The organism is Paenibacillus sp. fava2, from assembly GCF_058313675.1.
In genome coordinates this window covers 6131531-6189201 of sequence record NZ_CM177755.1, presented here as the reverse complement: position 1 = coordinate 6189201, position 57671 = coordinate 6131531, and the positions used below count along the sequence as shown (strand labels likewise).

Genomic DNA, 57671 nt, shown 5'->3' with positions numbered 1-57671 from the left:
CTGATACAATGAATCCGGGCAACTGGGACAAAATCAAGCATATGCATAGTGACGTATTTTACTCGCCAGCATCACATAAAGCGAATCATAGCGGTTAGAAGGAAGGGGACATAATAATGAGTCAAGATGAATTATTCATGAAAGAAGCCATTAGACTTTCTCAGCTTGCTGTTGAGCATGGTAACGAGCCTTTTGGTGCTGTCTTGGTTAAAGAAGGTGAAATTGTTTATAGCAACGAGAACCAGATTTATTCCGCGAGTGATCCAACGTTCCATGCAGAAGCGGGATTGCTGCGTAAATTCTGTGCAGAAACACACATTACCGATTTACAGGAGTACACGTTATATTCAAGCTGTGAACCATGTTTTATGTGCTCTGGTGCGATGGTTTGGACCAAGCTTGGGCGACTCGTGTATGCTGCCAGTGATATCGATCTTTGTGATCTTTTGGACGAGCAGGGAAGTAACGCTTCTCATATTGTATTTGAACACTCTTATCATAAACCTGAAGTTACAGGCGGCATATTGCGTGAAGAAAGCCTTAAGATATTGTCCAGCTATTTCCCGCACAACCAAAAAGGCTAAAAGCTCCAACATAAAGGAAAACATTGGCTCAATAAAGACATGAGCGCAGCCGATCGGCATGATTGAATACCCTCCTATTTTTGATTGTAAGAGAAAAACACTTCGTTCGTGTGGCCAGGGATTAATTGGTCGTTTCAAGGGGGTTAAGGAGGCTGACAAAGGCTTTAAAATCGATATTTTATTGCTATCTAATGTGTGTTAAGGTTATTTTGTTGATTCGAATCAAACACCATTCAACATTAAGTGAGGTTGCTCAATGGAGTTTGTATTATATCTTGTTCTCATTTTGTCAGGTACCAAATTAGCCGGTCATATTGCAGTCCGCCTCGGGCAGCCGTCTGTTCTTGGCGAATTGCTTATAGGGATTATTTTAGGGCCAGCCATCTTAGGGTGGATACAGGATGGTGAGTTCATTCATTTTTTTGCCGAAATCGGTGTTCTGCTATTAATGTTTATGGCCGGGCTTGAGACAGATCTGGACCAGCTGAAGAAGAATTGGAAGTCTGCATTTGCGGTTGCTGTATGCGGTATTCTATTGCCTCTGGCTGGCGGGTTTGGAGCAGGTGAACTGTTCGGATTATCATCAGCCCATTCCTTATTCCTGGGAGTGCTGCTGAGTGCAACCTCAGTAAGTATTACTGTACAGGTGTTAAAGGAAATGAACAGGCTTGATTCAAGGGAAGCCACTACCATATTAGGGGCAGCAGTTGTGGACGATGTGCTTGTGGTTGTTCTCCTGGCCATTCTTACCAGTTTCTTCGGGACAGGGACTGGAGGGGATATATCAATTGGTCTGCTGCTTGGTAAAAAACTGATCTTTTTTGCGGGCGTCTTCCTCGCCGGATGGTGGGTGGTTCCGAGAGCGCTAAAGCTATTATCCCGGCTGAAGGTTACTGAACCGTTGATCAGCATTGCCCTGGTTTTCTGTTTTGCTTTTGCCTATTTTGGAGAAAAAATGGGGATTGCCGGCATTATCGGAGCTTTTGCAGCGGGGCTGGCGGTTTCACAAACGGCTTACAAGCATGAGATAGAGGATAAAGTTGAGGCCATATCCTACTCCGTCTTTGTCCCTGTTTTCTTTGTAAGCATCGGACTTAATGTGTCTTTCAATGGAGTAGGGAATCAGATTGGGCTTCTGGTTGTCCTGACGGTTGTGGCTGTACTGACGAAACTTTTGGGTGGTGCTGCGGGAGCGAGGTTAACCGGGTTTAACGGCCGTTCCTCGATTGCTATTGGTACAGGCATGGTATCCAGAGGTGAGGTTGCATTAATCATTGCTGCTACGGGGATGCAGTCCGGATTGCTTCTTCCTGAATATTTTACGACTGTGATTATTACCATCATCCTTACTACGCTTATTGCGCCGCCTTTACTAAAGATTGTTTTTAGTACAGCTGCTGACAGTAAGGGCGCATAGCATATGGCTCCAGAATGTAAAAGGCAGTTTGATAAAAGACTCAGGCCAGTGAAAATATTCACTGGCCTGAGCTGGTTCTCTCTAAAGATATAATTCCTCCGTATAACTTCAAAGCAGTTTCTCCATAATCATCACATCAATAAACTCCCCATCCATAATCCCCTGCTTCTCAAATACACCAACCTGCCGGTAGCCCATCTTCCGGTACAGCCCTTGACCGCTCTCATTGAACGGAAAGGTAAAGAGGACGATTTTATAAAAGCTGTTTTCCTTTGCGGCCTTGTGTAAGGACTCCAGCAGAGAACTACCCACACCCTGTCCGCGAAAGCTTCGGTCAATGTAGACAGAGAGATCAGCAACCCCGTTATAGGCGCAGCGGTGCGAGTAGGGGTTCAGGGAGGCCCAGCCAATGACTTCACCTTCTCGTTCAGCGGCCAAAACGCTAAAACGGCCTTGGTGATCGTTGAACCATGCTTCCATATAGGAGTAATCTTTAGTCTCTGTTTCAAGTGTAGCGATCCGGTCCTCGATCCCCTGATTGTAGATACGCAGAATACTTCCGATATCCGCTGGTGTGGCCTGACGAACAGTTAATGGACTGATCATATGAACATCTCCTTAAGATTACTTTCTCGCCTTAATTACAGCAGACACGATGTACTCGTCAATGTTCGCGCCGGGAACCCAATCTTTAATAAAGGTTCTGGATTCGTCTTTTGGCTCAATACGGATCTCAGTAAAGCCGCTTTCGTGAAGCATCTGCTCTACATCAGCAATGGAAGAGGCTCCGGAGATACAACCCGAATAATATTCGTCCAGGTCATTTTTGATCTCAGGGGGAAGCTCAGCTGTCGTTACGATATCAGAGATGGCCAGACGGCCGCCCGGCTGAAGGACACGATAGGCCTCACGGAATACTTGCTGTTTGTCAGGTGAGAGGTTAATCACGCAGTTGGAGATAATCACGTTTACCGAATGGTCAGCGACGGGGAGATGCTCAATTTCGCCCAGTCTGAATTCCGTATTGTTGAACCTGCCTTTAACAGCATTATCTCTTGCGCGGCTGATCATCTCAGGTGTCATATCCACCCCGATAACATGGCCACGGTCACCTACCTGCCGGGATGCCAGGAAGCAATCGAATCCGCCGCCGCTCCCGAGATCCAGAACATGCTCACCAGCCTGCAGTTCAGCAATAGCCTGCGGATTACCGCAACCAAGGCCTAAATTTGCCCCCTCGGGAACTGCAGCTAGATCACTGCCGGAATAACCCAGCTTGGCGGATATGGCATCGAAATCAGCCGGGGAGTCACAGCAGCTGCTGCCGGCGGGTGTGCCGCAGGAAGAGGATGCTTCGAGCTTTTTTACTGCAACTTTTTGGTAACGCCCCCGTACATTTTGCCGGATCTGATCATTAGTAAGTTTGGTCATGCTTATACACTCCTTAGTTAAAAATATTTGCAATATGCAAGTATAAGCGAAGAGAAATCACCCTTTTACAGGTGCGCAGCAATTGCTGGATTTCCCCATGGCATCGTTGAAAAGCTTAATGGACCGCAGTAATGTTTCTACTTCAAACTCACTCATATGGGAGAAGGCTTCATTCAGATATTCATTCATTTGTTGATCAATCGTTGTGGCTGCCATTTTCCCTTCAGGAGTAAGTGACAGGTTATAAATTCTCCGGTCGGCGGGATCGGGCATCTTTTTAACGAGATTCATTTTCACCAAAGACTGGATTTGTCTGCTGAAGGTTGTAATGTCAGTGCCAAGTGTTTCGGCGACTTGCTGCATGGAAGGATTATGGCTCCGGTCTATCTCGTATAGCAGGTGGCTGTGGGTTGCAGAAAGCGTACATCCCCTTACACTGCAGCAATCTTTGTTGAGTAATCCTAAACGCCGGCTCATGATCTGGAATAGTTCTCGTGGAGTTTCCATTGTTTTCACCTCTTGCACCAGTTATATCGCAATTAATTGCAAAATGCAAATATTTAATTTGCTTGGTTGATAATTGATCATCAAGGCCTTAGAATATAAGTGTCGTCTTATATACGGAGAGAGGAGATTTAGAATTGGACATATTAAATGATCTTGCAGAAGATTTAAAGCTCCTTGGAGATAAGACACGTCTAACGATTCTTACACTTCTAAAAGAGCGGGAGTGTTGCGTATGTGAATTCGTGGATCTCTTTGATATTTCTCAGCCGGCCGTTAGTCAGCATCTGCGCAAATTAAAAAGCAGTGGAATGGTAAAGGAACAGAAGAGGGGGCAGTGGGTGTATTACTCTTTGAATATTGAAGATAAGCCTCATGTTAAGGCGATTTTAAATCTTACCCCTGATGCTAATACCGTTTTATCGCAATTGAATAAGCCGTCTAAGGCTGTTTGCTGCGAATAATATTTTGATATTGAATATATAAGCATATAATTATATAATGATGCCGGGATTAAACTTAACTCTATGAAGGGAATGCTCTAATGTGTAGGAGTTAGACATAATTTGGGGGAATTCATTTGGTAGTTCTGGCAAGCCTAATATTTATAGTTACCTTGATTTTTGTCATTTGGCAGCCTAAACATCTGTCCATCGGATGGTCTGCCTGCGGCGGAGCGTTACTCGCTTTACTTGCCGGTGCAGTCAGCTTTAATGATGTTCTGGACGTTACGCTGATTGTCTGGAATGCCACACTGGCCTTTGTTGCAATCATCCTGATCTCGCTGATCCTCGATAAAATTGGCTTTTTTGAATGGGCTGCTTTACATATGGCCAGGGCTGCCGGCGGGAATGGAACCCGGATGTTTATCTATGTCATCATTCTTGGCGCCATAGTAGCGGCGTTTTTTGCTAACGACGGGGCAGCGCTCATCCTAACACCGATTGTGCTGGCTATGGTCCGTGCGCTTAATTTTGATGAGAAAAAGGTTTTTCCATTCATCATTGCCAGCGGGTTTATAGCAGATACGACGTCTTTGCCGCTGGTTGTAAGCAATCTGGTAAATATCGTATCGGCTGATTTTTTCGGGCTGACCTTTATGGAATATGCCGGACGGATGTTCATGCCCACCCTATTTTCCTTAGGGGCAAGTATTATGGTGCTCTATCTCTTCTTCCGAAAAAGTATTCCAAGAAATTTTGATAGCTCCCGGCTGAAAAAACCTGAAGAAGCTATTAAAGACAAGCAGATGTTCAAGTTATCCTGGTTTGTACTTGCGGTTCTGCTGGCAGGGTACTTTGTCAGTGAGTTCCTGAACATTCCGGTATCTGTAGTGGCCGGCATCATCGCTGTCTTTTTCTTGCTAATGGCAAGGAAAAGTCCTGCTGTACCGGTAATGGAAGTGGTGAAGGGGGCACCTTGGGCCATTGTCTTCTTTTCCATCGGCATGTATGTTGTCGTATATGGTCTGAGAAACGCCGGGCTTACGAATGTATTAGCAGATGCCATCCAGGGCGTTGCGGATCAAGGGCTGTTTACAGCAACGATGGGGATGGGCTTTATTGCCGCAGTGATCTCCTCCATAATGAACAACATGCCTACCGTAATGATTGACGCACTGGCCATTGATGCTACACACACCTCGGGAGCGATCAGGGAAGCTTTGATTTATGCGAATGTTATTGGTTCTGACTTAGGACCGAAGATAACACCGATTGGTTCGCTGGCTACCTTACTGTGGCTGCATGTGCTTTCCACCAAAGGAGTAAAGATATCCTGGGGAACATATTTCAAAACAGGTATTATCCTGACGATCCCTACTCTGTTCATTACACTGCTTGGCCTATATATAACGTTAACCCTATTTTAAACTCAAAGGAGATTGCAACTCATGGATAAGAAAACCATTTACTTTTTGTGTACAGGAAACTCCTGCCGGAGCCAGATGGCTGAAGGCTGGGCCAAGAAATACTTGGGTGATGAATGGAATGTATACAGTGCCGGAATAGAAGCTCACGGTTTGAACCCGAAAGCTGTTAAGGCAATGAGCGAGGCCGGAATGGATATCTCCAATCAAACCTCAGATATTATTGATCCGCAGCTGCTGAATAGCTCCGATCTCGTCATTACCTTGTGTGGGGATGCGGCAGATAAATGCCCGGTTACTCCTCCTCAGGTAAAACGTGAGCACTGGGGATTCGATGATCCGGCAAAAGCCCAAGGCACAGAAGAGGAGAAGTGGGCGGTCTTCCAGCGGGTCCGTGATCAGGTGGGTGAGCGCATCAAACAATTTGCTGAAACAGGAAAATAATGAAGAATAACAGGCTATTTCCTAATGGAGATAGTCTTTTTTTATACCACGCAAGCCGTTGAAAAATCTATTTGTAAGCTGAATGAAATCTGTTGCGCAGGCAGTTGAACGGATGTATATTATGGATTGAATTTAATGACGGCTTCCATGGGTAATATAACTTTAAAAAAGTCGGGTGAGGCAGACGATGATTTCGGTGAAAAGATTACTGATCGGACGGCCGCTGAAGTCGGAGCAGCTGGGCGAGCAGAAATTGAACAAGACAAAAGCGCTGGCCATTCTTTCATCAGATGCTTTATCCTCGGTTGCTTATGGACCGGAGCAGATTCTGCTTGTGCTGATAACGATCGGCGCTGCAGCCTTCTGGTATTCCATACCCATTGCCATCGGGGTGCTTGTACTGTTGACTGCACTGATCTTATCCTACAGGCAAATTATTTATGCTTATCCGCTGGGCGGCGGAGCTTATGTGGTTTCCAAGGAGAATCTGGGCAAATATCCGGGGCTGATCGCCGGGGGCTCGCTGCTGGTCGATTATATCCTGACGGTAGCGGTGAGTGTATCGGCGGGTACGGATGCGATTACTTCGGCTTTTCCCAGTCTGCATCCGTATAATGTACCGATCGCCATTCTGTTTGTACTGCTGATCACAACCCTGAATTTACGCGGGGTTACCGAATCGGCGTCGTTTCTGGCATATCCGGTGTATCTGTTCGTGCTGGCGATCTTTATTATGCTCGGCGTGGGCCTGTTCCGGATTGTGGCCGGCGATGTCCCGGCAGAGCTGCATACGCCTATTGGGACACCGGTCGCAGGCATCAGCCTGTTTCTGCTGCTGCGGGCCTTTGCCTCAGGGAGCTCGGCGCTGACAGGGGTAGAAGCCATATCCAACGCCATTCCCAACTTCAAGGCGCCTGCCCCGAACAATGCGGCCAAGACACTCGCTGCCATGGGTATTCTGCTCGCGGTGCTGTTTTCCGGTATCGTTCTTCTGGCTTACTACTACGGTGTGACCCCGAATGAGCAGGTCACCGTCGTTTCGGAAATTGCGGAGCAGGTGTTTGGCCGGAATTTCATGTACTTTTTTATCCAGGGCACGACTGCGCTTATTCTGATCCTGGCGGCAAATACGGGCTACTCGGCCTTTCCGCTGCTGGCGGTTAATCTGGCCAAGGATAAGTTTATTCCAAGAATGTTCACCGTCCGCGGTGACCGGCTCGGATACTCCAACGGCATTCTCAGCCTCGGAGTATTGTCTATCCTGCTGATTATTGCCTTTGAAGGCCGCACGGAGCATCTGATTCCACTGTACGCGGTCGGGGTATTTATTCCCTTTACCCTGTCCCAGACCGGGATGATGGTCAAGTGGATCCGGGAGAAGCCTGCGGGCTGGGCCGGCAAGCTGGCCATTAACACAACGGGAGCGCTGATCAGCTTCGTCGTCACCATCATGTTCTTCCTGACCAAGTTCCCGCAGGTTTGGCCGGTGCTGGTCTTCCTGCCGCTGATTATTCTGCTCTTTTACCGGATCCGCAAGCATTATGAGGCCGTGGCCGACCAGCTGCGTCTCTCCACCTGTGAGGAGGAGCCGCTGGCGATTGAAGGGAATGTGATTATCCTGCCGGTGGCCGGGATTACGCATGTCGTAGAGAACTCGCTGCGCTATGCACAGTCACTGTCCGCCAGCCAGATTATTGCCGTCCATGTGCCTTTTGAGCGGGAGGAAGAGCAAATTTTTGAGGAAAAGTGGAAAAGGTTCCATCCCGAAATCAGGCTTGTGTCGCTGTACTCGCCTTACCGAAGCATCATTCATCCCTTGATCAAATTTATCGATACGGTCCAGCGCAAGGCGAATGAATCGCATTACCAGGTGACGGTGATCGTGCCGCAGTTCATTCCCAAGAAAGGCTGGCACAACATTCTTCATAACCAGTCCAGTCTGCTGATCCGCACGCATCTGCTGTACCGCAGAAATGTAATTATTACTACAGTGCCCTATCATTTGAAAAAATAATCAGGCCAAGGGGCAGAGCGGGAACCTTTCCCGGTTCTGCCCTTTTGTGCGGAGGGGAGACGTAGCCGTAAATCAGTTATAATGGACAGGAGACGGGGGAACAGGAGGGATCGGATTGAAAAAGACGGATCGTCATGGCGCCGGTTCTTTCCGGCTGAAGCTGCGCATTTCCGGCCTGATTATGCTGCTGTTATCAGCACTATTGCTAGGCGGCTGCGCCAGCGGAACAGCCCATGTGACAGTGAAAAAGGACGGGAGCCTCCAGCTGGCGTTCAGTATGCTGCTCAGTGCGCGGGTGGAGTCGCTGGCTGGCGGCAAGCTGGAGGAAGTGCTGTCTGAGAGGCTGGCGGCCGCGGGTATTGAGCTGGACAAGAGTCAAAGCGGCAGCTCAACGGAGTACAAGTTCCTGAAGACCTACGGGTCGTTTGAAGAGCTGCAGCAAAATGCCGGCAGCCTGGATATTATAGATACTGAGGTTGCCCAGGCTGACAAATGGCTGTACACACGTTATGAGGTCACGGCCCAGCCGAAGCTGAATGCCTACACGGATGAGATTATTGACAGCATCGGCAGCCTGAATGTGCCGGAATCGCTGGTCCGCCTGATGCTGCAGAATCTGTCGGTCAATTTCAAATTGACACTGCCTTATAACCTGTACGGGCCTAACAATGCGGACAGCCAGGAAGGCAACACCCTGACCTGGCGGATCAGCATGGCGGATACTGAGCCTGTCCGGCTGGTGGTCTACGTGCCGCAGGTTCAGAACCTTGCCATAGCAGGCGGAGGACTTGTACTGGTGCTTGGTGCTGGGGCATACTTTCTTGTCCGGCTAATCCGGGCAAGAAAGAGCAGACCGGTCAAGCAGTAACATCACCGGCCTCGCGGGTAGCAGAAGCCGCCGGCATCAGCATTTATGCTGAATTGCCGGCGGCTTGGTCGTGTTCAGGCTCAATAATCATCCGGCACGGCACGGGGACGCGAGACGGCATTATCGCGGTATTGGCCCGGGGTCATGCCCTCCTGCTTGCGGAAGGAACGGATGAAGTTCTGCGAGTTGTTGTACCGCAGACGGGCGGCAATGTCCTTGATTGGCATATCGGTTTCCTCCAGCCATTTCTTGGCCATCTTGAACCGGTACATCGCCAGGTATTCGCTGAAATAATACTGTGTCTCCTTGCGGAAGACACTGCTGATATAGTTGGCATTGTAATGCAGGCGTGAGGCACATTCCTCAAGCGTCAGATCTTTATCATAATCATGCTGCACAATATCAATGATTTTCTCGGAAATGTTATGATACTGCGCATTCTGCCGGCTGTGAAAAATCCGGATCATCGGCAGAATCACAATACTCCAGAACCAGTCCTCGATTTCAGCAACGATGTGAAGATCCGTCAGCTCCTCGAACAGCGAGCCGTTCACATGGTAGATCTGATTCAGACTGATCCCCGACTCCTGCATCATAATCAGGATATTGCCGAGCAGGCGGTTAAGCGGTATCTGATACTCCTGCGGCGACAGCCCCGGCTTAAAAATACAGCCGAACAGCTTATGCAGCAGCTCCTTCGCCTTGTCGGCATCCGCCAGCTTGATGGCATCCATCAGATCATTTTCGGTATGCACCGGATAGTTCAGATTGAGATAATGATTGCCGGAGTTGATATTTTCGTATTGGATGATGATGCCCTTGCCGAGCGTAATCCGGTATTTCAGCGCTTCAAGGCTCTCCTTATAGGCGATAGGCAGCTTATCAATGTTGTGGAACGGCAGACTCATCCCGATACTCACCTGCAGTTTGAGAACATTGTTAATCTCCTGCTGCAGACTCTCCGTCAAGGCATAGAGCGTCCGGTGAAAAGCTTCGGCATTGCCTTCCGTGCTCCCGATCAGTGTAACGACAGTATGGTCAATGATAACCGGAGCCAGCCGCTCTCCCGGCGGCACCAGCTCTTCGATCATATTATGGGCTGCGAACAGCAGCAGATGGAGATCCTTTTTGTCATAGCTGTTTTCAGATGAATAGTCGATGCTGAGTGTTATGACGGCCATTGTCCCCCAGTCGTCTACTAATGGACGGTACCCGTATTGCTCCAGCTCTTCGAGCAGCTCGCGCTTTTTTATATTGCCCTGAAAGGCTTTGGTCAGAAAAAAGGTACGGACCTGCCGGATATGCTGGTTCAGCTCCTTCTCCAGCTGCGACTTGGACTGGAACAGATGGTGCATCTGCTCGCCGATCGACTGGAACTCGTCCGTGAACCGGGACTTGATCCCCGGCCGGCGCAGCCCCATCTGATTGAGTAGCCGCTGTATTGGAGAATACATCCGCCGGGAGCCAAGCCACGCTGTCAGGACTGACAGCAGCAGCATTAAAGCGCAGATCAGCAGGGTGTAGGTTCCGATTTTGGAGGACTCCTTGGTAAGTCCTTTGATGGATGTGACCGACAGATAGGTCCAGCCGTTCAGCTGTGAACGCAGATAGGTTGCGGAATAATCCTGTTTGCCGATAACCGTCTTGAATTGTCCGTTTGTTTTGCTCATGCCGGATACAAGCGCAAAATCATTAAAGCCGCCTGCCTCAGCCGGACTGCCGATCAGCGTTTTGTCGGGATGGAGCAGAATGCGTCCGGATTCATCCAGTATGATGATGCTGTCCAGCGGGTCAATCTCCGAGTTGATGAAGTCCTGCAGGCTGCAGGCCGGAATGTTGGCAAGCGCCAGCCCGTATTTTTGCAGCTTACCTACCGGCAGCTTCTTGATCAGACTGATACTGTAATCGCAGCCGGTAACATTGACGCTCTCCTCGCTGTAGAACAGGGAAGAAGGATTCAGCACCCAGGAGGTCGAGTCAGAGACGTTCATCAGGTTGGCCAGCTGCTCATAATTCCGGTATTCGTTCAGGCGGTAGAGCCCGGAATTTTTGATCATCCAGTTCTCCCGCTGATTCAGCAGAATAACATCCTCCAGCTTCGTATCAAAGGACTGCATGTTGCGGATTTCGGTTCTCAATTCATTATATAAAATGAAATCGGTTACATTTAACGGGTTATTCAATGCTTTTTTGAGCACTGAGGAGTTGACGACCTGGTTTAAAGTCTGATTGACAGTAGTCAGCTTATGCTCTACATTTGAGTTAATTTGTAAAATGAGTTCCATTTTGCTTTTGTTAACATTTTTTTGAATTTCGCTGGAGGATGTGAGATAAGAGAATGAACCGATAAACAGTACCGGAATCGTGCTGATCACAAAGGTAAACAGCGTTAATTTACTCAGAAAGCTTAAGTGTTTCACAGCATTCAACACCTTTTCTTTAATAGAAGCAGTCTGCTTTAAGTGTATGCATCACGGAGGATAATAACAATAATCATCTGGTGCCGCAATAATCATTTTCTCTAATAATGACTGCTGTTTGAAGATTATTCAATAATTAGCAGTTATATTAAACCATACATAGCTTATGATTAATAGGATTCTCTCTTAAATGAACGGGTTCACGATGGTCCGGGCCATAATTAAGAAAGCGATTACAAATTGAACTATACTATAAAGTCTGATTAGGAGGATGCGGGAATGTTCGGAAGACTCATACGGGGAAAAGTAATCCGGTATTGCTGTCTGCTTGTCTTACTCCCGGCAATATGGTTAAGTGCATGCAGTGATGCAAATCCGGCCCGGCCGGAAACGGGAGAGGCTCTGCCGCTGATCTCTATTCTGGCCCCGCTGCATTTTCCTTCACAGCCGTCCAAAGAAATTGTGAGTGAGATTGAGCAGCTGACGGGTGTGAAGCTTGCGATTACCTGGGTACCGGAGGGTGTCTACACCGATAAAATGAACACGGCCCTGACAACCAATTCGCTTGGCAAGGTTACCTTCGTCAAATTTACCGATTATAATCTGGTCAAAAACGCGGTCCGCTCCGATGCCTTCTGGGAGATCGGCCCTTATCTTGCGGAATTCCCGAATCTGAAGCAGCTGGATCCGGCCATTCTCGGCCAGACTGCGGTGGACGGCAAAATTTACGGCCTGTATACCGAGCGCCCTTCGTCAAGACAAGGGATCATTATCCGCCAGGATTGGCTGGATCGGCTTAAGCTCGGCCGGCCGCAGACGCTGGATGAGCTCTATGAGGTTATGAAGCAGTTCACCTACAATGATCCGGACGGCAACGGGAAGCAGGACACCATCGGCCTGGTGGACCGCAATGACCTGGTCTATGGCGTTTTCAAAACGCTAAGCTCCTACTTCGGCACACCTAACAACTGGAAGCTGGAGAACGGGCAGTTCATTCCGGAATTTGCCACGCCCGAATACATGGACACGATGAATTTCATGCATAAATTATATGTAGAAAAAATTATTAACCAGGATTTCGCCCTGACCAGCAAGGAGGTACAGCGCGACAAATTTATCCGCGGCACCGCCGGGATCTTTATCGGCAGCATGACGGATGTGCAGCGGCTCTCAATAGAAGCGCAGGCGATCAATCCGGAGGCTGTGCTTACGCTGATTAACCGGATCAAAGGCCCTGACGGGTACAGAGTATGGTCCATTCCCAACTACAACGGGCTCTATCTATTCTCCAAAAAGGCGATAGCGACCGAGGACGAGCTGAAGGAGGTGCTGCGCTTTTTTGACCGGAGTATGGATAAGGATGTAGCCAATCTGATGATGTACGGAATCGAAGGCCGCCATTACAAGCTGCAGGACGGAAAGGTCATCCTGCCCGAGGAAACCTCGCAGCTGCGGGTCAATGAGGTCAATCCGCTCTATTCCCTGATGATCGCCGATATCAGCAACAAGAACGTTCTCGAGGTTGCGCAAAAAGAGCAGCTGACCGCTCTGGCCGAGCAATTGAGCCATGACAATGAGCAGTTTGTAGTGGATGATCCGACATTGACGCTCAGCTCCCCGGCCTATGACGAAAAAAACGTCGAGCTGTCTACGATTATTACCGATGCCACCTACAACTATATTATCGGCAATATGAATGCGGCGGAGTTTAATGCAGAAGTGGAGAAATGGAAATCGAGCGGCGGCAGCCTGATTATGGAGGAATATGCGGAGGCTCAGGCGAGGGCAGCAGCGAGCAGCAGGTAAGGTTGCCCGAAATAGGGCAGCATAGGCTAATTTGTCATGGATTCGTCTAGTTTGCAGGTACCCTGGCTGGACTATAATAGTAGAGACAGGAGGATGATGAATCCATGAAAAAAACAGTCTTGCTGACTGCCGGATTAGCAGTAGTCATCGCGGCAGGGGCTTACATCTTCGCGGAAAATAGCAGCCGTGAAGGTGCAAACCAAGACGCATCAATAGATACAGCAGCTCTTAAACAGATGGTGCAGGATTACAGCAGCCGCAGCCTGACAGCTGAATCAGCTTCCATATCATCGACGCAGCTGATCGTCAAAGAAACAGACGGCAAATCCGCCAGCTACAGCCTGCCAGAGGATGAATTTTTTGTCTCCATTGCACCTTATGTAACTAAGACACATCCGTGCGCCACTCATAGCCTGACTGGCTGCCAGGGAGAAATGCCGGAACAGGATTTCAGCGTATCGGTCCAGGATGCCGAGGGCAATCAGGTGATGGACAAGCAGACCGTACAATCCCAGCCAAACGGCTTCATCGATCTGTGGCTGCCTCGGGACAAGACTTATAATGTAACGATCGAACAGGACGGTAAAAAGGCAGTATCTGAAATTTCTACCTTTGAGCAAAATGATACGTGTGTGACTACGATGCAGCTGGGGTGAGGTTAGGCGTGGCAGTATAATTGAGTTTGAAATTCGGCTGGGCCCCAATCTTATTGTGGGAATTGCGCAGAAGTACGGGGCTGGTAAGTAACATTAAAGATAAGCAGAGCGAGGGTGCTCCTTTTATGGGAGCGGCCTTGTTCTGCTTTTTTTGGTTTTGAGGGCAGGGAACAAACTTGCTTTCGTGCTCTTCTGATCTTTGCCTTGGGCTGAGAGTCTGACATTGGCGCGCTTGGCGCTGTTTATCAGAGCGTCACAAGTGGCTAATGGACAGGGAGGCTGCGATGAACGCATCAGGCTCTGTTCTTGGGAGCTGCGCTAAATTCTAACGGACCCAGGAGACGTTAACCGGTGCTCTGCGCACGTTTTGGATTTCTAACGGACTCAGATGACGCTATTCATGCTGAAAAGCAGCAAAATGGGCCTTTCAGCAGCAAATAACGTCTCTGGTGTCCGTTAAACTCTGCGAGACCCCGAAATCCCGGAAATAACGTCATCTGAGTCCGTTAGACTGGCGGATTGAGTGCGAGTATTGGGGGTACGAGATGTGAGGGGCTGCAAAGTAACGTTGATTTATAGTTTGAGCAGCCAAGAGTGCAGATGGATCAGCAGCCAAGGTATTAGTTGTGTTCAACACACTTATAGAGCAGCAAACCCGGTCCCCGCACTACGTAACTGTGCATCGTACAACGATTGCCGCAGATCGGTTAAACAAACATTGACTCATACTCTGAGCAGCGCTAGGGTGCTAATGGATCAGCAATCAAGAGATTAGTGTGTTTAACAAACTAAAAGCAGCCAACCCAGTCCTCGCACTACGTAACTGTATATCCACAACTATTGCCGCTGATCAGTTAAACAAACTAGCTTTCGATGCCCCTTCTGCTCTTTGTTTAGCCTCATCGCTCCGCCCGCAGCATTTCCCGCCGCCAATCCAAGCGGCGGGCAAGACTTGCCCCTCTTTCACCCGGATAAGGTGAAAGGAAGCGCACCGGGAAGGCGGGAGCAGCGGAGGGGAAGTTTGGAACTGGAGGAGCGTCAGCGTCCGCCTGAAAGCTTTCCGTAGGAAAGCTAGCATCGGAAGCATATACTGTCTTCGGATTTCTACCGCTATCAGCGGTCATAATCAGGAAATTCGAAGACAACAGCGGCCGGAGGTCCAAACATTCCCCGCAGCAGCGAATAGCACCACCCGGATCCGCCTTAGCTTCATCGCCCTACACCCCGCTCTTTTAACTAACGATCTTCCTCTTAACTTATCCGCCCCTCATCACCCGATAATCATTTCCCCAGACTCCCGTCCCAAAAGCCCCATAATGAGTAAATGATTGTTTTCGTAACCTGGACTGAGCTGTAGTGTGAGGCATGTAACCAATTACAAGCCAAACGGAGGTCAAAAAGGTATGACGAAAAAATCCTTCACCCTGCTTCTCAGCTCACTGCTGACATTCAGCATGCTGACGGCAGCGTGCGGCAACAACAACAGCGGAAATGAAGCGGCGGCTACTAAAGATCCAGGCACCAGCGGCGGGAACACAACCACGGCCGCAACTACAGAACCGGCACCCGAGCCGGAGAAGCCGACAGAAATCAAAATCATGCTGCCGCTGAATACAGCGGAAACCCCGCCGGATACGATCAAGACAGAGCTGGAGAAGCTGACCAATACCAAGCTGACCTATCAGTTCTTCCCGGCGGATACCTATGAAGAAAAGCTGAATTCCTCCTTTGCCACCGGCTCGCTGCCGCAGGTAACGTACCTGAAGAATCAGACCACGTTCGTGCAGATGAGAGAAGCGATCAAGGACGGACAGTTCTGGGAGATCGGGCCGCTTTTAAGCGAATTCCCGAACCTCAACAAGCTAAAGCCGGAAATTCTGAACAACACCAAGGTGGACGGCAAGCTCTACTCTCTGTACATCGGACGTCCGCTGGCCCGCCAGGGTATCATTTACCGCAAGGACTGGGCGGATAAGCTGGGCCTGCAGGCTCCGGCTAACCTGGATGAGCTGTTCGCGATGGCGCAGGCTTTTACCGAAAAGGATCCTGACGGCAACGGTAAAAAAGATACCATCGGAGTCGTGGACCGCAACGAGCTGGTATATGGGGCATTCAAAACCGTCTCCGCCTGGTTCGGCACACCGAACACCTGGGGTGAGAAGGACGGCCAACTGGCACCGGATTTCACCTTCCCGCAATACATCGATACGATGGACTTCTTCAAAAAGCTGCGTGACGGCGGCTACATGAACAAAGACTTTGCAGCTACAAGTAAAACGGATGCCGTAAACATGTTCGTCAGCGGCAAAGCCGGGCTGTACATCGGCGGCTCGATGCAGGACATCGACACCCTGAACAAGGATCTGATCAAAAACTTCCCGGATGCCGTGCTCGATACACATAGTATGGTTGCCGGACCAGACGGAAAGTTCGCCCAGTGGATGATTCCAGGCTACAACAATGTCGTGCTGTTCCCGAAATCTGCGGTTAAGGACGAAGCGGAGCTGAAGAGCATTCTCGCCTTCTTCGATAAGATGATGACTCCTGAAGTATCGAACCTCATGTACTGGGGCATTGAAGGCACACACTATACCGTTGTAGACGGCAAGGCTAAACCGACTGACGACAAAGAGCTGATCGAACGCGAAGTTAAGGGCTACAAGGACAGCGTAATCGGTGAGTCCGAAACCAACGGCATGTACCAGAGCTATAACGTGCTGCCAGGCCGTATTCATGCGGAAGAGCTGATTCTTGAAAATGTGAAGGTAGGCGTCGCTGATCCGACTGCTGCCCTGGATTCTGCAACCTACACGTCGAAGGGCGTAGAGCTGCAGCAGATTATTACAGATGCCACTTACAACTACATCTATGGCCAGCTGGATAAAGCCGGTTTTGAAAAAGAAGTGGAAGCGTGGAAGAGCCGCGGCGGATCAGCCATTATCGAAGAATACAACGCAGTTTATAAAAAATAAGCGGAGCTCCTGAACCTACGCCCTGCGAGGGAACACCAGATATGGAAGGCTGGCGAAGCCGAGCCGCTTCGGCAGCCTTCTTTTATACGCACACAAACCCGCAGTCAGATGCGGAATCAGGAAACAGAAAGGGAGAGAACTATGCAGGATGTTACCGCTCAGCCGGGTACGGTCTCCAAGCTGAAGCCCAAAAGCTACAAGAGCAGCAGTGAGCTTAAAAAGCGGCTGTGGAGAAACAAGTATCTGTACATCATGCTGATACCGGGTATATTGTTTTTCGTTCTTTTTAAATATTTGCCGATGTACGGCCTGATTATTTCCTTTCAGGATTATAAGCCTTACCAGGGAATTACGGGCAGTGAATGGGTAGGCATGGAGCATTTCCAGCGTCTGTTCACCGAGCCGGACTTCCTGAACATTCTCGGCAACACGCTCATATTGTTCGGAATGAATATTCTGTTTTATTTTCCGGTACCGATTATTTTGGCTTTGATGCTGAATGAGCTTAGAGGCACCTTTTTCAAAAGGTTTTTCCAGACGCTGGTCTACCTGCCCCACTTCATGTCCTGGGTTATCATCGTTTCGATTACCTACGTTATGGTTACGATGGACGGCGGGATTATTAACGAGCTGCTCAGTTATTTTGGCTTCGAGCAGGTGAATTTCCTGCTGAATCCGGGCTGGTTCCGGCCGATGTACATCATCCAGATTATCTGGAGAGAAGCGGGCTGGGGCACGATTATCTATCTGGCTTCGATCGCTGCTATTGACCCCGGTCTGTATGAAGCTGCACGCATGGATGGAGCGGGACGGATGCGGCAAATCTGGCATATCACGCTTCCGGCGATCCGGAGTGTCATCATTACCCTGCTTATTCTGAAAATTGGTTCCGTGCTGGATCTGGGCTTCGAGCATGTCTATCTGATGCTGAACTCCATGAACCGGAATGTTGCGGAAATTATCGATACGTATGTCTATACTGCAGGACTAAGACAAGGCCAGTTCAGTTACAGTACGGCTATCGGATTCTTCAAGTCCATTATCGGGCTTATCATGGTTATGTCTGTTAACAAATTGTCCAAGAAAATGGGCGAAGAAGGCGTTTATTAAGCGAATTGAGAGACTGCGGGAGGAATAGAAGATGGTAGAGGACAGATCGCTGGGCGGCAGGGTGTTTGCCGCTGTTAACTTTACGCTGCTGGCGCTGATTGCGCTCATTACCGTGCTGCCGTTTGTGCATGTGGTCGCGGGTTCTTTTACGACAAGTGCAGAGATTGCGGCGAGCAAGTTTGTGCTGATTCCGAAGGTGTGGAGCCTGGAGGCTTATAAATTTATTTTTTCCACGGATACGATCTTCAAAGCAATGGGTGTCTCGATCGGCGTTACGCTGATTGGTACGCTGTTCAGTATGTTCATCACGGCGCTGATGGCCTATGGCCTGTCCAGAAAAGATCTCGACGGACGTAATGTGGTTAACTTCCTGGTTGTGTTCACAATGCTGTTCCATGGCGGGATGATTCCGACGTTCCTGGTGGTAAAAGAGCTGGGGCTGATCGATTCCTATGCGGCGCTTATTCTGCCGTCGGCGATCAGTGCATTCAATATGATTATTCTCAAAAACTTTTTCCAGAACATCCCCGAAGGCCTTGAGGAATCCGCCAAAATCGACGGCTGCAACGACTTCGGCATCCTGTTCCGGATCGTGCTCCCGCTGTCGATGCCGGCGATTGCTACGATTTCCCTGTTCTACGCGGTGACTTACTGGAACACTTACATGAGTGCGATTCTGTATCTGGATGACAGCGCCAAATGGCCGATTCAGGTCCTGCTGCGGCAGATCGTCGTTCTGGCCAGCGGGATGGATCACAGCGCTACACTTGATGCAGCCGTTCCGCCGCCAGACCAGTCGATCAAAATGGCGGTTATCGTAGTAGCAACACTGCCGATTCTGATGGTGTATCCGTTCCTGCAGAAGCATTTTGCCAAAGGTGCTATGCTCGGTTCAATGAAGGGTTAAGGAAAGGAAGATGAAGGATGATAGGCAGTCTGCCGGCAACACCAATAGAATGGGCCCGCAAGGCCTGCGATTCGTTAATGGACACTTACCAGGCGGGAGAGCTTCCTCCCGCCCACCGCTGGCATTACCATCAGGGCGTATTCCTGTGCGGAATGGAGCTGCTATGGTCTGCTTCGGGCGATGAGCGTTATCTGACATATATTCAGGAGTATGTAGATGATCTGGTGGATGAGCATGGCAATCTTTATTTTGCCCGTGACGAGCTGGATGCAGTTCAGGCGGGGCTGCTGCTGTTTACGCTGCATGAGCGGACCGGTCTTGAGAAGTATAAGATTGCCGCAGACAAGCTGCGTAATCTGCTGCGGACCGTGAACCGGACGAAAGAGGGCGGATATTGGCATAAGGACAAATATCCTTATCAGATGTGGCTTGACGGCCTGTATATGGCCGGGGTGTTCTCGCTGAAGTATGCGGATGCCTACGGCGAGCCGGAGCTGCGTCAGGCGGTGCTGCATCAGGAGCGGCTGATGCGCAAATATATGAAGGATGAAGCAACAGGTCTGCTCTATCACGCCTGGGATGAGAGTAGGCATATGCCTTGGGCCGATCCGCAAACGGGCTGCTCTCCAGAGTTCTGGAGCCGCTCACTCGGCTGGTACGGGCTGGCACTGTCACAGTTTCTGGAACTGCTGCCTGAGCAGGAGCCGGGGCGGGCGGAGCTCGCTGCTGCGCTAGGCGAATTCGTACAGGCGCTGATCCGTTATCAGGACAAGGAGAGCGGACTCTGGTATCAGGTTGTTGACAAAGGAGATGAGCCCGACAACTGGCTGGAGACCTCAGGTTCATGCCTGTTCGTGTATACCATTGCCAAGACGGTAAAACTCGGGCTGGCTCTTGAAGAGGCCGAGGCAGTTGCTGCTGCCCAAAAAGGGTACGAAGGCCTGATTGAGGCACTGCAGGAGGATGAACAGGGACGGCTGATTCTGCTGGACATCTGTATCGGTACCTCGGCAGGGGACTACGAGAATTATGTGACCCGTCCGAAAGTAAGCAATGACCTTCACGGCGTTGGGGCGCTGGTGATGGCCTGTGTGGAGATGGAGTCTTTGTACGAGATGCAGGAAGTGCAGGAAGTTCAGGAATGATGCTATTGACAGTTCACAGATTTTCCCTGCGAACAGTGTATGAATTGAAAAGTAACAGCAATTAACAGCGGCCGGAAGTCCAAAAATTCTTTGGATTTTCGGCCAGAGCTTTAATAGTGAACTTAATATTACAAATCGTGTATCAGTTTTGCGAATTAAGGGAGGGGGAGATTGAAGTTGTATAATATTGAGGGATTTGGAGCACGTCGGGACAGCGGCGTGGATGCGACTGAGGCTATTGCTGCTGCAGTTGCAGCTGCCAGCCGGGATGGAGGCGGAACGGTTTATGTTCCCGCCGGCACCTTTCTTACCGGGGCGGTGCGGCTTGGCAGCAACATTGAGCTGCACCTGAGTCCCGGATCGGTGCTGAGCTTCAGCACCGATCCGGCAGACTACCCGGCGGTGGAAGCCCGCTGGGAAGGCGTGGGACGCCAGGTGCATTCCCCCTGCATCTATGCGGAGGATGCAGTGAATGTGTCCATTACCGGAAGCGGGACATTGCAGGGGAATGGGGCTCCCTGGTGGAGGAAGCACCGGGAGCAGCCGGAGGAGCTGGAGTATCCGCGCCCGACACTGATTGGCCTGAACCGCTGCAGCCGGGTTACGGTAAAGGATGTGACCCTGCTCAATTCACCGAGCTGGACGGTTAATCCGATTGTCTGCAGCAATGTGACAATCGACAATGTCTACATTCTGAATCCGGCCGATTCGCCGAACACGGATGGGATTAACCCGGAATCCTGCTCCGGGGTGCGGATCAGCAACTGCCATATTGATGTTGGCGATGATTGTATCGCCATTAAGGCAGGAACCGAGGATACAGCGGAGCGCATCCCCTGTGAAAATATTTCCATCACGAACTGCACCATGATGCACGGACATGGGGCGGTCGTGCTGGGCAGTGAGATGAGCGGAGATATCCGCAATGTAACGATCAGTAATTGTGTATTCAAGGAGACTGACCGCGGCATCCGCATGAAGTCACGGCGCGGGCGCGGCGGAACGATTGAGGATATCCGGGTCAGCAATATCGTGATGGAGGGTGTGATCTGCCCGTTTACGATGAACCTGTACTATTTCTGCGGGCCAAGGGGCAAAGAGAAATACGTCTGGGACAAACAGCCTTATCCGGTGACGGCTGAGACGCCATGCTTCCGGCGGATTCATTTTGCCAATATTACCGCCCGCAAGGTTCATGCCGCCGCAGGCTTCCTGTATGGGCTGGCCGAGCAGTATGTTTCGGACATTAGTTTTACCGATGTCGATATCTCCATGGCAGAGGATGCTGTGCCGGGGCAGCCGGATATGATGGCAGGGCTTGCGGATATGAACAAGCGCGGTTTTTTCCTTGGCAACGTGCGGGATGTAAGGTTTCAGCAGGTGACGGTTGCGAATCACGAGGGACCTGCTTTTTATATTGAAAATGGTGAGGACGTAGAGGTCCTGAACTGCCGCTCCCGGAACACGGCCAAGCCTGAAAAGCTGGTTGAGCAGGTTGAGGTTGTACCGGCAGAGATATAATCGGGTTAACGGATTTGACCGGAACGCTTTTAGCGGTATAAAAGAGGAAAAAGGGACTGTGACCGCCAAGGCGGTCATGGTTCTTTTTGCTGGAGAGGGATGTACCTACATGTAGAATAGGTGGAAGATAAGATGTAAGAATGGGTAAATATAAGCTATAACGGCTGGACTTCCGCATGTTTTCTGGAAATAAGGCTAATCTAATCTCAAATCCCGACATTTCAACTACGGCATTTCCTCTTATGAGGAATACTATTCCTTTGCATTATCGGATTCATTCGCATATAATTAGTACCAAGTACTAATACCAGATACTATACGGGATTGATTATTGGCAAATGCGTTGCACAAAATGAAATATGAGGTGATTAGAAAATGAAGGGTGCCAAAATTACAGCCATCGGTTCTTATGTCCCGGCCCGCAAACTGACTAACGGTGATCTGGAGCAATTGGTGGAAACAAATGATGAGTGGATTGTCCAGCGGACGGGGATCCGTGAGCGCAGAATTAGCCGTGAGGATGAGTACACCAGTGATCTTTGTGTGGCAGCTGTACGGAATTTGCTGACCCGTTACGGAAAATCTGCAGCGGATATTGATATGGTGCTTGTGGCTACCAGCACGGCGGATTTTTCTTTTCCCTCAGTAGCTTCGATAATCCAGCACAAGCTGGGTATTCCGCTGACGGCCGGCGCGGTGGATCTGAGCGCAGCCTGCGCGGGGTTTGTATATGCGCTTCATACTGCCCACGCCTATGTAGCGTCGGGCCTGCACCGTAAAGTGCTGGTTGTCGGAGCGGATGCACTCTCCAAAATTACTGATTACACGGACCGCAGCACATGCATTCTGTTCGGTGACGGAGCTGGTGCGGTGCTTGTAGAAGCAGATGAACAGCAGGACCGCTTCCTGGGTTACCATCTGGGAAGTGACGGCGGAGGAGCGCATCATGTCTACCGTACCGGATTGTCACATACGGTTAACGGTGTGGAGCTTGGAGATTCAGGCAAGCTGGTGCAAAACGGGCGGGAAGTATTCAAATGGGCCGTCCGGACGGTACCGCAGGGCGTGCAGCGGGTACTGGACAATGCCGGTGCAACGCTTGAGCAGGTGGACTGGTTCATTCCGCACAGTGCCAATCTGCGGATGATTGAGCCGGTCTGTGAGCGGCTGAACTACCCGCTGTCCCAGGCTCTGTACAGCCTGGAGTATTTCGGCAATACCTCTGCCGCCAGCATTCCGCTGGCGCTCGACCTCGGTATCCGTGAGGGAAAGGTACACAGCGGACAGCGGGTTCTGCTCTACGGCTTCGGCGCGGGGCTGGCACATGCCGGTGTGCTGACCGAGCTTCAGCTGGACGAACAGGTGGCTCCGCCTGATGTTTTATAAGCTAAACAGATTGTTACTCACGTAATGTAAGGCTGGCTGACCTCTTGCATGGGCGGCTGGCCTTTTAAGCTTACTCTCCGGTTTTTAGAATCAGGGGGAGGCGCGCACTGCGGGCTCTAAGCACCAAGCATCAAGCACCAAGCACCAAGCACCAAGCACCAAGCACCGAGGACCGAGCACCGAGCACCGAGCACCGAGCACCAAGCACCAAGCGCCGAGCACCGAGCACCGAGCACCGAGCACCGAGCACCGAGCACCGAGCACCGAGCACCGAGCACCGAGCACGGAGCACCAAACTCCAAGCACCTTTCCCTCTGCTCCAGCCATTATGCCTATGTAGCTTCCTCCCTCTTTTTCAGTGGCATAACCGAAAAATCGTACCCGAAACCAGAAAATCCACGCCTTGTATGCCTCCATAAAATGAGAGATTATATTATCGAAAACGTTTTCGGTTTCACGGGTGATCCTGTTGTAGAACGTAACCATTTTCGGTATTTGTGCTGGCTCAAAACTCGAAAGGGTTCGGAGTTTGCCGGCTGCGGCAGGAATAAGGGGGGAGTCAAGGCCTGCGCAAATGATCTGAGTGATGATCTGAGAGATGTAAAAGTAAAAGTAAAAGTAAAAGTAAAAGTAAAAGGTGAGAGCTTAAACTCAGACTCTAACGGGGACTGGGAGTAGAGGTTAGTGGGGATTTCTGAGTATCGTCTTTGAGCCAGGTGTGTAAGGATTAGTTGGATTTTCGCCACCTAAATTTGCCGCTTTTCGCCTTTTGAGATTATTAGTTGGAAAAAGCACACCTATTTCGGCTCATTCTGCCTGTAAGCGGTGAATTTGGAACATTTAAGTGGAGTTTTTCCACTAGACATGCGGCAAACCTAACATAAATTTTTTTGAAATAGTTAGCTAATTATGGATAAAAAAGATGAGTTTACTCTGGTGAAAAATGAAAAAAGCCCTAATGTAGAGAGAGTAGGCAGGTTACCCACATCTCTCCACAAAAGGAGCTAATCCATGGGTAACATATCGCAAAATTCAGTTTTACGCAAGTACTTACAGCATTTAATGTTACATTCTTTTCGTTGTCCATTCGCAGATCATTATTCGAAAAAACTTACCGTTGGGTCCGCGATTACCCTTTTTGTAGAAGCTCAGTTGCAGCAGAGGCGGACTCTTTCCGACATTGTGCTCCATTTGGAAACGAATGCAGAACTTCAGGACATTACCGGACTCACGACCATTCACGAATCGACCTTGAACCGCAAGCTCGGCACCATCCCTCTTGCTTATCTCGAGTGGTTGTTTACCGATCTTGTTCAGGAATTAAAATTGCGAAAAGCGGAAGCCAAGGGCATCAAGCATCTTGGAAAGTTAGCACCCGTCGATTCAACGAGCCTTTCGCTACCCAAAATACTCGGCGATTGGGCGTTTTATCAAAATAAGACCAAGGGTGTCAAAATCCATACGCGGCTGCTTTCGCTGGAAGCAGGGTGTCATTTTCCGGATGAGATTATCCTTTCCACTATCGGTGTGTCGGATCAACAAGCGGTCAAATATCTGGTTGTGCCTGGAGAATTCACCTACATTTTCGACCGTGGCTATGTGCATTACGGAAACTTCAGAGAATGGTCGGAAGGGACGGTGCTTTTTGTAGCCCGGATCCGTGCAAAAACAAAGTACACCGTGCTGACCGAACATCCCATTTCGGGCAGCAGCAATATTACTCGGGACGCTGACGTTGAGATTCTGGATAAAAAATCGGGCCAAACGTTTTGCGTTCGCCTTGTACAATTCCAAGATAAGCATGGAAAAATCTACGAGGTCATCACAAATCGTCAGGATCTTTCAGCCGAAGACGTTGGTGAAATTTATCGCTGTCGCTGGCAAATTGAGCTGTTTTTTAAATGGATCAAGCAGCATCTGGCCACCGTAACGTTCCACAATCACCACCCCCACGCAGTGTGGGTCCAATGTTACATCGGAATCATTACGGCGCTACTTTGTCAGCTCATCCATTTAGAAGTGCGGTCCACCCTAAGTGTATGGAGCATGCTGCGAAAGATGAGGTATTACGCCATGAAAGACTGGGATGTATTTATTGAAGCGCTGAATCGTGAACCGACTCGTCGTTCTAAAGGTCGGCAAAAGATCCCTAAGCCCGCAGAAACTCCAGAACAAACGAAAGAGAAACGAGCGACGGTAAAGATAATTCTCAGATAACAAACATAATATACCATTTATTGGTAACTAACCTACGTTTTAAGACGCCACTGTTCTTTTTTCATTGAGTCTATAAAACTAACTGTAAAATTATTACTTTCGGTTTAATTTAGCTCTCATGTAAGTTTGTATGCATGTCTAGTGGAGTTTTTCCAACTAAATTGCTGTTTCAAGCTCCTTCATTAGAATTAAGTGTACAATTTCCACTTAGTTCGATCAGTACATGCGGAGAAGAAGCTATAAGTTCAAATCCCCCCGCTAAGCGGGGAAACGCCGGTCCTGGCAGTGATGCTGCCCAGGGTCTCCGGCCAGCCCGCAACTTGCTGCTCATAGTGACCGGCCTCAGCCCGCAACCTGCTGCCCGAGGCCGCCGCCCGCAACCGCGCAACCTGCTGCCCGAGGCCTCAGCCCCGCAAACCGCTGCCGCAGGATTCGCGCACGATCAGCGCGGGCTCGACAACGAACGAGCCGCCCTCGGACTGGTTGTTGATCAGGTCGAACAGCATGTGGGCAGCGAGCACGCCCAGGCGCTCCTTGTTCTGACGGATCGTGGTGAGCGTAGGAGTGGTGTATTTGCAGGCCTCGATATCATCGCAGCCTACGACGGCAATATCCTCGGGGACACGCAGCCCATGCTCCTTCAGGGCGCGGATGGCTCCGAGGGCAAGCAAATCCGAAGCGGCGAACACCGCCTTTGGCAGGCTGCCCTGCTCAATCAGCTGCTGCATGGCCGCATAGCCGCTAGGCTCGAAGAAGTCATCGCCATGAATGAACCAGTCCATATTCAGGGATAAGCCAAAGCTTTCAATCGCCTTGATGTACCCGGCTTCCCGCTGGTTGGAGATGTCAGAATCGCCGGTACTGCCGATGAAGCCCAGCTCTCTGTGCCCAAGCAGATACAGATGCTCAACCACCTTGGAGGCGATCTGATAATTGTCGGACATCACGTACCCCGACTTCTTGCCTTTAAGCTCCAGATCTACGCCGATGCAGGGGATGCTGCTCATGTCCAGGTCGCGGATGGCCGGCTCCATTTTCTCCCCGGAGATGATGACACAGCCGTCCACATGAAAATGCACGCAACGGGAGAAGTAATCGCCGCCGCTGACAAACTTTTCGTTGGAAAAGAAAATCAGATCGTAGCCCAGCACACCCATCTGCTTCTTGAAGGAGTTCAGCACCTCCACGAAAAACGGATGCGTAATTTCCACGTTAAGCTCACCGGCAAAAATAACACCGATCAGATTGGATTTCTTGGTAGCCAGTGTTTTGGCGGAATTCGAGGGCGAGTATCCGGTTTGTTCGATGATTTCCAGGACTCTTTGTTTCGTTTTTTCGGAAACATCATTGTAATTATTCATTATTTTCGAAACAGTGGATACAGAAACTCCAGCCATTTCGGCAATCTTTTTGATATTCACCTGCATGCTTATCGATCCTCCGCTTGATATGGCCCAGACCAGGAAAATGGCCAAGCTGACGTCATTCATTGAATTACAAGCCTTGTCCGGTACTCCAAATAGTTACAGTTAAGTCTATTCAACTTCCCCCGGCAAGTCAACGCTTTATGCAGGCCCTTTTTAGGATTGAATCGAAACCGATTTCGAATATTCGTGATCAGCAATTCCGATACCCAAGGAGGACAACAGAGGATGAAAAAGAATGTTTCGGCAGCGCTCGCTGCCGTAGTACTTGCGACAGGCCTGCTGGCGCCAATGGGAGGCGGAGCCCTGTCAGCAGCAGCAGCATCCGCCCCGCCGGAAGACAATATACAGCAGTCTGTCTCAGCCGGTAATTTGAAAGCGTTTACCGATTTGAAAGCGGATCACTGGGCAGCCCGGTCGCTGCAGCGCTGGAGTGAGGCCGGTGTTATGAGCGGATACGGAGATGGAACGATCCGGCCGAATAAGCAGATTACAAAGGCGGAATTCGCAGTAATGATTAACCGCCTGTTTAATTACAAGACGGAGGCAGCCGCGCTTCCTTCCGATGCGGCCGGTAATCTCTGGTTCACCAGTGATATTGCCAAGGCCGTTGCCGCCGGATATTTGAGTGCTGATGCGGACAACCGGATTCATCCGTCCGCGAATTTGTCCCGCGGCGAGGCGGCTGTGGCGCTGCAGAAGCTTTTTAAGCTGGAGGCAGGCAAGCAGCCGGCAGCGTATACAGATCTGCCGGCGGCCGGCAGCGAATTGACCGAAGCGGTTGTGGCGCTTACTGCTGCAGGCTATCTGAAGGGCTATCCGGGGGGATTGTTCAAGCCGGAAGGGGCCATCACCCGCGCCGAGCTGGCCCGGGTTGCTGACGTGATGATAGCAGGACTGGTAACCTCTCAGGGAGAGGTAAATCTGGGAACTGTACAAGGGAACGTACTATTAAGCAGTGCAGATATTCTTTTGCAGAATACAGTTATCGAAGGAAATCTTTATCTCTCTGAAGGTATCGGTGAGGGGAATGCTTCACTGGACGGGATCGAGGTGAAGGGAACCACTTACATCCGCGGAGGCGGAGCTCATACCGTAAGCCTGCAGAACAGTAAGCTGGGTAAGGTGGACGTGACCAAGCCGGGAGGCAATATCCGGCTGTATGCCAGCGGCAGTACGGCAGTTGGGGCTGTACAGCTGGGTTCCGGGGCAACGCTTATGGAAGGCAATCTGACCGGGGCAGGCTTCACGGATATTGAGCTCCGCTCCGGAGCCAAGACAGTAGCCCTGAAGGGAGAATTCAATGCTGTCAGCACGGCGGATGACAAGACAGGCGGCCTGGTGCTTAGCCTTTCCGGCAAGCTGGCTAAGCTTAACTTAAGTACTCCAAGCCGGGTTACACTGGCAGACAATGCCCGGGTGGCAGAGCTGCTGCTCTCGGCTAATGCCTCGGGAACAGCGATTCAGGGAAGCGGCAGCTTCGGCAAGGTAACGAATAATGCCGATGGGGTTACCAGCGGCGGCATTGCCGTTGCCAAAGGCAGCAGCAGCGAGCTGAAGGCTGCGGCGGCTACACCGGAGCCGGTAAGCAGCGGCTCCTCCGGTTCCGGTGCCACACCGGCACCGACGGCTACGCCGGCGGCCACACCAACAGCCACACCAACAGCCACACCGGCAACTACGCCGACAGCCACTCCTACACCAGCTGCAGACCTGTGGACGATGGTGTGGAGTGATGAATTCAATGACGGCACCATTGATCCGGAGAAGTGGACCTATGATCTGGGCGACGGCACAGCAGTCGGCAATCCCGGCTGGGGCAATAATGAGCTGGAATGGTATACGGATGATGAGAAGAATGTAAAAGAAACAGACGGCAACCTGGTCATTACCGCACACAAGGAGTCTGTAGGCGGCAAGGATTATACCTCCTCGCGGATCAAGACCAAGGGGCTGTTCAGCAAGAAATACGGTAAATTCGAGATCCGGGCGAAGGCGCCGACCGGCAAGGGCTTATGGCCGGCGATCTGGATGCTGCCGGAGAATTACGAGTACGGCAACTGGGCTGCCTCTGGTGAGCTTGATATTATGGAGGGCTGGGGCAGCCGTCCGAATACCGTTGCCGGTACCATTCATTACGGCGGCTTCTGGCCGGATAATGTGTATTCGGGCAAAGAATATGTATTCCCGGATAACGGGACCATCGCCGATTATCATACCTACTCCATTGAATGGGAGCCGGGAGAAATCCGCTGGTATGTGGACGGCGTACTGTTCCAGACCAAAAATGACTGGTACAGCATCAGTGTCGGCCAGCCGGCGAACAATGCCTATCCGGCACCGTTCAACCAGGAGTTCCATCTCCTGATGAATCTGGCCGTAGGCGGCAACTTTGACGGTAATCCGACTCCGGAGACGAAATTCCCGCAGTCGATGTCTGTCGATTATGTCCGTGTGTATGAGCTGACCGGCCGGGAGTACCGTGAGCCGGTGCCGGTAACGATTGCGAAGGAGCCGTATCCGGAAGGCTCGCTTGCTCCGACAGAAGACGGCAACTTCATTCATAACAACGGCTTCACCGAGCAGAAGGAAGGGGATGCCGGCATGGGCATTCCGAACACGGCGCACTGGGTGCTGTACAAGGAAGCCGGGGCTGCCGCAGATGTATCCCTCGAACCTGTCGGCGGTCAAAATTTCCTGAGGGTGGATATCAGCAGCGCCGGCGGGAATTCCTATTCAATCCAGCCGCAGGCTATTGTATCGCTGGCTAAAGGAAGATACTACAAGCTCAGCTTCGATGCCAAAACCGATACGGAGCGGAGCATTAATGTAAGGCTGACGGGCGGAGAGTCACGCGGCTATCAGGCGTACTCGCCGGGGCTCAAGGCGGAGCTGACCGGGACGATGACCTACTACGAAACGATGTTCCAGATGAAGGAGAATTCCGATATCGCGGCGCGGGTTGAATTCAACCTGGGCACGAATACCTCTCCGGTGTGGCTGGGCAATGCCCGTCTTACGGAGATCGACAGCATCCCGTTCGATCATGACAGTGCCAAAACACCGCTGGGCAGCGGCAACCATCTGTACAACGGCACCTTTGACCTTGGCGGCGTCGACCGCATGGGCTTCTGGCACACCGCCGCATCCGGCGGGGCGGAAGCCAGCAGCACCGTGGGCGGCGATGGACAGCTGCAGCTGCAGATTGCAGGCAGCGATGCAGCTGGAGCCGATGTGCAGCTGCTGCAGAAAGGGATATTCCTGGTGAACGGCCAGGATTATAAACTGACCTTTGACGCGAAAGTCTCTGCCGCACGGACAGCCGTAATTGAGCTGCTGGGCAAAGACGGCACGCTGTACGCATCCAAGGAAGTGCAGCTGGCAGCAGGGGCACAGAGCATCACTGCCGAGTTCAAAGGGCTGGCCGGAGCTACCGACCATGAAGGCCAGTTTGTTCTCCGGCTCGGCGGCGCATCAGGCACCGTACAGCTCGATAATTTCGTGCTGCTGCGGACCAGCACGTATTACGATCCGTCGCTTGTGTATTACCCGCTGGTGAACGGGGATTTCGGCTTCGGCTTCAGCAGCTGGGAACGTCTGCTGACCGAGCAGGGCGGACAGAGCACGGCTGCGGTTACAGACGGGGCAGCCAAATTCAGCATTACCAATACCGGCAGCCAGAACTACTCCGTGATGCTGTTCCAGAACGGGCTAAAGGCATCAGCCGGTGCGGAATACGTCATTGAGTTCGATGCCAAGTCCACTGTTGCCCGCAAGATCGGCGTTAACGTAGAGAATGCGTCATATTCAGCTTCCTTCACGAAGCTCGTTGAGGTGACGCCGGAAGGCGCCCATTACAGATACGAGTTCCGTCAGGGTATAAAGGATACGCTGTCGCTGAAATTCCTGCTCGGGAAGGTGGACGGTGTAAGCATTCCGGGTGCACATGATGTCATTATTGATAATGTGAAATTTGAGATCAAAGGGGCTCCGGCCAAGCCGCAGGAGCTGCTGGCGGACAGCAGCAACAACCGTGCCGGACAGCCAATCCAGCTCCAGTATAACGACAATGCAGCCTGGCGCAGCAAGATTCAGGCGGTTAAAGTAAACGGAACCGCATTAACCCCGGAGCTGTATAGCACTCAGCCCGGCGTCATTACGATTAACGCCGCTGCCTTCCCGGCGGAAGGCAGCTACGCCATTACGGTGGAGGCAGCAGGATATGTCCCTGCGGCGGTAACGCAGGTGATTCTGGCGGGCGGCAGCAATCTGGTGGTGAACGGCTCGTTCGCCAGCGGAACAACTGGCTGGAATACGTGGTCCGGTGAGGGCGGAGCGGCTGTGTTAAGTGCAGCGGACGGTATCGCGAATATTGAAATTAATGCAGCCGGCAGCCAGACCTGGGCTAACCAGTTATTCCAGGAAGGCATCCAGCTGCAGGCCGGCAAAACCTATGAGCTGAGCTTCAAGGCCAAATCGACAGTTCCGCGGCAGATTATCGTAGAATACAGCGGCACCTCTGCCGCCTCCCAGCAGGCCAAATTCGATGTTACAGCCACCTGGGCGACTTACAGTGCACAGTTTACCGTCGCTGACAACAGCCCGCTAAAGCTGAATTATCTGATCGGTGCCACCGCAGGCACGGATAAAACAGCCAACAGCACAGCACATATCCTGTCACTGGACGATATCTCGATTACCGAAGTGACTGGCGGCACACCGGGTGAGCCGGCAAGCGGCACTTTGGATAACGGAACCTTTGATGCCGTGAAGGGGCTGGCCGGCTGGACGCAGTATTTTGACGGAACCGGCTCTGCCCAGGCTGTAAGCGGAGAACTGGCTGTCAACCTGACAGGAACAGGCAACGCGAGTTACAGTGCACAGGTGGACTACGCAGACCTGAAGCTGGAACAGGGCAAAACCTACAAGCTGACCTTTCAGGCCCGCTCCGATATTAACCGCCTGATTGAAGTTGCGGTAGAGCATAAAGGCGGGGATTACACCAAATATCTGCCTGCCGTCAGTGTCGCCCTGACCAGTGAGATGAAGGAGTACAGCTACACCTTCACCATGAGCAGCGGAACGGACACCCTGGCACATCTGGTGTTCCTGATGGGGCTGGTTTCCGGCAACAGCCAGGAGACTAACAGTGCCATCAGCGCAGGCAATCAGATTGTGATTGATAACGTAACGTTGACCGAACAGCCCTGAAATCTAAACGCCTAAGCCAGCTGGGCACGGGCAAAAAGCAGACAGCACAAAAAGGCCGCGGCCCCTTTATTAAAAGGGAGCGCGGCCTTTTTTACATTTTGCAGCAGCTCAAACAAGCCTCTAAGTTTCCTTGGGAATCAGTTCAAAGATTTTGCCGGTTTCCAGCGCTTCAATTAGCTTCAGCAGCCAGCGGTAATATTTGATCGCTTCCATAATCTTTGCTTCATCATTGGTCAAAAGATGCAGCACTTCGTCATTCTCCGCATATTCCGCCTGCATGTCCTTAATTTCGGCAAGCGATTTCGATAAGGCAATCATATTGCCTTCGACCGCTTTTCTCCATTTGATCGAGAAATAATCGCTGAAGTTCTGGTGCCAGTCGGGGACGACCTCGAACAGGTCCTTGCGGGTTCCTTTTCCCCATACCTTGTCAATCATCTTCAAATCCAGCAGTGTGCGTACACCGGTACTCATGGACGTCTTGCTCATCCCCATGGTGCGGCTCAAATCATCCAGCGTTACAGGTCCTTCATTAAAATACATATAACCATATAAATGTCCGATAGACAGCGTAATTCCGTATAAGTCCATATTTTTGCCGATGGAATCAATCACCCGCTCGCGGGCCTTGCTGATTCTCTTTATCTGCTCGGGCTCAAGCCCCTCTAAATCGTTCATGGTGTCCCTCCTGAGGAATAGGCTGATAGACTGCAAACCTCTCAAGTGTATTGTAAACAAATCCGCTTCTATAAGTAAAGAATGTACCTGAAACGGAATATGGAGAAAAACAGAGTATTCTTTATGTAAAGTACGTAAAGTTAAAACTGTACACTAAATTTTTAGCGTATACGGGCTTTGCGTCCCTTTTCACAACTCCGCTACACTTATTGAGGAGCAACTGCCTGAATAACGATAAGGGGAAAAGGAGGTCACCATGGCAATTATAGAGGTGAAACAACTAACCAAGGTATTCGGTAACGATGCAGGACGCGCCCTTCCATTACTGGAGCAGGGGTGGTCCAAAGAGAAGATTGCCCGTGAGGCCAAGCTGACCGTAGGGGTCAATAAGGCTGAATTCACCATCGGTGAAGGCGAGATTTTTGTCATTATGGGCTTGTCGGGGAGCGGCAAATCGACGCTTGTCCGGTTATTGAACCGTTTGATTGAGCCTACCGGAGGCCAGGTTTTATTTAAAGGCAAGGATGTCGTCCAGATGAGCTCAGAGGAGCTGCGGACGTTCCGGCGTAAAAATATCGGGATGGTATTCCAGAAGTTCGGCCTGTTTCCGCACCGTACCGTGCTGGCGAATGCCGAATACGGACTTGAAGTACAGGGTGTAGATAAAAAAGAGCGCACCCGCCGTGCCATGGAGGCACTGGAGCTTGTCGGTCTCAAAGGCTGGGAGAATCACCGTCCCGATCAGCTAAGCGGCGGTATGCAGCAGCGTGTGGGCCTGGCCAGAGGGCTGGCCAATGATCCTGATATTCTGCTGATGGATGAGGCGTTCAGTGCGCTTGACCCGCTGATCCGCAAGGATATGCAGCAGGAGCTGCTGGAGCTGCAGGCGAGAGTGAAGAAGACCATCGTGTTCATCACCCATGATCTGGACGAGGCGCTGCGGATCGGTGACCGGATTGCCCTGATGAAGGACGGCGTGATCGTACAGATCGGCACACCGGAAGAAATCCTGATTCAGCCGGCCAACAAGTATGTGGAGCGCTTCGTCGAGGACGTGGATTTGTCCAAGGTACTGACCGCGGCACATGTGATGCGCCAGCCGGAAATGATCCGGCCGGAGCGCGGACCGCGCGTTGCCCTGCAGCTGATGCGGGACAGCGGCGTGTCCAGTCTGTATGTAGCGAATAATGAGATGAAGCTGCAGGGGGTTGTGACGGCTGACGATGCGTCCAGAGCGCTGAAAGAAAACCTGAGCATTCTGGAGGTTATGCAGCGGGAGATTCCCCGTGTACGTCCGGAAACACTGCTGAATGATCTGTTTGAGCTGATGTCAGCGACGCATCTGCCGGTGGCAGTGGTCGATGAGAATGACCGGCTCAAAGGAATTGTCATTAAAGGGGCTGTGCTGTCCGCACTGGCCGGCAACGCGGTTCCGGAAGGAGGTATACAATCATGAACATTCCCAAACTTCCTATAGGTCAGGGTGTAGAGTGGATTGAGGACTGGCTGATGACTTATTTCGGCCCGGTGTTCAGCTTCATCCACATGATTATCGGCGGTATGGTCACCGGGATTGAAACGGCTCTGACCTTTCTTCCGGCGATTGTGCTGACTATTATTATAGCCGCACTTGCTTACTGGATCGGCAAATGGCGGATGGCGCTGTTTGCCGTAGTCGGGCTGCTGCTGATTGACAATCTCGGCCTGTGGGCACCGTCCATGCAGTCGCTGGCGCTGGTGCTGACCGCCTCGGTGCTTGCCGTATTGATCGGCGTGCCGGTCGGCGTGCTCTGCGCCCAGAGCAAAACTGTACAGAATATTGTGACTCCGGTGCTTGACTTTATGCAGACGATGCCGGCGTTTGTCTATCTGCTTCCGGCGGTATCCTTTTTCTCGCTGGGGGTCGTTCCCGGAGTCATCGCTTCGATTATATTTGCGATTCCGCCGACCATCCGTCTGACCAATCTGGGTATCCGCCAGGTGTCGGAGGAACTGGTCGAGGCCGCAGATGCCTTCGGCTCCACACCGGGACAGAAGCTGTTCAAGCTGCAGCTGCCGATTGCGATGCCGACCATTATGGCCGGGATTAACCAGACGATTATGCTGTCGCTGTCTATGGTGGTCATTTCCTCCATGATCGGTGCCCAGGGTGTCGGTGCTTATGTCTACCGGGCCGTATCACAGGCCAAGACGGGTGCGGGCTTTGAAGCGGGGATTGCGATTGTTATTATCGCCATTCTGCTCGACCGTCTGACCCAGAAGCTGTTCAAATCCAAACAACCAAACTAAACAAACTTAGGAGTGTGAGTGATTGATGAAGAAGAAAAGCATGGGATTACTGTTGACTGTTCTGCTGGTGGTGGCTGTCTTAGCCGGATGTTCGTCCGGGGCAGGCGGAAACAAGCCGGTGAAGCTGGCTTACGTTGCTTGGGATTCAGAGATTGCGAGTACTTATGTTGTAAAAGAAGTCCTTGAATCGAAGCTCGATATGTCTGTAGAAATGCTGCAGGTGGATGCCGGCCCCATGTGGGCAGGTGTAGCTGACGGAAGCGCCGATGCGATGGTTGCCGCCTGGCTGCCAAGCACGCATGCTTCTTACCTGGAGCAGTATGGCAGTAAAGTAGAAGACCTGGGTGCCAACCTTGAAGGCACCAAAACAGGCCTGGCAGTTCCAGCCTACATGGATATTAACTCCATTGAGGATTTAAAGGATGCTGATCTGGCAAAAACGCTGCAGAACCGCATTGTCGGAATTGAGCCGGGAGCGGGCATTATGATGACCACTGAAAAAGCTATTGAGGCGTATGGTCTGAGCGATTACATGCTGCTTGAGAGCTCATCGGCGGCAATGGTGCAGGAGCTTGAAAAAGCCTACCAGAGCAATGAGCCGATTGTAGTAACCGGATGGACTCCGCACTGGATGTTTGCCAATATGGACCTGAAATATCTGGAGGACCCTCAGTCTGTATACGGCGGGGCGGAACAGATTCATACTATGGTACGTACGGGCCTGAAGGATGATATGCCAGAGGTATACAGCTTCCTGGACCAGTTCAGCTGGACTCCTGAAGACATGGAGCAGGTCATGGTTGATATTGCGAACGGCCAGTCTCCGGAGGAAGCCGCTAAAAAATGGGTCGGCGAGCATGAGGATCAGGTCAACGCCTGGGTTGCCGCAGTACAGGAATAACGGACTGTACCAGAGTGATTTTTGCAGCAGTAAATAATGTGTGCTATGATGAAAAGAACATAAGGCTACAGAATTGTCATTTTTCAGCCGGCAAGTGTTCTTTACATATATTTTCATACGTAAGCCACAATCCGTAATAAACACCCCGTAAGGGGTGTTTTTCTTGACAAATAAACCATATAAATACTCAGCAGAGCTGACACTGCAATGAGCCGGGAAAGGAGACAGCTCCATGACAGAGGTAATTAACGGCTGGATCGATTGGCTGCTGCAGAGTCTGGGTTTGAGCGGACCCTATATTTTGCTGGCGACCGTACCGCTTACGCTGCTGCAAAGCTTGTTCGGATTTTTTCCGCTGGCCATCTTAATTGTGCTGCATGTGTCCGAGTTTGAAATCATCGGCGGTATGGCGGTCAGCTGGATGGCCTGCAATCTGGGTTCAATCCTCATCTATTTTCTGTTCCGCAGATACCTGTATGGCTGGTTTGACCGCAAATGGAGAGCCAAGCTGAAGCGCTACGACAAATGGCAGCGTTACCTGGACCGGTACGGCATCTGGACGCTGGTGCTGCTGCGTACGGTTCCCATTATGCCCAGCAATATTATTAATTTTATGGCAGCTGTCTCCCCGATCAAGGTATCCTCCTATATCTGGGGCACCGTGCTCGGCAATCTGTCCTATATCTGGCTGTTCGGGACGATCGGTTCTTCACTGATTGTACCGCGTGAAGAGTGGCGCGGATTTCTGGGCTGGTACGCGGTGTTCATCGCTGTTCTGCTTGCAGTCTTCGTGCGCCGCCACTGGGGACATCTGCAGGAGGATAAGCGCAGCAGGATGCAGTAGGAATATTGATTCGGGGAAAAGAATAATAAAAAAGGAAGAACGCTTTTCACGGTGACAGCACTGGGAGGGCGTTCTTCTTTTTTGTCCCATGCCTGAATACCCTATAGTAATGAACGGGCGGCTTGGCCGCGGTGATACCGGGAGGGGACTTACGAGCATGGGCAGAATACGAAAATGGGGGAGCCGCCGGGTGGCGCTGCCGGGTTCACGGCGCCTGGGCCGTCTGCGGCTGCCGAAGATCAGCTGGGACGGCTTGCCACGGCCTGCCTGGCGGAGTCCGGCCTTTAAAGCCAAGCCTTCACGGGCGGGCAGCCAGCGGCCGGCAGCACGGAGCGCGGGGTTCAAAGCCCGGCCGTCCAAGGCAGGAATGGGATGGCCGGCGGGGCAGAAAGCGCGCAGTAAGCAGGGAGGCATGTATGAGGGCGGGACTGCGCAGGGATCGTGGACGCAAAGCGGAGTCCGGAGCACGGGAGGATTGTCCGTAACGCAGGGAAGCGGCAGCAGAGGGAAGCTGTTTGGCCAGCGCGGCGGTAACGGAGGCAGTCCGGCACGTCCGCGCAGACGGGGCCGTTTTTGGCTCATTTTAAGCCTGGTGCTGGTTATCGGTATACTGCAGGGGCTGCGGTATGTGGAACAGCATCTGCGCCCGCCGATTATTCATCTGGCACAGATCCGGGTGAAGCAGATCGCCACCGAATCCATTAACAAAGCGATAACCTCACAGGTTGCGGACGGCGGAGATGCCGAGGCTCTTATCGACTGGAAAACGGATAAAAACGGTAAAATCTCCGGCTTTATGCTCAATTACAGGGAGCATATGCGGATCACCTCACAGGCTGCGGAGGTCATCCAGACAACCCTGCAGGATCTGCATAACCGGACGGAGCATATCCCGCTCGGCCAGGCGCTGGAAAGCCCGCTGATCGCCTCCTTCGGGCCTGATGTCCCGATCAAGATTGAACCGCAGGGCGCGGTTAAGGTAGAACTTAACACCCGCCAGAAAAATGCCGGGATCAATATGATTCTGGTGGAGGTGTATATCCATATTGTTACCGAGGTGGCTGTCGTCGTTCCGTTCGACATGGAGCCGCAGGTGGTCGATACAGAAATTCCGGTCTCTTACCTGATGGTGGTCGGAGATGTGCCGATGTACTATTACGACAACCAGGGCAACCCTGTCGGCGAGAACGGCAGCAGCGCACCGGGCATCGCGATACCGGCCCCAAGCCAGAGCGGGGACAAGAGCGGTGCAGCGGACAGCGGCACTGGTGCGGGAGCGGGCAACGGCTCCGGCGCAGACAGCGGTGTCGGAAACGGCGGAAAGGATGCTCCTGCCGGCAGCGGCAACGCCGCCGACCCGTCCTCCGGCGCGGACAATACCGGAGGCGGCGGGAACGCGGGGAACAGCGGCAATACGGACGGAGGTACAGGGGAGTAAAGGATTGGAGACGGATGGTACCGGCGCTCCTATAGTGAGCGCCGAATAGCGCCGGCAAGCGAATAGAACACCGGGTGCCTGGCACCGGAGTTGTGCGCTAAGCACCCGGCTTCGGGGTCATTAAATATCGAGCAGCAAACCGAGCACCGAACCGAGGGCCAAACGAAGGACCAAACGAAGGACCAAACGAAGGACCAAACGAAGGACCAAACGAAGGACCAAACGAAGGACCAAACGAAGGACCAAACGAAGGACCAAACGAAGAACCAAACCAAGTGCCAAACCAAGCAGCAAATCAGGCGCTACACACCGGGTCACCGAAAGTCGAGTACCGAGCCGCTTAATGTCAGCCTCACTGGTGCTAACGGACCGTACAGCCCTTATTTATTCAATATTGCCCGTTTACCTGGTCTAACGGTCTAACGGACTCAGATGCACTTATTCGTCGGCTGACGGAGCTTTTGGACGGGAAAACGGGCAGATAAGGGCACTGGTGTCCGTTAGCTTCTGATGGCAGGGTACAGGAACCGAATAAGGTCATCTCTGTCCGTTAGGTTTTACAGTAACGGATTTCCACTGCGAACTGCGTGTAGTGGATTATGATAGCTGCAGATTACAGCGGCCGGTAGTGCAAATATCCTCCAAAAAAACGGCCAGTCGATTAAAAGTACAATCATAACGTCAATGTAAATCGTTAGAGCTGCATATTGCTCCACTGGAAGAAAATAGGGATATCCCCCTAACCGGTTCATACACTATAGGTAGCAAAGTTTTTATGTGATGGAGTGTGAATCAGGGATGCCTTATGATGCTGAAGCTGATGCGGTCAGCCCCGAGCGGCTGGCCGGAAGATACTGTTACCTTGAGCGGGAGGGGCTGCTGCCGCTGCCGGCCAAGGACGGTGTGACGATTGTGGTGGAGCTTGCGCACAAGGAGTGGGCGGAAGAATGTCTGAATCGGCTGCTGCTGCATTCGGGTCCTGCTGTCCGCTTGATAGGTGTGGCAATGAAGGAGGATTTTCCGCTGCAGCCGCTTCTGGAACGGTTCTCTGCAGAGGCAGGGCTGTCTTTTCTTCCTTATGAGCGCGGAAATCAGCGGATTAATGAGGCCTTGGCAGATGCCCGGACCTCCTTTGTCGTGCTGCTGGAGGATCGTGTGCTGGTCACAGCCGGCTGGCTGGATGAGCTGCTGTGGCCGGCTATTGATGATCCGGCGACCGGAGTGACAGCCCCGCGCTCCGCGGCGGAGGAGCAGGAAGGCAGAGAGGTGCTGCGGTTTGGCAATGATCTGGAACTGTCCGCTTACGTCAATCATCAGCTGAGCCGCCGCCGGGGAGAATGGCGGGAGGCCGAGGTTCTGAGCGGCCCTTGCCTGGTTGTTACCCGGGAAATGCTGCAGCGGACCGGAGGACTGGATTTCTCGCTCCGGGAGCGGCGCTTCATTATTGCCGACTGGTGCCTGCGTGCCCGCCAGCTGGGCGTGAAGCTTGCACTCAGTGCGGCGTCATATGTACATGTCCTGCAGCCGCTGGCAGCCAGAGGCGCACATCTGGATAGCGAAGCCCAGGCTGCGTACGCTGAAGCGAGGCGGGCTTACTGCGCAAGATGGCGGATGTCGGACGAACGTCTGCGTGAACCCGGGCTTCCCGTACCGGAGAATCTGTCAGCATTGGAGCGGCAGCCGGCCATTCCGCTGGGTAAAACGCCCCCGGCACTGCCGCTTGTGACGGCAGTAGTGTATTTTGAAGAAAAATGGCCGGCCGAGGCTTCCATTCAGCGCCAGCTTTTGCTGCAGGGACAGCAGAGCTACGGAAATATCCGCTGGATCAGTGTCCGTGACAGCTGGACCGACACCACACCGGATTTTCCCGTCCATGAACGGGATACCGTTATTACGGTACAGGGAGAGAAGCCGTGGCTATATGCACTGGAGAACATTTCGGCCATGTACCAAGGCGAAGTGACCGTCTACCTGTCCGCATCCGTCAGCTACGACAGTGAATATGTGGCCCGGATTGTGAAAGCCCTGCTGCACAGCCCTGCCGCTCTGATCGTCAGCGCGGCGCCGGGGCTAGCAGAATCGGAGCTGCCGGGCAATCCGGAGCGGGGCACAGCGGTGGTGCTGCCGCTGGAGCGTACGGCGCATAGGGGAGACATCCTGCCGGGCCGGATTGTAAAACGGGAATCTTCCCGCCGCAGTCTGCTGCTATGTCCGGGACCGGAGCTTGCGGTAGGTTACATAGCAGGGGCGCCTGTTCCGGGAGCCGGAGTCCCCGGCGGAAATGACCGGCCTTTTGAACGAAAAGGAGGGACGCAGCCGTGAACTATATTATTTTCAGCGGAGTCCCCTGGGAGGAATACGGCTACAAAAGGCTGCTGGAGGTGTTGCCGGAGCGGGAGGATGTTGTCTTTACTGGAACCATGACCCGCCCGCAGCAGGAAGACAGCGGCATTCGTGCCCTGTCTCTGGCTGAAGCCTGCACGCTGCCGGCAAAAGAATATACAGCCCTGGTCTCCTCGCCGTACTGGCTGCAGGATGTGCTGTCCTTTGGGCCTGCTTTTATAATCGCTCTGCTGGAGTGCTGCCCGGAAGGGGAGGATGTGAACCTGTGGGATAAGTATAGCGGCCTGCTTGGCGCCAAAGCGGATCTGGTGGGAACGGCCTCGGAGCGTCTGTATCTGGAGCAGCTTTTATCCCGGAGCGGTGTTGTCTATCTGAGCGGGGATGACCCTTTGTCATACGGGATGATCCGCAGGGGGGAGCGGCTGTATTTTCTTGCGGATTTTGAGGCGGTATGGAAAAAAGCGCTCGAAGAGCTGTGGCTGCCGCCGGATACGGATCGCCCGGATGAACCGTGGGCGGAGATCCAGCTCCGGCACCGTGCAGATTATTATCTGTCAATGTGCATGAAGCTGCCGCAGCAGCCAACCGTTCATTATCTGGCCGCCTCGTACTTATATCTGCTTGGTGACGCGCGTGCGGCGGAGCTTTTGACGAAATCCTTTGAGCTGATGCTGCTGCATGATTATACGGATTGTCTGCATTCCCATTACCGTTTCTTCTCGGCCATCGAGGCGAAGCGCGGCAACCTGGAGCTGGCGGTCCGCCAGTACGAAATAACCGCATTTACGTCGGAGGAAAAAGCGTTGTCAGCACAGCTGCAGCGTTGGCTCGGCAGCGGATTGCGTGAGCTGGTGCAGGCGGAGCTTTACCGGGTGAATGAGGACAGTGCTGCAGCAATACGGCTGCTGGCAGGGATGGACAGTCTGGAGGCCAAGTCTCTGCTGCTGCTGAATTATATGGATACCTTCCAATGGGAAAAAGCACTCCGGCTGCAGCAGGAGCTGGACAGCATGACCGCTGAGCCTGCTTCTCTAATGCTGTTTCAGGGGAGCGGTGCAATAGCATCCGTCCTTCTGCAGACCCCTGTAGTGGAAGGGACGCTGCATCTGCTGTGCGGTAAAAGGCATGCGGCAATCCGCAGTTTTTTACGGGCGGCGGGAGCGGACCAGGGAGCACGGGCGCTTTTTGCCGAGATGGCCGATCTGGAGGAAGCTGTCGGACGATTAAGGGGGAGAACAGCCGATGAGGATGTCTGAACCGCTGCGCAAAACCTCCGGGAACCGCCTGACCGCGATGATGCAGGTGCGGAATGAAGCAGGGCGTTATCTGGAGCAGGTGCTGGAGGAGCTGAGCGATTTCGTCGATGAGATCGTGATTGTGGATGACAGCAGTACGGATGGTACGGCGCGGCTGTGCCGTTCTTTTGCCAAAGTGACGAAGCTGGTGACGCTGGAGAGCCCGCTGTTCAGCCGGGAATGGGAGCTGCGGCAGAAACTGTGGGAGCTCGCGGTATCGACGGAGCCCGACTGGCTGCTCTCGGTGGATGCCGACGAATTCTATGAAGAAGCGGCGAAGAGGGAGATGCGCCGGCTGATTGATCAGGATGTCTATGACTGGGTAGCCTTCCGGTTGTACGACTTTTGGGGCACCACCACCCACTACCGCGATGATGAGCAATGGAACCTCCACACCAAGCACACCCGCACGCTGGTCCGCTATCTGCCGGATTATCATTATTTTACGCCGCGGATGAACCATCATGTGCCCCGGCTTCCGCTGTCCTATGCGGCTCTGCCCGGCTTCCTTGCCGAGCTGCGGGTGAAGCATTACGGCTGGGTATTGTCCCCGGAAGAACTGCGGCACAAATACGAGCGGTATATGGATAACGATCCCGAGGGCCGTTGGGGCAGCCTGGAGCAGTACCGCTCTATCCTCGATGAGCATCCGCGGCTGGTGGAGTGGCAGGAGGGGCGTGGGTGAGGGTGGCAAGTTTACAGGAATTTAATGATGATTATTGAAAAAAATAAATAGAATTTAGTTGGGGATTGAATGAAGATAGAATAGTGGCTGGTAGATAAATACGGATTGATGGAAATACCATAGTGGCTGGTGGATAAATGCGGATTGAATGGAAATACAATAGTGGCTGGTAGATAAATGGGGATTTAATGGAAATACCATAGTAGCTGGTAAAATCAATGCCCCTGGTCCGTTGCGGAGCCGGGGCATTGATTTGTTGGAGGTTAGGGGTAGGAGCAATCTAGCTCTTTACACTGGCCAATGATCTGTTACGCAGGGTGCAGAGTGCAGACCGCAGACCGCAGACCGCAGACCGCAGACCGCAGACCGCAGACCGCAGGGTGCAGAGTGCAGACCGCAGACCGCAGACCGCAGAGTGGAGAGTGGAGAGTGCAGACCATACTCCACTCCCCACTCTGGCTTCTAGGGTAAAGTGGGATTTTTTTGTATGGAGATGCATGAAAGCTGAAACGCAAATCAAATCAAAAAAATAGTTGGATTTTCAGCACCTAATTTGATCCAAACCCAAGATTTACAACATTTAGTTGGAAAAATGTCATCTATTCCGGGCCATTTACCGCTCCGGAGGCGCTTTAGACGAAATTAAGTAGCGTTTTTCCACTGCTATGAACGAATTTGTCAATTCTCCTGTTTTCACCCTTTAAACCAAAGGGGTTCAATCCCTTGGGCGTAGAGACAAAATGCGAGTCGTCGGCTGGCACACTGCTATCCGTGGGTTGGTTACCACATGTTATGCCTACGTCGAAGGAGCTGCCGTAAACTTAGTTTCGCACGTCAGATCCGCAGATCCTGTGCAGTGGAAAATCACGGTTTCTCCTCGAACCTTTCTCTTTGTCTCCACGCCCTAAGGATTCAATTTTCGGGAACCTGCCTTTCTACGCTACGCCATTCTTTGTTCTGCATTTCGGGCAATCGACCAGATGAATCCCACTAATTCCCGCCCTACAGCTGCCATCGCCAGATTTCGGTGTTTCCCTCGTTTGACCATTTTCAGATATTTGCGGTGTAACCGTTCCTGTGCTTTCCACGAGGTTTCCTGGACATGCGCACACTGGCCTTCCAGACGCTTTTCTAACTCCCCTTTGACGGCTGGCCGGTGACGGTAACTCCAGGCTGATTCGACAAGTGTACGCCGTACTGCTGCATTGCCGGTTTTGGTTAAACGTCCACGTTTCGTGCTGGCTCCCGAGGAATATTCCCTTGGGACCAGACCTAAATAACTCATAAGCTGAGCTGGCGAACGGAACCGCTCAAAATTCCCAATCTCGACGACCAGCGTCATGGCGGTAAGCAGCGCGATTCCCCGCAGGCCCTGGAGGGCTTGAATCACGGGGGCGTACGGACAGATTTCCGCTTCCTCCCGCATGGCGGCTTCAAACCGTTTGATTCGCTCCTCCACTTCCCGCAGCTCCTGCAGAAGCTCGGCGAATACCCGTTCTTGAGCTGAAAACGCAAACGTCAGGGTGGTTAGCCACTGCCGGTATCTCTTCGTCCAGCGCCGTTTCATTCCTTCCGGTGTGTGAATCTGGTGCCTGAGCAGGAAGTGGATGAGCCGCTGCCGGGTTCGGTGTAACTCGCCACGGGCAGCCTCCCGGGCCCGGATGAGGTCTCGCAAGGCTTCGATTTCTGGAGTTGGCACATGGATCGCAGTCAATTCCCCGGCACGATGGAGCTGGGCCAATCGCTCGGCATCCCGCCGGTCGGTTTTTATCGCATCGCCTGGGCGCTGTGGAATGCGTGAAGGGGCGATAACGGTGCAGGAAATCCCCATTTTCGTCAGCCAATGATACAAGTCATACCCGGTAGGTCCCGCCTCATAGCAGACCTCTAGCGTGACTTCTTGGCTTTGGAGTTTGCGAATTAAACGTCCCACCGCATCGGGCGTGTGGGCAATGGCACTATGATACCGGGCAGGTTCCCGGCCCTCGTCTGCAATCGCCACCACAATTTTTTCTTTAGACACATCCAAACCGACGTATTTTATGGTATTCTTCATAGTAACAGCTCCTTTCGCATGTAGCTCTGAAATGGTGGTTTCTCACTTCCATTTTAACCTACGGTGTGCGAACAGGAGCTGCCTTTCGTTCATCATAACTTTGTTTTCTAGAACTAGTGTTTTTTAGAGAATTAGGTGACGAAAATCCACTTAGTTTTATATTTCACTGCGAGCGGTGCGCCCTGATGCAAAGTCGCGGGGGGTGACGTTATGCGCACGGCCGACGAGAGGGAGTATGCGATTCAAAGCTGTGAATCGGTGAGCATAATGAATTATAGCCGCTGAGAAGCGGCACATGGAATTCAAAGCCGCTGAGCGGCGGAAAGAATCCGCCGCTCAAAGCGGCCCGGCGGAGAAGGTCGCGGACTGCGTCCTCTGCCAGTCTCCGCCAAGGGCCGCCCGCACCAGCAGCAGCCGGGGAATGCTGCCGGCGGGGACGGGCCCCGCTGCAGCGCCAGCTGCCAGCTGCAGCTTGTGATAGGCAAGGCCGATGAGCACGGCCTTGCCTCCCGAGGCCCGCAGCGTCTGTTCAGCTGCGGGCTCAAGCCGGGGCAGCCTGCCGAAGGAGCCGGCAATGGCTGCATACAGCAGCCACTCCGCCGCGCCGGCAGGCGTGCTGTACTGGTGCTCCTGCTCCTCGTAGATGGAGCACCATTGCTCTCGTGCCGCGGCCGGCGCCTGCAGCAGGCCGCCGAGCACCGGCTGCGGCAGGCGCATCCACTGCAGCCGCGGCCCGGCGCTGCGGTATAAGCCCAGCAGGCTGCTCCAGGCCCCCGCCTGTAGCAGCAACTGTGCGGCATACGCGAGCTCCCCGGCATACGCGAGCTCCCCGGCATACGCGAGCTCCCCGGCATACGCGAGCTCCCCGGCATACGCGGGCTCCCCGGCAGCCGGCTGCTGCGCGGCGTCAGGCCCAGCCGCCGGCTGCCGAGCTGCTGTCTGCCCGGCTGCCGGGCCCTCCGGCTGCAGCCGGGCCGCAGCAGCCAGGCCCTGGCGGCAGTCTGCCCGGCTGCCGAGCCAATGCGCTTCCCGGGGCGCATCCCCGGCGCGGCAGGCAACGGCCCAGAGATAGCCGCGGATAAACGGCTGCTCGGCCTCATGCTCCGGCAGCAGCCGCTCCAGGCGGGCGGCAACTGCCGGGAGATTTGCGTGCTGCCGGAACAGCTCCGGCAGCACCTCCAGCACGCGCCGCACGGCAGCGGGCAGCTGCGCGGCTCCGGCGAGCGCCTGCAGCCAGCCGGTCGCGCGGGCGTTGAGCGCTGCCGGAACGAGCAGGCGCAGTGTGGCCGGCGAGAGTGCGCCGCCGGCTGCCCCGGTTAAGGTGATGAGCTGCGGCACATCACCGGACAGCAGGCAGAGCGGCACAAGCTCTGCCCAGGCGGCAGTCAGGTCCGGCGAGAAGCGGACTGCCTGCACATAGTGCTTCTTTGCTGCCCCGAACAGGTACAGCTGTTCACTGACCTGCCCGGCCAGCAGGCTGGTACGGCTGGTGCCGCTGCCGGAAGAGGAAGGATATTTATGGGCCGTATTTCCGCAGCGCAGCGCCTCAAGCAGAAGCCCGTATGCTTGGGGCACCGCGCATTCCTCCAGCAGCAGCCTGGCATAGCACTCCAGCAGATCGGTGAAATCGGGAAACCTGGCCAGTCCGTCACTATAAACGGCTCTGGCTTCAGGGCTGCGCCCGGCAGCCTGCAGTGCATAGGCGGCTTTCAGATAGATATCGGCTGTATAACCCTGACCGGGCATCGTATCCTGCAGCAAAGGGAGCAGAATATCTGCGGCTGAACTATACTCACCCTGCTGATAGTACTCGGTGCCCAGCGCATAACGGAGGGAATAGCTCCCGGGATCAAGCTGTAAGGCGGCCCGGATGAGGTCCAGATTGCGGGCGGTTTTCTTTTTGAGCAGCAGCTCTTCGTCCACATATCCATAGTGAAGCACAGGCAGATCCGCGTAAGTAATCCTGCCGTCCGGAAGCGCCCAAATGCTGCTGGCAGCCTCCTCATGAATGGTCCCGTGAAAAAAAATTCCCGGATCGTTCCTGAACAGCCGGCAGACGTTATCTGTAACATATTCCCCCCCGGCAGTACTGCCAACATAATGGATGAAAGGCAGGAAATAACCTTGAACCGCAGTGTTATCCAAAAGCTGCAGCAACGCTTCCGTCTGCCAGCCGTCAGTCACTTCATCCGCATCCAGTACCAGAATCCACGGGCAGGAGGCCTGGCGGAGAGTCAGATTCCGGGCTTTGGCAAAATCGTGCTCCCAGGGAATCCGGATTACTCTTGCCCCAAAGCTGCGGGCAATGTCCATGCTTCCGTCAGTGGAGCCGGTGTCCGCGATGATGATCTCCGATACCAGGCCCTGTACGGAGGATAAGCACCGGCTCAGATGCCGGGCTTCGTTTTTGACGATCATGCAGAGGGAGAGTGCGGGATTATCCATTCAAAGCGTCCTCCTTCTTACTCTCCTGTCCGGGGAAGCGGCAGTGTTAGGCGTACCCTGGCTGCAGCAGCACTGTAGCCGGAAGTAGCAGGCAGCGCGGCCAGCATGCGGTCAGCCAGCAACAGCCAGGCGCGGCTGGATCTGGAGGCAGAGCCCGCCGCAGAAGGGCCGTGCTCCGGTACGTAAGCAGCCGGATGACTCAGCAGCTGGGTAATATCTTGATGCTGCAGCTGGTCAACCGGTACAGCATTGACCCGCTGCAAAAGGCGGAGCAGGGCAGCTGCATCATCATCTGAAGGTAAACCAGATGATGATGCAGCAGCTGGCACAGCCTCATGCACAGCAGGCAACTTACCGTACAGATGTATCTCAGCACCACCACCCGGCATATCCGCATCCATCACTCCTGTAGCTCCCCCGCCACCCGGCGAACTTATGTCTGTTACTTCTGCGTCTCTCTTTGGCGAGTTCTCGTTCACTGTCTCAGCACCACCACCCGGCATATCCGCATCCATCACTCCTGTAGCTCCCCCGCCACCCGGCGAACTTATGTCTGTTACTTCTGCGTCTCTCTTTGGCGAGTTCTCGTTCACTGTCTCAGCACCACCGCCCGGCAAATCCGCATCCGCCGCTCCCGCGCTCGCCCGTATAACCTCCGCCGCAGCAGCAAAGCAGCCCTCCGCCAGCAGCAGCCCGGCCAGACGGGGGCCGTCTGCCGTTAACTGCGGCAGATGCTCCCTCAGCCAGCCGGCAAGCTCATGTTCGCGGCCGGCGCATTTCATTATCCGCACGAGCCGTACAAGGAGAGGGACGGGGGCGGGGTGAAGCTGGGCCGCCCGGGTGTAGCAGGCGATAGCTTCGCCGGCTTCCCCGGCTTCCCCGGTTTCCTGGCATAGCTGCCCGAGTGCAGCGTAGGTCAGATAAGTGCCCAGCCCGGATTCGGTGTGATAGCCCGGAGGCGAGACACCGATATCCAGCGCCTGCCGGAATGCCTGCCTGGCCGCAGCAAAAGCCCCAGCCTGCAGCAGCAGAACCCCCTTGATATGGTGGAGATCGGGATAATCAGGGAAAAGCGCGCAGCCCCTGATGCAGGCATCCAGCGCACCCGTCTGGTCACCGGACATGATCCGGCAGCGTGCTTCGTATTTGTACAGCAGATGAATGAAGCTGGTATCCGGCTCTGCCTCAGCCAGCGAAAGCTTGATGTGCTCCAGCGCCTGAGTGTAATCTCCAAGCCGCATATACTCGACCGCCGTATTGAACTGGTGAAAAGCATCCCGCGGGTTCAGCTTCAGCTGCTCTTTCAGCAGGCTGAGATTGCGGCTGATTTTATCCTTTTTGGCCACAACCCCGTCGGCATAGCCGTAATGGTGCACGGATACCGTACTCAGGTGCATGGCTGCCGCCGGTGTAGCCTCGACAATTGCAGAAGCAATCTGCTCGTGGATGATGCCGCTGAACCGGTATTGCGGACGGTTGCGGAACATCCGGAGAATCGGATTGACCGTAATGACCGGTGAGGAGAGCTCAGTCCCTTTATGATTATGAATCCGTACAAAAAATCCCTCATACTCCGTATGCTCCGCACACAGCAGCAGCTCGCCCTTGCCCTGTGCATCCAGCTCCTCATCTGCATCCAGTACAAGAATCCATGTCCCGCGTGCCTGCTCCAGTCCGGCGTTTCGGGCGGCAGCGAAATCTCCGGTCCAGGGATAAGAGACGATTCGGGCTCCAAAGCTGCGGGCAATCGAAAGGGTGGCATCTGTCGAGCCCGTATCGACGATGATCAGCTCATCCGCGACACCATGTACGCTTGTTAGGCAGCGGGCCAGGGTGTCGGCTTCATTTCTGACAATCATGCACAGTGAGATCAGCGGTTTACGCTGGAGCCTGCTCATGGCTTAGCACCCCCGGGGAGCCTGCGCCTGCTCCAGCTGGTATGCCAGGGCGTGCGGTTTAGCGCTGTAATGGCGTTTTTGACGGATGCAAGATCCTCCAGGACTGGTCCTTGAGGGTAGCCTTCCACGAAGCCGGCAAGCACCTTTTCCAGATCGGCCGCGGCCAGCTGCAGGTAGCATACGGATAAACCGGCACGTGCAGCGTCCTCCTGCCCTGTTACCGCAAGCGCCTGCTGGAACCATCCGGCAGCCTGCTCATAATGGCTGTTGTCATGCAGCATTTCCCCGATATAAAAAGCAACCCGGTTCCCCGCCTGCACATCTCCAGCCAGCTCAATAAAACGTTCTCCGGCTTCCTCCAGACGGCCTGCCTTATAGAGAGCTGCCGCCAGCTCAGCCTGATGAACAGATGATAGTCCGGCCAGAGCCTCGGCAACCGGGTCCAGCCGCAGCTTAACTGCAAGAGGGATCAGCCGTGTCAAAAGCAGGGATAATGCAGGGTCATCAGCGAGGGTTCCGGCGTTTTCCCCTTTACTGGCAGGCCTCTCCGGTGTCAGGCCCTGCAGCTGATTGAGCATGTGCCAGCTGGTCCGTTCACCCTCCGGCATAGCAGCCAGCTGGCTGTTCTGCAGCGGTATGCCCTGTCCCCACAGGCACAGAGCCTCAAGCACACGCAGCTCCTGCAGCAGCTCAGGGCTCATGTCCCCGGAAGCCTGCTGATTCAGGCCGCTGCGGATAAGCGGCAATGCCGTTTCTGGCCCACCGGTAACGAGCCAGGCGGCGCTGATCTGAAGCAAAGTATCTTTTTCCGGCAGAATAAGCCCGCCCGGCAGCCCGCATATCGCTTCAAAGGCATCAGCGTCGTATAAGGCCCTGATAATCGCCGCTCTTCCCGCAGGCTGATCTGCCGGAACCAGCTGCAGCAGCAGGGCGGCAATATCACTGTCCGGCACGTCAAGACGCTGAAAGGAAGTGACGATCCCCGACAGTGCAGGGGCGTACAATGCAAAATGCTGCAATGAACGGTGAAATAGTCTTGCGGCTTCCTCCGGCTTTCCCAGCTGCAGTGCGATTACGCCCATACGATGCAGCGGACGGAAGGTAGTGATTCCATGCTCGCTGACGTATTTTTCCTGGAAAAAGCGATTTTCAGAGAGGGCTTCAGCATGCTGATACGCCTGAAAAGCACGCTCCGGCAATCCTTGGCACTCCCAGGACTGGCCCTGCAGATGATGCAGATCCGGGTAGTCGCTGTAACGTTCCAGCTCCCGGGCCAGAAGCGCGTCTATCGCGGTCATTTTTCCGGCAGCCAGGTAGATTTTAGCCAAATCCCGGATCATTGCCGGACGGTACGAAGCCAGCAGCGGGGCCTGGTTCAGGGTATGGCGCAGCAGCTCCTCCGCCTCCTGCAGCTGTCCGGTCTGGCAGCAGGCCACGGCCAGATTATACCTGGAAAAGTCATCCTCCGGATGCTCGGCCACTGCGGTGCGCAGAAGCCTTTCGTTGCGTGCCGCTTTATTTTTCTGCAGCATGGTCTCCGGTAAGTATCCGTAATGGAACAGCTTGACGGAGCTGTGTCCAATCACCGAAGTCCCGTGTCTGCTGATAATGGACTGATCGATGCCTTCGTGGATTTTGCCGGTGTACCGGTAGCCCTGTCCTCCCCGGAATAGGCGTACAGCCCAGTGGTGCAGGCGTTCTTCCGCCCCGCGTCCGAGCAGGCTGTCTATACTTACGGTAAAGGCCTCGGCAGCAGTGCCGGTGAGCATCTGCCGGATTTCAGCCAGCGGGGTATCCAGCACCTCATCGGCGTCTATGACCAGAATCCAGTCGGCTGTGGCTTGGGCGAGCCCGGTGTTGCGGGCTTTTGAGAAATCATCTTCCCATTCGTACTGCAGTACTCTGGCCCCGTAAGCTTCAGCGACAGCTATGGAATGATCCTCCGATCCGGTATCTACGATAATGAGCTCGTCAGCTCCGGCTACACTTTTCAGGCAGGCTGGCAGCAGCGCGGCTTCATTACGGACAATCAGATGTACTCCGAGTGTAGGTCTGGTCATGGTAACTTCCTCCTTGGCAGGCAAAATAATGGCTCTTGCGGCAATCAGCCGGCAATGTCCGGCCTATGTATCCGGTAAAAGGTGCCCGCGGAAGAAAAGAGCGCATGGGGATACATGCACTCTTTTGCCTCTACAGGATATGACGGACGACTTGCTTACGTTCCCTGGGCGTCAAAAATGACATTAATCGTTGAAGCTGCACCCGGTGTAGCTGATTGATACGAAAGACGGGTGTACTTGAGGAACCGTGCCGGCACAATGACATCTACCGAACCGGCAGGCAGCGGATTGTCTCCGGTGGTATCAACAAAATAATTAGTACCGTCTGCACTGATCTCCACCCGCGTATTCACCGGATTGGCTCCGTTATTCAGGATGAAGTAGGAGTAGGTACCAAGCACGCTTGTTGTATTCGCCGGAAGCGGAGTATAGGCATCGGCGGTCGGGATGGCCAGTGTGGCCTGCTCAATAAAGCTGCGCTGTGAAATGGAGGTTACACTGCTGAGTGTACCGGCGGTGATGGTAGCACCGAGCACGCTGGTGATCGTACCATTAAGCAGGTTGGTTACCGTGCCTGCGGAAGATAATGTACCGGCAGTAATCGTAGCACCGAGCACGCTGGTGATGGTCCCGTCGAGCAGGTTGGTTACCGTACCTGCGGAAGACAAGGTACCGGCAGTAATCGTAGCACCGAGCACGCTGGTGATGGTCCCGTCGAGCAGGTTGGTTACTGTACCGGCGGAGGACAAGGTACCGGCGGTGATGGTAGCACCGAGCACGCTGGTGATCGTACCATTAAGCAGGTTGGTTACCGTGCCTGCGGAAGATAATGTACCGGCAGTAATCGTAGCACCAAGCACGCTGGTGATGGTCCCGTCGAGCAGGTTGGTTACCGTACCTGCGGAGGACAAGGTACCGGCAGTGATGGTAGCACCGAGCACGCTGGTGATCGTACCGTCGAGCAGGTTGGTTACCGTACCTGCGGAGGACAAGGTACCGGCAGTAATGGTAGCACCCAGCACGCTGGTAATGGTCCCGTCGAGCAGGTTAGTTACCGTACCTGCAGAGGACAACGTACCGGCGGTGATGGTAGCACCGAGCACGCTGGTGATCGTACCATTAAGCAGGTTGGTTACAGTACCGGCGGAAGATAATGTACCGGCAGTAATCGTAGCACCGAGCACGCTGGTGATGGTCCCGTCGAGCAGGTTGGTTACCGTACCTGCGGAGGACAACGTACCGGCAGTGATGGTAGCCCCGAGCACGCTGGTGATCGTACCGTCAAGCAGATTGGTTAAAGTCCCGGCAGTAATCGTAGCACCGAGCACGCTGGTAATGGTCCCGTCGAGCAGGTTAGTTACCGTACCTGCAGAGGACAACGTACCGGCGGTGATGGTAGCACCCAGCACGCTGGTGATGGTCCCGTTCAAGAGGTTCGTTACCGTACCTGCGGAGGACAACGTACCGGCAGTGATGGTAGCGCCAAGCACGCTGGTGATGGTCCCGTCGAGCAGGTTGGTTACTGTACCTGCGGAAGACAGGGTACCGGCAGTAATGGTGGCGCCAAGCACGCTGGTAATGGTCCCGTTCAGGATGTTGGTTACTGTACCTGCGGATGTTAATGTACCGGCAGTAATGGTAGCGCCAAGGATGCTGGAGATCGTGCCGTTCAGAATGACGGTGGTCAGGTTTCCGCTGGGGTCTGTAGTCAGCGGCAGATCATTTAAGGTGGACGGGTCCCGGCCAAAAATCAGCGTACGCAGATTATCCGGGTTGGATTGAAACGAACTGTAATTCGGCACAGTGGATCACCCCTTTTTCATAGAATAGAATGTGCAGGGCATGCTCGGGCAAAAGACCCAAACCGTCGTCTGGGTCTCAGTCGGGATAAGCTCTGCGCAGGCAAGCCAGAAAGCCTGTACGGATGTAAAATAAGCCATTCGAATGGTGTGATATTAATATATGGGGAAGGTAAGAGGATGCTTGGGCAGCGCGGGGGAAAAATACGCGGATTTTCAGACAACCTGTAGCCGCCGGCGGCATAAAATAAAAGTATTCTCGGAAGAGGGAGGGGCAGAAACATGCCGAATGATGCTGTTTTTAACCAGAGCAGCCAGCCTTTATATACCGAACAGGTCAATACTTATCTTGCTCCGGCAATTGATTCCTTTCCGGAGGCTGATGCGGCCATGTCCGGCCTGCTGTTTGCCATTCCGTTTGCCTCTACAGTTACTACATCGGCTCCGCTGGTGATCCAGCTGTTCAACCCGGCGGGCAGCGGACGCACCGCGTACGTCTCAAGGGTAACAGCAAGCTCGGCTGCAGCGGCAGTGACGCTGACCCTGCTGCGGAATGCAACGGTCACGGGGTCTACAGGGACACCGGTCAATTTTAACTTCGGAAGCAGCGTGACCAGCGTAATGACAGCCCGCACGGCCACAGCAGCGCCTACCGGCTCGCCGGCCACTCTGGCTTCACTGCTGCTGGCTGCAGGTCCGCTTATTGTCGATTATAACGGGCGGATTATCGTGCCTCCCGGCAGCTCCCTGACGGTCTCCATAACAATAGCCTCTGGAAGCTCAGCCGCAACCGGCTCGATTAACTGGTGGGAATATTAAAGCGGGAGAGGAGGGTACCAGTGCCTAATCATAATGTGTTCAATGACAATGATCAGCCGCTGTTTGTGGAGATGACCAATACGTTCCGGTCGCCGGATATTTCAGCTCCGCCGGAGATGGATGCTTCGGAAAGCGCGGTCCTGTATTCGGCCAACGCCTCCGCCAGTGCCACGGTTGTTCTAAGCCTGATTTCGGCAATCATCTCTGTCCGTATCAATAACCCGGCCGGCAGCGGCCGGACGGTCTATATTTCCCGGATTACCGGGAGCATCGGAGGTTCTTCCCTGCTGTCCGCCATGTCCGGCAGTTTTACGATTGTCAGAGGCGGAACGTTATCCTCGCCGCAAGCCCTGTCTCCTGTTAACAATAATCTGGCCAGTGCGGCTGTCAGCGGCATGACGGTGCAGTCCTCTACGGCGGCAGTCAGCGGGGGAACAGTGCTGAACAGCTACCAGCTGGCACCGGGAAGCTTTTCACAGGCATTTACAGGCAGCATTATTGTGCCTCCCGGCAGCTCGCTGAGTGCGAATGTAACCTCCTCCAGCTCAGCGGTGGGGCTGGTCATCACCTCAGCCCTGAGCCTGACCTGGTGGGAGAGCTGACCACGCTCACCCGGGAGACCTGCATGGCTTAAGCCTTGACGATTGAATCGTTAAGGCTTATTTTGCATTTATTGGATACAATGAAGCATAGGTACAGCGTCTGCTGTATATTTTCCCGTAAGAAATGAGGTCAGTTATGGACAGCTGTCTATTCATTCACGGCTTTACCGGCGGAGAATATGAGATTTCCCCGTTGTCACAGTATATGGAGCAGCATGATTACCGTTCCCGGACCTTTACACTTAAGGGTCATGGCGGCGGCAGACAGGAGCTCAAACAGTCCGACAGATTCGGCTGGCTGCAAAGCGCTGAGGAAGAATTGAACAAGCTGCTGGAGAAACAGGAGCCCGTACATTTAATCGGATTTTCCACCGGCGCGCTGATTGCTTCCCATTTGTCTGTGCAGTACCGTGCCGGCGTCAAGTCACTTACCCTGCTGTCGGCACCCGTGTTCCCGCTTAATCCGCTGGAGATTGTGAGAACACTGGGCAAGCCGGCTATGCTCAAAAATTATATCAGCAAGTTCGGCTCCACACCGCCCAAAGCCACCCGGGAGTTTCAGCGTCTGGTCCGTGAGAGCTTTGATATTTATCCGCAGATTACTGCTCCTACCCTGATTGTGCAGGGAACCAGGGATCATCTAGTAAAAACCAAAAGCGCCGGGTTTCTGGAGCAGACGATTCCGTCCGGACAGAAGCAGGTGCTGATGGTAGAGCAAAGCGGACATATGGTCTGCCATTGTGACAAGCAGGATCGGGTAATGCAGAAGGTGCTGCATTTCATCAGACAAGCTGGTGCTTCATAAGCCTGCGGCTGAAGGGAATTGACAACGTATACAGCAGATGGTAATTTCAATTTAGAGAAACCGGTTTCCCTGGTGAAAATAAGGCTTTTAAGCAGCCGCTACCGGCCCATGGCCACCTTCACTCAGGAATCCGGACGATTTTACCTAAATAAGGAGACTGTATAAATATGCCGACACGCTGGTTTTTCCACCATACTGCTGAGGATCCGTTTGCTTTCCCGGACGGAAAAGGGGCGCTGAAGCTCCGCTTGTTCGTGCCCTCCGGCCTGCAGCTGTGCTGCACCGTCATTCATTCGGACCGCTATGATTCACCCGGGAGTGAGCAGCCGCTCCTGATGGAATGGATAGGCTCAGCCGGAGCTTATGAGCTTCATGAGGCAGTCATTCTGACCGCAACCGGCAGATGCCGTTATGTGTTCCACGCTTCTGATCCGGCGGGTAATTACGCGTGGTATGGGGAGAGAGGGGTAGCCGGAAACCGCGAGCATGCCGGAGCTTTCCAGTATGCTTACATGCACCGGCCCGAAGCGATGGCAGTGCCGTCATGGAGCAGCGGGTCGATCGTATACCAGATTTATCCCAATAGCTATAATCAGGGAACCCTGCAGGGCATTACGGATAAAATCCCGTATCTCCAGGAGCTTGGCGTAACAGCCGTCTACATGACCCCGATTTTTGAATCCCCATCCGAGCACAAGTACAATACTTCCGATTATTACAGGATTGACCCCGCCTTCGGAACCGCAGAGGACCTGAAAAAACTGGTGGAGGAAGCTCATAGACATGGCATCCGGGTACTGCTGGATGCGGTGTTTAATCATGCCGGTGATACTTTTTTTGCATTTAGGGATGTGCTGGAAAAGGGCGAGCAGTCGCGTTATAAGGACTGGTTCTTTATCCGTTCCTATCCGGTCAGCCAGCTGCCGGCCCCGACCTATGAAACCTTTGCCAAAGCCGAAGCGCATATGCCCAAGCTGAACATGGATAATCCCGAAACCGCTGAATATATGCTTGCCGTGGCGAAGCACTGGATTCGTGAGGCGGGAATTGACGGCTGGAGGCTTGATGTGGCCAATGAGGTGAATCCGCAGTTCTGGACACGGCTGCGCCGTGAGCTCAAGGCGGAATTTCCCGACCTGCTGCTGATCGGCGAGATCATGCATGCCTCCGGGTCCTGGCTGAGGGGCGACCAGTTTGACGGCGGGATGAATTATGTGCTGCGGGAGGCGGTGCTGGAGTTTTTTGCGCTGCAGTCAGCCGGGCCGGTACGCTTCATGGAGCAGCTGCTGCATATCGAAGCGCTGTATAATGACCAGGCTAATTCAGCCATGTTCCAATTGCTGGGCAGCCATGATACCGAACGTTTTCTAACCGCCTGCAGGGAGAACGGGCGCGGCTGGGACAGGCAGGGAACAGCGCTCGCCCGGATGAGGCTGGCTGTCTTTTTTCAAATGACCTACATCGGTATTCCAATGATCTACTACGGGGATGAAGTCGGCATGGAAGGGGCGACCGACCCGCATTGCCGCAAGCCGATGCTGTGGCAGGAACAGGAGCAGAACAGGGAGCTGTATGAGTGGTATAAAACGCTGATTGCCTTGAGGAAACAGCATGTAATCCTGCAAAAAGGCGCATTCCGCCCTTGGTTCACCGATGAGGTCCGCGGTGTCCTGGGCTTCGTGCGCCGATGGGAACAGGATAAGATCGCTGTTCTGATTAATAATTCTCCTAATGCCTACCAGCTTGAGCTGAACAGTATCCGGGCAGATAAAAAAGTGCTGACCGAGCTGCTCAGCGGACTGACCATCCGCAATGCCGGGAAAATACTTGTTGAGCTTGAGCCGTTCGGCTGTATGCTGCTGTACTGAGCCCTTATTTATTTTTCTTGTTTTTCCGGGCCCGGTACTCCTGATTCTCCCACTGCTTCAGCAGCGGGTACGGGTCAAAAGCCCATTCTGTAATACCGCGGTCACGATAGATGCCGTAGTGCAGATGCGGCGGGAATTTGCCTTGTGTTCCCGGGTTGCCGTAACCGGAGCTGCCGACCCAGCCGATTTCTTGGCCGGGCGTTACAATATCCCCGCGTCCTACGGATTTATCATAACCGGATAAATGGGCGTAGTAGTGGTACCGGTTTTCGATATCCCGGATACCGATTCGCCACCCCCCGTAACGGTTCCAGCCTTTGGTCTCGACAATGCCGAAGCAGGTGCTGCGTACAGGCATCCCGTGCGGGGCGAACAGGTCCGTCCCTTCATGGATACGCGCTCCCCCCCAGCTTCTGCCTGTTCCCCAGGTGCTGCGGTAAGAATAGGAATTGCCGATCGGCAGCGGAAAGGCACTGCCAGCCAGATCAAGCCGTCCGAAATGCTCATACAGCTTGGCGAACTGTCCAACCCGCTGGGCAGCGCGGCCGTTATGGTAATATTCCCAGATGGCGATGCTGAAATCACTAGCAGAGGTACCGTATTTCAGTAGATGTCTGGCCATGCTGTAGAGCAGATCGGCGTCGTTGTCAGGGTCGGCCAGGCCGTCTCCGGAGCCGTCATGGCCCATCCCGCCAAAAAAGCGGATGGAATCGGGAGACATATCTGCCTGATCCGGATTCAGCGGTCCCGCCCACACCGGGGCAGGAATCTGGATGCCGGTAAGACGGGATTTGACCGGAGCTTCGGTGCCGGACTTCTTCCTGGCAATGGTCCGCTCGTATTGATCAATAGCAGCGAACCGGAACCAAGGTATCCCGGTGGCTGCACTCATCTGCTCATACAGTTCCTTCCGCGCAGCTGCTGCATCTGCTTTTCCGGCTG

General features: G+C 53.3%; 43 protein-coding genes (2 of these 43 running past the window's edge). 31 read left to right on the top strand and 12 right to left on the bottom strand.

From position 1 onward, the window contains the following. From AC4G46_RS27180 to AC4G46_RS27170, 3 genes are all read left to right on the top strand, one after another. Positions 1–98, top strand: the final stretch of a protein-coding gene (locus AC4G46_RS27180) for a MerR family transcriptional regulator (RefSeq protein WP_491125446.1). Its footprint begins 364 nt before the window's first position; the window shows 98 of its 462 coding nt (coding positions 365–462); its start codon lies off the left edge, out of view; it ends in the stop codon at positions 96–98. An 18-nt stretch (positions 99–116) separates the two neighbouring features. Then, positions 117–584, top strand: a complete 468-nt coding sequence (locus AC4G46_RS27175; protein ID WP_491125445.1) for a nucleoside deaminase — start codon at positions 117–119, stop codon at positions 582–584. A 256-nt stretch (positions 585–840) separates the two neighbouring features. After that, entirely contained in the window at positions 841–2001 is a 1161-nt protein-coding gene (locus tag AC4G46_RS27170; RefSeq protein ID WP_491125444.1) for a cation:proton antiporter, read from the top strand. A 108-nt stretch (positions 2002–2109) separates the two neighbouring features. On the opposite strand, the gene AC4G46_RS27165 is transcribed toward AC4G46_RS27170, so the two are convergent. From AC4G46_RS27165 to AC4G46_RS27155, 3 genes are read right to left on the bottom strand one after another with little or no spacing between them, the layout of a single operon-like run. Beyond that, entirely contained in the window at positions 2110–2604 is a 495-nt protein-coding gene (locus AC4G46_RS27165; RefSeq protein ID WP_491128987.1) for an arsinothricin resistance N-acetyltransferase ArsN1 family A, read from the bottom strand. Positions 2605–2625: 21 nt separating this feature from the next. Then, positions 2626–3432, bottom strand: a complete 807-nt coding sequence (locus tag AC4G46_RS27160; protein WP_491125443.1) for an arsenite methyltransferase — start codon at positions 3430–3432, stop codon at positions 2626–2628. A 57-nt stretch (positions 3433–3489) separates the two neighbouring features. Then, complete coding sequence (locus AC4G46_RS27155; RefSeq protein WP_491125442.1) at positions 3490–3939, bottom strand: MarR family winged helix-turn-helix transcriptional regulator; 450 nt, start codon at positions 3937–3939, stop codon at positions 3490–3492. Between the two features lie 134 nt (positions 3940–4073). Here AC4G46_RS27155 and AC4G46_RS27150 point away from each other — a divergent pair, with 134 nt between their 5' ends. The 5 genes from AC4G46_RS27150 (at position 4074) to AC4G46_RS27130 (ending at position 9129) form a co-directional block, all read left to right on the top strand. Next, entirely contained in the window at positions 4074–4400 is a 327-nt protein-coding gene (locus tag AC4G46_RS27150) for an ArsR/SmtB family transcription factor (RefSeq protein WP_491125441.1), read from the top strand. 110 nt (positions 4401–4510) lie between these two features. After that, the gene (locus AC4G46_RS27145; RefSeq protein WP_491128986.1) at positions 4511–5806 is read left to right on the top strand and encodes an arsenic transporter; all 1296 of its coding nucleotides are present in this window, start codon (positions 4511–4513) and stop codon (positions 5804–5806) included. Between the two features lie 21 nt (positions 5807–5827). Next, on the top strand, positions 5828–6247 hold the full coding sequence (gene arsC / locus AC4G46_RS27140) for an arsenate reductase (thioredoxin) (protein ID WP_491125440.1): 420 nt from the start codon (positions 5828–5830) through the stop codon (positions 6245–6247). 187 nt (positions 6248–6434) lie between these two features. Further along, entirely contained in the window at positions 6435–8261 is a 1827-nt protein-coding gene (locus AC4G46_RS27135) for an APC family permease (RefSeq protein ID WP_491125439.1), read from the top strand. A 115-nt stretch (positions 8262–8376) separates the two neighbouring features. Then, complete coding sequence (locus tag AC4G46_RS27130) at positions 8377–9129, top strand: hypothetical protein (RefSeq protein WP_491125438.1); 753 nt, start codon at positions 8377–8379, stop codon at positions 9127–9129. 80 nt (positions 9130–9209) lie between these two features. On the opposite strand, the gene AC4G46_RS27125 is transcribed toward AC4G46_RS27130, so the two are convergent. Continuing rightward, on the bottom strand, positions 9210–11549 hold the full coding sequence (locus tag AC4G46_RS27125) for a helix-turn-helix domain-containing protein (RefSeq protein ID WP_491125437.1): 2340 nt from the start codon (positions 11547–11549) through the stop codon (positions 9210–9212). A gap of 279 nt (positions 11550–11828) precedes the next feature. Between AC4G46_RS27125 and AC4G46_RS27120 the strand changes: the two genes are divergently transcribed. The 10 genes from AC4G46_RS27120 (at position 11829) to AC4G46_RS27075 (ending at position 25269) form a co-directional block, all read left to right on the top strand. Beyond that, the gene (locus AC4G46_RS27120; protein ID WP_491125436.1) at positions 11829–13355 is read left to right on the top strand and encodes an extracellular solute-binding protein; all 1527 of its coding nucleotides are present in this window, start codon (positions 11829–11831) and stop codon (positions 13353–13355) included. Positions 13356–13459: 104 nt separating this feature from the next. Then, positions 13460–14011, top strand: coding sequence for a CueP family metal-binding protein (locus tag AC4G46_RS27115; RefSeq protein WP_491125435.1), 552 nt, complete (start codon positions 13460–13462; stop codon positions 14009–14011). Between the two features lie 1403 nt (positions 14012–15414). After that, positions 15415–16983: an extracellular solute-binding protein gene (locus AC4G46_RS27110; RefSeq protein WP_491125434.1), complete on the top strand. Its 1569-nt coding sequence runs from the start codon at positions 15415–15417 to the stop codon at positions 16981–16983. 141 nt (positions 16984–17124) lie between these two features. Then, positions 17125–18093: an ABC transporter permease gene (locus tag AC4G46_RS27105; RefSeq protein ID WP_491125433.1), complete on the top strand. Its 969-nt coding sequence runs from the start codon at positions 17125–17127 to the stop codon at positions 18091–18093. A 31-nt stretch (positions 18094–18124) separates the two neighbouring features. Further along, entirely contained in the window at positions 18125–19000 is an 876-nt protein-coding gene (locus AC4G46_RS27100; protein ID WP_090718187.1) for a carbohydrate ABC transporter permease, read from the top strand. A gap of 17 nt (positions 19001–19017) precedes the next feature. After that, on the top strand, positions 19018–20145 hold the full coding sequence (locus tag AC4G46_RS27095) for a glycoside hydrolase family 88/105 protein (RefSeq protein WP_491125432.1): 1128 nt from the start codon (positions 19018–19020) through the stop codon (positions 20143–20145). 171 nt (positions 20146–20316) lie between these two features. Beyond that, a complete protein-coding gene (locus AC4G46_RS27090; protein WP_491125431.1) occupies positions 20317–21666 on the top strand; it encodes a glycoside hydrolase family 28 protein in 1350 nt (449 codons plus the stop codon). A 375-nt stretch (positions 21667–22041) separates the two neighbouring features. Beyond that, entirely contained in the window at positions 22042–23052 is a 1011-nt protein-coding gene (locus AC4G46_RS27085; protein WP_491125430.1) for a ketoacyl-ACP synthase III, read from the top strand. A 420-nt stretch (positions 23053–23472) separates the two neighbouring features. After that, positions 23473–23730 (top strand): hypothetical protein, encoded by a 258-nt coding sequence (locus tag AC4G46_RS27080; protein WP_491125429.1) that lies wholly within the window; start codon positions 23473–23475, stop codon positions 23728–23730. Positions 23731–24063: 333 nt separating this feature from the next. Next, positions 24064–25269, top strand: coding sequence for an IS4 family transposase (locus AC4G46_RS27075; RefSeq protein ID WP_491125428.1), 1206 nt, complete (start codon positions 24064–24066; stop codon positions 25267–25269). Positions 25270–25673: 404 nt separating this feature from the next. Here the strand turns inward: AC4G46_RS27075 and AC4G46_RS27070 are convergent, their stop codons facing one another. Continuing rightward, positions 25674–26690: a LacI family DNA-binding transcriptional regulator gene (locus AC4G46_RS27070; RefSeq protein ID WP_491128985.1), complete on the bottom strand. Its 1017-nt coding sequence runs from the start codon at positions 26688–26690 to the stop codon at positions 25674–25676. Positions 26691–26921: 231 nt separating this feature from the next. Here AC4G46_RS27070 and AC4G46_RS27065 point away from each other — a divergent pair, with 231 nt between their 5' ends. Continuing rightward, complete coding sequence (locus tag AC4G46_RS27065; protein WP_491125427.1) at positions 26922–31904, top strand: carbohydrate binding domain-containing protein; 4983 nt, start codon at positions 26922–26924, stop codon at positions 31902–31904. 120 nt (positions 31905–32024) lie between these two features. On the opposite strand, the gene AC4G46_RS27060 is transcribed toward AC4G46_RS27065, so the two are convergent. Next, complete coding sequence (locus AC4G46_RS27060) at positions 32025–32582, bottom strand: GbsR/MarR family transcriptional regulator (protein WP_090718206.1); 558 nt, start codon at positions 32580–32582, stop codon at positions 32025–32027. A gap of 256 nt (positions 32583–32838) precedes the next feature. Here AC4G46_RS27060 and AC4G46_RS27055 point away from each other — a divergent pair, with 256 nt between their 5' ends. The 8 genes from AC4G46_RS27055 to AC4G46_RS27020 all read left to right on the top strand — a co-directional run bounded on the left by AC4G46_RS27055 (position 32839) and on the right by AC4G46_RS27020 (position 42377). Further along, positions 32839–34038, top strand: coding sequence for a quaternary amine ABC transporter ATP-binding protein (locus tag AC4G46_RS27055; RefSeq protein WP_491125426.1), 1200 nt, complete (start codon positions 32839–32841; stop codon positions 34036–34038). Next, entirely contained in the window at positions 34035–34871 is an 837-nt protein-coding gene (locus AC4G46_RS27050; RefSeq protein WP_491125425.1) for an ABC transporter permease, read from the top strand. Before AC4G46_RS27055 ends, AC4G46_RS27050 begins: the two co-directional genes overlap by 4 nt. A 25-nt stretch (positions 34872–34896) precedes the next feature. Beyond that, positions 34897–35772 carry a glycine betaine ABC transporter substrate-binding protein gene (locus AC4G46_RS27045; RefSeq protein ID WP_491125424.1) on the top strand — a complete coding sequence of 292 codons (876 nt, stop codon included), beginning with the start codon at positions 34897–34899 and terminating at the stop codon, positions 35770–35772. 232 nt (positions 35773–36004) lie between these two features. Continuing rightward, positions 36005–36616, top strand: a complete 612-nt coding sequence (locus AC4G46_RS27040) for a TVP38/TMEM64 family protein (RefSeq protein ID WP_491125423.1) — start codon at positions 36005–36007, stop codon at positions 36614–36616. Positions 36617–37028: 412 nt separating this feature from the next. After that, complete coding sequence (gene yunB, locus AC4G46_RS27035) at positions 37029–38054, top strand: sporulation protein YunB (RefSeq protein ID WP_491128984.1); 1026 nt, start codon at positions 37029–37031, stop codon at positions 38052–38054. Positions 38055–38852: 798 nt separating this feature from the next. Beyond that, positions 38853–40376, top strand: a complete 1524-nt coding sequence (locus AC4G46_RS27030) for a glycosyltransferase family protein (protein WP_491125422.1) — start codon at positions 38853–38855, stop codon at positions 40374–40376. Further along, the gene (locus AC4G46_RS27025; protein WP_491125421.1) at positions 40373–41653 is read left to right on the top strand and encodes a hypothetical protein; all 1281 of its coding nucleotides are present in this window, start codon (positions 40373–40375) and stop codon (positions 41651–41653) included. The genes AC4G46_RS27030 and AC4G46_RS27025 overlap by 4 nt, the downstream gene beginning before the upstream one ends. Then, a complete protein-coding gene (locus AC4G46_RS27020) occupies positions 41640–42377 on the top strand; it encodes a glycosyltransferase (protein WP_491125420.1) in 738 nt (245 codons plus the stop codon). Before AC4G46_RS27025 ends, AC4G46_RS27020 begins: the two co-directional genes overlap by 14 nt. A gap of 940 nt (positions 42378–43317) precedes the next feature. Here the strand turns inward: AC4G46_RS27020 and AC4G46_RS27015 are convergent. The 5 genes from AC4G46_RS27015 to AC4G46_RS26995 all read right to left on the bottom strand — a co-directional run bounded on the left by AC4G46_RS27015 (position 43318) and on the right by AC4G46_RS26995 (position 52638). Beyond that, positions 43318–44433: an IS110 family RNA-guided transposase gene (locus AC4G46_RS27015; protein ID WP_491125419.1), complete on the bottom strand. Its 1116-nt coding sequence runs from the start codon at positions 44431–44433 to the stop codon at positions 43318–43320. Positions 44434–44769: 336 nt separating this feature from the next. After that, positions 44770–46878, bottom strand: coding sequence for a tetratricopeptide repeat-containing glycosyltransferase family 2 protein (locus AC4G46_RS27010; protein WP_491125418.1), 2109 nt, complete (start codon positions 46876–46878; stop codon positions 44770–44772). 17 nt (positions 46879–46895) lie between these two features. Continuing rightward, positions 46896–48776 carry a tetratricopeptide repeat-containing glycosyltransferase family 2 protein gene (locus tag AC4G46_RS27005; RefSeq protein WP_491125417.1) on the bottom strand — a complete coding sequence of 627 codons (1881 nt, stop codon included), beginning with the start codon at positions 48774–48776 and terminating at the stop codon, positions 46896–46898. After that, positions 48773–50836 (bottom strand): tetratricopeptide repeat-containing glycosyltransferase family 2 protein, encoded by a 2064-nt coding sequence (locus tag AC4G46_RS27000; RefSeq protein WP_491125416.1) that lies wholly within the window; start codon positions 50834–50836, stop codon positions 48773–48775. The genes AC4G46_RS27005 and AC4G46_RS27000 overlap by 4 nt, the downstream gene beginning before the upstream one ends. A gap of 155 nt (positions 50837–50991) precedes the next feature. Beyond that, positions 50992–52638: a DUF6385 domain-containing protein gene (locus AC4G46_RS26995; RefSeq protein ID WP_491125415.1), complete on the bottom strand. Its 1647-nt coding sequence runs from the start codon at positions 52636–52638 to the stop codon at positions 50992–50994. 279 nt (positions 52639–52917) lie between these two features. On the opposite strand from AC4G46_RS26995, the gene AC4G46_RS26990 reads away from it, so the two are divergent. The 4 genes from AC4G46_RS26990 (at position 52918) to AC4G46_RS26975 (ending at position 56729) form a co-directional block, all read left to right on the top strand. Further along, positions 52918–53454 (top strand): hypothetical protein, encoded by a 537-nt coding sequence (locus AC4G46_RS26990; RefSeq protein WP_491125414.1) that lies wholly within the window; start codon positions 52918–52920, stop codon positions 53452–53454. A gap of 20 nt (positions 53455–53474) precedes the next feature. Next, positions 53475–54056 (top strand): hypothetical protein, encoded by a 582-nt coding sequence (locus AC4G46_RS26985; RefSeq protein WP_491125413.1) that lies wholly within the window; start codon positions 53475–53477, stop codon positions 54054–54056. A 136-nt stretch (positions 54057–54192) separates the two neighbouring features. Next, positions 54193–54861 (top strand): alpha/beta hydrolase, encoded by a 669-nt coding sequence (locus AC4G46_RS26980; RefSeq protein ID WP_491125412.1) that lies wholly within the window; start codon positions 54193–54195, stop codon positions 54859–54861. Positions 54862–55028: 167 nt separating this feature from the next. Further along, on the top strand, positions 55029–56729 hold the full coding sequence (locus AC4G46_RS26975; RefSeq protein ID WP_491125411.1) for an alpha amylase N-terminal ig-like domain-containing protein: 1701 nt from the start codon (positions 55029–55031) through the stop codon (positions 56727–56729). 4 nt (positions 56730–56733) lie between these two features. Here AC4G46_RS26975 and AC4G46_RS26970 read toward each other — a convergent pair whose 3' ends face one another. Beyond that, positions 56734–57671, bottom strand: the 3' portion of a protein-coding gene (locus tag AC4G46_RS26970) for a M23 family metallopeptidase (protein ID WP_491125410.1). 133 nt of this gene lie beyond the right edge of the window; only the last 938 of its 1071 coding nucleotides appear in the window; its start codon lies off the right edge, out of view — the gene reads right to left on this strand; the stop codon is at positions 56734–56736.

Excerpts from the sequence above, each read along its gene's own strand:
- AC4G46_RS27175 (WP_491125445.1), top strand. The coding sequence starts at position 117 with ATGAGTCAAGATGAATTATTCATGAAAGAAGCCATTAGACTTTCTCAG.
- AC4G46_RS27170 (WP_491125444.1), top strand. The coding sequence starts at position 841 with ATGGAGTTTGTATTATATCTTGTTCTCATTTTGTCAGGTACCAAATTA.
- AC4G46_RS27160 (WP_491125443.1), bottom strand. The coding sequence starts at position 3,432 with ATGACCAAACTTACTAATGATCAGATCCGGCAAAATGTACGGGGGCGT.
- AC4G46_RS27155 (WP_491125442.1), bottom strand. The coding sequence starts at position 3,939 with ATGGAAACTCCACGAGAACTATTCCAGATCATGAGCCGGCGTTTAGGA.
- arsC (WP_491125440.1), top strand. The coding sequence starts at position 5,828 with ATGGATAAGAAAACCATTTACTTTTTGTGTACAGGAAACTCCTGCCGG.
- AC4G46_RS27135 (WP_491125439.1), top strand. The coding sequence starts at position 6,435 with ATGATTTCGGTGAAAAGATTACTGATCGGACGGCCGCTGAAGTCGGAG.
- AC4G46_RS27120 (WP_491125436.1), top strand. The coding sequence starts at position 11,829 with ATGTTCGGAAGACTCATACGGGGAAAAGTAATCCGGTATTGCTGTCTG.
- AC4G46_RS27115 (WP_491125435.1), top strand. The coding sequence starts at position 13,460 with ATGAAAAAAACAGTCTTGCTGACTGCCGGATTAGCAGTAGTCATCGCG.
- AC4G46_RS27110 (WP_491125434.1), top strand. The coding sequence starts at position 15,415 with ATGACGAAAAAATCCTTCACCCTGCTTCTCAGCTCACTGCTGACATTC.
- AC4G46_RS27105 (WP_491125433.1), top strand. The coding sequence starts at position 17,125 with ATGCAGGATGTTACCGCTCAGCCGGGTACGGTCTCCAAGCTGAAGCCC.
- AC4G46_RS27100 (WP_090718187.1), top strand. The coding sequence starts at position 18,125 with ATGGTAGAGGACAGATCGCTGGGCGGCAGGGTGTTTGCCGCTGTTAAC.
- AC4G46_RS27095 (WP_491125432.1), top strand. The coding sequence starts at position 19,018 with ATGATAGGCAGTCTGCCGGCAACACCAATAGAATGGGCCCGCAAGGCC.
- AC4G46_RS27085 (WP_491125430.1), top strand. The coding sequence starts at position 22,042 with ATGAAGGGTGCCAAAATTACAGCCATCGGTTCTTATGTCCCGGCCCGC.
- AC4G46_RS27080 (WP_491125429.1), top strand. The coding sequence starts at position 23,473 with ATGAGAGATTATATTATCGAAAACGTTTTCGGTTTCACGGGTGATCCT.
- AC4G46_RS27075 (WP_491125428.1), top strand. The coding sequence starts at position 24,064 with ATGGGTAACATATCGCAAAATTCAGTTTTACGCAAGTACTTACAGCAT.
- AC4G46_RS27065 (WP_491125427.1), top strand. The coding sequence starts at position 26,922 with ATGAAAAAGAATGTTTCGGCAGCGCTCGCTGCCGTAGTACTTGCGACA.
- AC4G46_RS27060 (WP_090718206.1), bottom strand. The coding sequence starts at position 32,582 with ATGAACGATTTAGAGGGGCTTGAGCCCGAGCAGATAAAGAGAATCAGC.
- AC4G46_RS27055 (WP_491125426.1), top strand. The coding sequence starts at position 32,839 with ATGGCAATTATAGAGGTGAAACAACTAACCAAGGTATTCGGTAACGAT.
- AC4G46_RS27050 (WP_491125425.1), top strand. The coding sequence starts at position 34,035 with ATGAACATTCCCAAACTTCCTATAGGTCAGGGTGTAGAGTGGATTGAG.
- AC4G46_RS27045 (WP_491125424.1), top strand. The coding sequence starts at position 34,897 with ATGAAGAAGAAAAGCATGGGATTACTGTTGACTGTTCTGCTGGTGGTG.
- AC4G46_RS27040 (WP_491125423.1), top strand. The coding sequence starts at position 36,005 with ATGACAGAGGTAATTAACGGCTGGATCGATTGGCTGCTGCAGAGTCTG.
- yunB (WP_491128984.1), top strand. The coding sequence starts at position 37,029 with ATGTATGAGGGCGGGACTGCGCAGGGATCGTGGACGCAAAGCGGAGTC.
- AC4G46_RS27030 (WP_491125422.1), top strand. The coding sequence starts at position 38,853 with ATGCCTTATGATGCTGAAGCTGATGCGGTCAGCCCCGAGCGGCTGGCC.
- AC4G46_RS27020 (WP_491125420.1), top strand. The coding sequence starts at position 41,640 with ATGAGGATGTCTGAACCGCTGCGCAAAACCTCCGGGAACCGCCTGACC.
- AC4G46_RS27015 (WP_491125419.1), bottom strand. The coding sequence starts at position 44,433 with ATGAAGAATACCATAAAATACGTCGGTTTGGATGTGTCTAAAGAAAAA.
- AC4G46_RS27010 (WP_491125418.1), bottom strand. The coding sequence starts at position 46,878 with ATGGATAATCCCGCACTCTCCCTCTGCATGATCGTCAAAAACGAAGCC.
- AC4G46_RS27005 (WP_491125417.1), bottom strand. The coding sequence starts at position 48,776 with ATGAGCAGGCTCCAGCGTAAACCGCTGATCTCACTGTGCATGATTGTC.
- AC4G46_RS27000 (WP_491125416.1), bottom strand. The coding sequence starts at position 50,836 with ATGACCAGACCTACACTCGGAGTACATCTGATTGTCCGTAATGAAGCC.
- AC4G46_RS26990 (WP_491125414.1), top strand. The coding sequence starts at position 52,918 with ATGCCGAATGATGCTGTTTTTAACCAGAGCAGCCAGCCTTTATATACC.
- AC4G46_RS26980 (WP_491125412.1), top strand. The coding sequence starts at position 54,193 with ATGGACAGCTGTCTATTCATTCACGGCTTTACCGGCGGAGAATATGAG.
- AC4G46_RS26975 (WP_491125411.1), top strand. The coding sequence starts at position 55,029 with ATGCCGACACGCTGGTTTTTCCACCATACTGCTGAGGATCCGTTTGCT.